Genomic DNA, 53,259 nt, shown 5'->3' on the forward strand with positions numbered 1-53,259 from the left:
GCCGGCGACGATCGCCGTGATGGCGTCGCCGGTGGCGCGGTAGTGGATCGGCTCGACCTTGAAGCCGGCGGCGTCGGCCAGCAGTTCGGCCCCGAAGTGGCCCGGCGTGCCGGCGCCGAAGGTGGCGAAGTTGGTCCGGTCGCTGCGCGCCTTGCTGGCTTTGACGAGGTCGGCCACCGACCGGTGCGGCGATTGGGCGGGCACGACGAGCAGGAAGTCCGCGCGCACCACCTCGCTGAGGCCCACCAGTTCGCGCGCCGGGTCGTAGGGCAGCTTGCTGAAGGCGGGTGGCGCGATGGCGATGGAGCCGACCTCGCCGAGCAGCAGGTTGTAGCCGTCGGGCGCACTCTTGGCCACCGTCTGGGTGGCGATCTGGCCGCCCGCGCCGGGCTTGTTGTCCACCACCACCTGCTGGCGCAGCAACTCGCCGAGCTTTTGCCCCAGCAGCCGGGCGACGACATCCGGCCCGGTGCCGGGCGGAAAACCCACCGCCAGCCGCAGCGGCTTGTCGGGGAAGGTCTGGGCGTGTGCGGACAGCGGCAACAGCAGCAGCGCGCTGGCGGCGGCCAGGACGTGACGGCGTGAAGAAGGGTTCATCGTGGCAATCTCCTCTGAGGATGGTGCCCAGTGTCAGGCGGCGGCCTGCGCGGCGCTGTCATCCCGAAAGGTGACTGCCGCAGGCGCGGCCTCGCCACGGTGGCCGGGGGGCTTGAAGGCGGTGCCGAAGCGGGCGAACAGTTCGCTGCGGAAATGCAGCCCGAGCCGGCCGAAGGCGCGGGCGCGGTAGGTCTTGACCGTGGCCACGGTCAGGCCGAGATCGGCGGCCACGCCGTCGTGGCTCCAGCCGCGCAGCAGGCGCTCGCAGACGTCGAGTTCGCGCGGGGTCAGCGCCGGGCAGGCAGCCTGCAACGCGGTGCGGGACGATGTGTCGGGCGTGGGGGGCTGCCACTGCGCTTGTGCTTGCGGCTGTGACTCCACCAGCGCCAGGTGCCGGCGTACGGTCGCGAGCACCAGCGGCGCCAGGCGCACGAAGCGTTCGCGCTCGCGGCCCGAGAACTCGCCCTGGTGCGCGTGGTGGTAGAGGTTGACGGCCAGCAGCGAGCCGTCGTCGTCGGCCGACACCACCGAGAGCCGCTCGACCAGGCCGTGCCGCCGGTAGATGCGCTCGCGGTGTTCGGCGGTCGGCGCATCGGCCGCGCGCATCTGCAGCACGGTTGCATCGCCCCGGCGGGCGTCGCGCGGCACGAGGTCGAAGCTGCGGTCCAGCCGGTACAGGCCGTCGCGGTAGGCGGCAAAACAGTGGCGTGTGGTGTCTTCCACGCCCTGGCTGGCCGACAGGTGCAGCCGGGGCGCGCGGTCGCGCCAGACCCGGTAGACCGACCAAGACGCGGCCTGCAGCGGCTCGTTCAGGGCGGCCAGCGCGTCGGCCGAAAAGCGCGGGCTGCCGATGGCCGCGATCAGCGCGGTGAGTGCGGCCTCGTCACGCCGGGCCTCGGGGTCGCGCAGCGGCGGGGGAATCAGGGCGGCGACTGTCATCTTTTGGGGCCACAAGCTGGCGTGAGGTTCAAACCCGGGAAAAGCGATGATCGCGGCTGCGGCTGCGCTGTCCATAGGGGATCGCCTGACGCCGCCCGACCAGGAGCCTGCCGATGACCACCGCGTTTCCGCCACCACCGCTGCTCGTGCCGATGGCGCAGATCGAGTGCGAGGTCGCCAGCATCATCAGCCTGGGCCTCATGCCGGCGGGCGAGCGCCGCTATGTGCCGCTGCGCGGGGGCCGGGTGCAGGGCCCGGAGCTCAGCGGCCAGATCATCGAAGGCGGGGTCGACTGGCAGATCGTGCGCCCGGACGGCGTGATCGAGATTGCCGCGCACTACGTCATCCGCGCCGACGACGGCGCGCTGATCGAGATCCGCAGCGAAGGCCTGCGCCACGGCCCGCCCGAGGTGCTGGCGCAACTCGCCCGCGGCGAGCCCGTGGCGCGCGACGCGATGTACTTCCGCACGCTGGTGCGCTTCAGCACCGCAGCGGCGGCGTGGCAGCCGCTGAACCAGGCGCTGGCGCTGGCCTGCGGCGCCCGCGAGGCGCATCGGGTCAAGCTCGATCTGTACCGGATCACCTGACAATCGCCCGCCATGCTGATCTTCCACAACCCCGACCACCCCTTGCACGCCGGCCGCCAGGAAATGTTCCGTGGCCGACTGGTGCCTTGCCATGAGACGCCCGGCCGGCTCGACCATGTGCTGGCCGAACTGCAGCGCCGCCCGCTGGGCGAGCTGCGGGTGCCGGGTGCGGCGGACATGGGCCTGATCGGGCGCATTCATGCGCCGCGCTACCTCGATTTCCTGGCCCACGCCTGGCGCGACTGGATCGCGCTCGATCCGGCCAACGCCGAGGTCGACATCCTGCCCTCGGTCTGGCCCGGCCACGGGCTGCGGCGCGATGTGGCGCCGGTCAACTTCTCGGCCCGTGTCGGGCTGCATGCGTTCGATGCCGGCACGCCGCTGGGCGCGGGCACCTGGCAGGCCGCCGTCACCGGCGCGGCCTGCGCCATCGATGCCGCGCGGGCCGTGGCGGGCGGGGCGGGCGTCGCGATGGCGCTGACGCGTCCGCCCGGCCATCACGCCGGGGCCGACTTCTACGGGGGCTACTGCTTCCTGAACAACTCGGCGCTGGCCGCCCAGGCGCTGCGCGAGGCCGGCGCCGACCGCGTGGCGGTGCTGGACGTGGACTACCACCACGGCAACGGCACGCAGAGCATCTTCTACGAGCGCGATGACGTGCTGACCGTGTCGATCCACGGCGATCCGGCGACCGAATATCCGTTCTACCTCGGCTACGCCGATGAACTTGGCCTCGGCCGGGGTGCAGGCTGCAACCTCAACCTGCCGCTGCCGGCGGGCACCGGTTTTGCCGACTGGCAGCAGGCGCTGGAGGTGGCGCTGGCGGCAGTGCGGCGCCACGGCGCGCAGGCGCTGGTCGTGCCGCTGGGCGTGGACACGTTCGAGGGCGATCCGATCTCGCGCTTCACGCTGCGCGCCGATGATTTCAAGCGCATGGGCCGCCTGCTCGCGTCGGCCGGCCTGCCCACCGTGCTGGTGCTGGAGGGCGGCTACGCCGTGGCGCAAATGGGCGTGAACGTGGTCAATGTGCTGGAGGGTTTCCTGGCGTAGGGCGCGATGACGCACCAAGACGGACCTGTTTGCCGGCGCTGTTCGGCCGATGGCCCTGCGCCGGCTTGAGTAGCCTTGGCGGCTTGTTGTCACTTCCATCCAGGACCCCTGATGAACCCTTCGCGTCGCAACCGTTTGCTCTCCGTCACCCTTGCGCTCGGCCTGACCGCTGCGGCGACCGCCAGCCAGGCGGGCGAGCTCTACCTGCCGGCCGGCCTGCCCGGCGTCGGTCTGGGCTATGCCCACCCGATCAATGCCTCGTTCGGCGTGCGCGGTGACTTCGTCACGCTCGGCAGCCACGAGAAGACGCAGACCGAGTCGGACATCCTCTACAACGGCAAGCTGAAGGCCAGCCGCCTCGGGCTGTACGGCGACTGGTTTCCCTTCAGCGGCAGCTTCCGCCTGACAGGGGGCATCACCTCCAACAACTACAAGCTGGAGTTGGACGCGTCCGGTGCCGGCGGCACCATCGACATCGGTGGCACGACCTACAACTCGGCCAACGACGGCTTGAACGTGCAGATCAAGTTCCCCAAGACCACGCCCTATCTGGGCATCGGCTGGGGCCACCAGGCGGACACCGGCTTCCGGTTCTCGTCGGACATCGGCGCCAGCATCGGCCGCGCCACCGTCACGGCCGTGGGCCGCGGCAACGTCACGCAGGCCGATGTGGACCGCGAATCGGCCGATCTGCGCGACGGCGTCGGCAAGGTCCGCTTCCTGCCGCAACTGAGCATCGGCATCGGCTACAGCTTCTGATCGGCCCTCGGGCGGCGTGGCCCGCCCGAAATCTGGCTAGCATGGCCGGATGTTGAAATATCACACCGTGCCGGTAACGGCCTTCCAGCAGAACTGCTCGATCGTCTGGTGCGACCAGACCCTGAAAGCCGCCGTGATCGACCCCGGCGGCGACCTGGACCGCATCCGCGCCGAAGTCGCCAAGCGCGGCCTCACGTTGGAGCAGATCTGGCTCACCCACGCGCATATCGACCACGCCGGCGGTACCGGCACGCTGGCGCGTGAAGAGGGCCTGCCCATCATCGGCCCGCACCCGGGCGACCAGTACTGGATCGACGGCCTGCCCCAGCAGAGCCAGATGTTCGGCTTTCCGCCCGCCGAGATGTTCACGCCGACGCGCTGGCTGGCCGACGGCGACACGGTGCAGATCGGCCACAGCACGCTGGCCGTGCGCCACTGCCCCGGCCACACGCCCGGCCACGTGGTGTTCTACAGCGCCGAGGCGCAGCGCGCCTTCGTGGGCGACGTGCTGTTTGCCGGCAGCATCGGCCGCACCGACTTCCCCGGCGGCGACCACGACACGCTGATCCGCAGCATCACCGAGCGCCTCTGGCCGATGGGCAATGACACCGTGTTCATCCCCGGCCACGGCCCGGAAAGCAGCTTCGGGCGCGAGCGCCGCGGCAATCCCTACGTGCACGATTGACGCACGATTGAAACCACTGAGGCCCGCCATGCAGCTCTACATCGGTAACAAGAACTACTCGTCCTGGTCGATGCGGCCGTGGGTGCTGCTGCGGCAGTTCGGCATTCCGTTCGACGAGGTGATGGTGCGCTTCGACAGCTTCGACGCCGGCTCGGGCTTCAAGACCGCGCTGGCTAGCGTGTCGCCCACTGGCAAGGTGCCAGTGCTGGTCGACGATGGCTTCATCGTCTGGGACACGCTGGCGATGGCTGAGTACCTGGCCGAGCGTTTCCCGCAGCACGCGCTGTGGCCGCGCGACCGGCTGCAGCGCGCCCGGGCGCGCTCGCTGTGCGCCGAGATGCACGCGGGCTTCAGCGCGCTGCGCGGCGCGTGTCCGCAGAACATCGAGGCGTCGCTGCCCGAGGTCGGCGCCCGCGTGTTGGCCGAGCAACCGGCGGTGCGCGCCGACCTGGCCCGGCTGGTGGCGCTGTGGACCGAGGCGCTGCAAGCCAGTCGTGGCGAGGGCGGGCCGTTCCTGTTCGGCGAGTTCGGCATCGTCGATGCCTATTTCGCGCCGGTGGTGGGCCGGCTGCGCACCTACGCGCTGCCGGTGCCGGCGCAGGTCCAGGCTTACATGGACCACGTCTGGGCCACGCCGGGCGTAGCGGCCTGGGTGGCGCAGGCGCTGGCCGAGCAGGACTTCCTGGCGTTTGAGGAACCCTACCGCACGCAGCGCTGAGGCGGCATCGCCCAAGCCGGTCTGTCAGGCCGGCTTGGGCGGGTTGAAGCGCTGCGTCGGCTTGGCGGCGCGGGCGTACAGGCCTTCGACCTTGGGCAGGCTGGCCTCGATTTCCTGGATGCGCGTGCCGCTGGACGGGTGGGTCGACAGGAACTGCGGCGGCGCGCCCTTGCTGGCTTCCTGCATCTTCTGCCACAGCGTCACGCCAGCGGCCGGGTTGTAGCCGGCGCGGGCGGCGAGTTCCATGCCGACCAGATCGGCCTCGGATTCATCGTCACGGCTGAACTTGAGCGTCAAGAGCTGCCCGCCCATGTCGGCCACCGAGCGGCCCAGATCCCCCAGGCCCAGCAGCGCCGCGCCCAGGCCGATGGCGCCTTGCGTGGCCATCTGCTTGCCCATGCGCTCGCGGGCGTGTTCGCGCAGCGCGTGCGCCATCTCGTGGCCCATGATCATGGCGACTTCGTCGTCGCTCAACTGCAGCTGCTGCAGGATGCCGGTGTAGAAGGCGATCTTGCCGCCCGGCATGCAGAAGGCGTTGACCTGCTTGCTGCCGATCAGGCTGACCTCCCACTTCCAGTCGCGCGCGCGCTTGTTCCACTCGTAGGTGTAGGGAATCAGGCGCTCGGAAATGGCGCGCAGGCGGATGGACTGCGGGTGGTTGGCCGGTGCCAGCGCATTCTTGCTGCTGGCTTCCTGCTGCAGTTGCATGTATTGCTGGGTGGCCGCGTTCTCGATCTGCTCGGCCGGCACCAGCTTGGTGAGCTGGGAGTTGCGCCCGGGCTGGATGTCGACGCCCTCGCGCGCCCAGCTCGGCACGCTGGCCGCCGCGCCGCCCGCCAGCAGCAGGCCCGTGAACAGGCGCCGGCCGTGCAGGGCGCAGCCGCAACCGCTGCGATGCAGGTCGATGCGGGTGGTGATCTCGGCGTCGGTGACAAAAGGCTGGTTCATGCGGCGGGTGTGGGCGGAGGTCTGCAAACAGGGTGTCACTGATTCTAGGCAGCACCGCATTACGATGCCGGCCTTCGACAAAAACAGGAATGACGACATGAACAAGATCAAGACCGGCCTGCGTGCCACCGCTGCCGCCCTGGCGCTGGCGGCCCTGATGCCTGCCGCGCAGGCCGACACGGCACTGACCTTCCAGCTCGCGCCGCGCGATTTCAGCAGCGACAGCATGGGCTCGTGGAGCCTGGCGTACGAGCGCCTGGTCGACGCGCAGTTCTCCGTCGGCCTGGTGTTCGGCCTGGCCGACATCCGCAAGCCGGTGACGGGCGCCAGCCAGGGCGTGTCGGCCGCGTTGCGTGCCACGCACTACATCCAGGCCCCCAGCATGGCCGCGCAACTGCAGCCTTATGTGGGGCTGGAAGTGGGCGGTGCGACCCATTCCGACCGCCACGCCTCGACGCTGGGCGGTTTCCTGGGTGCGCGTTTCCCGATGACGCCGACCATGGACCTGCGCACCGACGTGCTGGTCGCGCAGCGCAAGACCACCGAAGAGAGCCTGTTCGAATCGAACGGCCGGGTGGACCGCCGCACCGTCACCTCGCTGCGGCTGGGCGTGGGCTTCCGCTACTGAAGCAGGCTTGATGGCGTCGGCGCGTCCAGCGCGCCGACCTCGGCCCGCAGGCGCCACAGCAGGGCCAGCGCGGGCAGGGCCGCCCCGGTCGAGACGATGAAGAAGCTCGGCCAGCCGATCGACTCGGCCAGCACGCCCGCCAGCGGCCCGACCCAGACCCGCCCCACCGCCGCAAACGCCGACAGCAGCGCGTACTGCGTGGCGGTGTAGCGCTGGCTGGTCAGGCTCATCAGGAAGGCCACGAACGCCGCAGTGCCCATGCCGCCCGAGAGGTTCTCGAACGCAATCACCATCAGCAGCCCGCCGTCCACCGGCGTGGGCTTGGCGAGTTGCAGAAAGCCCCAGTCGAAGGCCGGCACCGTCAGGCCGGGCAGCACGCCGGCGCCGTTGACCGCCAGCCACCAGAAGCCCAGGTTGCTGGCCATCTGCAGCACGCCGAACAGCAGCAGCGAGCGCCACAGCCCGAGCTTGAGCATCAGCGCGCCGCCCAGCAGCGCGCCGCCGATGGTCAGCCACAGGCCGATGATCTTGTTGACCACGCCGATCTCGGCCGGGCTGTAGAGCATGGCCTTGAGCAGGAACGGCGTCATCAGCGAGCCGGCAAACGCATCGCCCAGCTTGTAGAGCACGATGAACGCCAGGAACACGCCCGCGCCAGGCTGGCTGAAGTAGTTGGCCAGGCCGCCCAGCAGCGTCTCGAAGCGCGCCTTGCGTGCCGCCCAGGCCGCGAGCGGCAGCGTGAAGCCGATGCCCAGCAGCAACGCCAGCAGGTCGACCCAGCGCTGGCGCAGGGTGGGCGCCAGCGCGGTGCCCTCCAGCAGCGGCCCCAGCAGCTGCTGGGCGAACGGGCCGAGCGCACGGTCGGTCACGACATAACCCAGCGCCACCGCCGCCAGCACGGCCATGAAGCCGGTCAGATCGTTGCGCGCCACGCTGGACGGCGTGACCGCGCCGCGCAATCGCGGCAGCAGCAGCGCCGACAAGACCGCCGCGCCCAGCATCAGCAGCGCCATGAAGCGGTAGACCGCCGGCCAGTCCCAGGCCACGCCGCCGCTGGCGACGTTGGCCGGATCGGTCCAGATCAGCGCCACGCCGCCCGACAGGATCATCGCCAGCCGGTAGCCCAGCACCGACAGCGACGAGCCCAGCCCGCGCTCATGCGCCGGCAGCAGGTCGGTGCGGTAGGCGTCGATCACCACGTCCTGCGAGGCCGACAGGAAGGCCACCGCCACCGCCAGCAGCGCAAACGCCTGCAGCGAGGCGCTCGGCGACGTCACCGACAGCCCGAACAGCGCCAGCGCCAGCAGCACCTGCGTCACCACCAGCCAGCCCCGACGGCGGCCCAGGCCGGGCGGGTCGAAGCGGTCCATCAGCGGCGCCCACAGGAACTTGAAGGTGTAGGGCAGGCCGACCAGGCTCAGGAAGCCGATGGTCGCCACGTCGATGCCCTCCAGGCTCAGCCACGCCTGCAGCGCCTGGCCGGTCAGCGCCAGCGGCAGGCCGGAGGCAAAGCCCAGCACCATCACGGCAGCGAGCCGCCAGACGCGCTGCGCCCTGGCGCGTGCGGTCGGGGTCGGAGCGGCGGCGGGTGGGGTGTCCGCCATAGCGGAGGATGGGGGCATGGCAGGCATCGGCGAATTCTAGGTTTGACGATCGCCGACAATCTGCCGCTATGTCCGGCCTGCCCCAATCCACTCCCTCCCAGCCGCTGTCGCCTGCGTCAGCCGCCCCTGTCACCACGCCGTTCACGACCCAGGATTTCCGCGCCGCGCTGGGCCTGTTCGCCACCGGCGTGACCATCGTCACCGCCTGCGCGCCGGACGGCCAGCCGGTCGGGCTGACGGCCAATTCGTTCAACTCGGTGTCACTGACGCCCTCGCTGGTGCTGTGGAGCCTGTCGCGGCAGGCGAGTTCGATGCCGGCGTTCCAGGCCGGCTCGCACTACGCGATCCACATCCTGGCCGCCGACCAGCGCGAACTGGCGATGCGCTTCGCCAGCAAGGGCGTCGACCGATTCGCCGGCCTGAACTGGCGGCCGGGCGCAGGCGGCGCGCCGCTGCTTGAAGGCGCAGCGGCGGTGTTCGAGTGCCACAACCGCAGCCGTTATGAAGAGGGCGACCACGTCATCTTCGTGGGCGAAGTCGAGCAGTGCCGCTACACGCCGGGCGCCTCGCCACTGATCTATCACGGCGGCAAGTTCTACACCGAGCTGCCGCTGGCCTGAGCCCAGGCTTGATTTCCGGCCGTCCGGGCTGATGTGCGAGCCATCGCAACCCGATCTGGACCGGCCCCATGCACATCGCCTGCCCCCACTGCCTGGCCACCAACCGCGTGCCCAATGAACGACTGACCGAGTCGCCGGTCTGCGGCCGCTGCGGCCAGGACCTGCTGCCCGCCGCGCCGGTCGACCTGACCGACGCCAGTTTCCCGACGCTGATTGCCAAGACCGAACTGCCCGTGCTGGTCGACTTCTGGGCGCCCTGGTGCGGCCCGTGCCGGCAGATGGCGCCGCACTTTGCGCAGGCGGCGGCGCAGTTGCGCGGCCAGGTCGTGCTGGCCAAGGTCAACAGCGACGACCACCCGCGCGCGTCGGCCCAGTTCGGCATCCGCTCGATTCCGACCATGGTGCTGTTCCGCGCCGGCCGGGAGGTGGCGCGCACCAGCGGGGCGATGAGCGCGCCGCAGATTGCGGCGTGGGTGCGATCTGCGGCCGCTTGAACTTAGCGCGCCGCGTTCAACGCATCCCGCGTCGCCATCGCCACCCGCCGCGCTGCGGCTGCAAAGTCCTCGCCGCTGCTGGCGTACAGCACCGCGCGGGAGCTGTTGACGATCACCGGGCCGGTGACTTCGCCGGCGGCGTTGACGCGCAGGCCGGCTTGCACGGTGGCCGCCGCGTCACCGCCTTGCGCGCCGACGCCGGGGATCAGCAGCGGCAGCGTCGGGGCGAGTTCGCGCACGCGGGCGATCTCCTCAGGGTAGGTGGCGCCGACCACCAGGCCGATCTGGCCATTTTTGTTCCAGTCGGTCTGCGCCAGGTGCGCCAGGTGCTCGAACAGGCGCGGCTGGCCGGGCACATCTGCCAGCCGTTGCATCTGCCAGTCGTTGCCGCCGGGGTTGGAGGTGCGGCAGAGCAGGATCACGCCTTTGTCGGGGTAGCGCAGATACGGCTCGATCGAGTCGAAGCCCATGAAGGGCGACAGCGTGACGGCGTCGGCCTGGTAGCGCTCGAAGGCTTCGCGGGCGTACTGCTCGGCGGTGGAGCCGATGTCGCCGCGCTTGGCGTCGAGGATCACCGGCACGTCGGGCGCGGTGCGCTTGATGTAGGCCATCAGCTGCTCAAGCTGGTCTTCGGCGCGGTGGGCGGCGAAGTAGGCGATCTGCGGCTTGAAGGCGATCACCAGGTCTTTGGTGGCGTCGACGATGCGCGCGCAGAAGTCGTAGATGCGGCCGGCATCGCCCTTCCAGGCGCCGGGCAGCTTGCCCGGCTCGGGGTCGAGGCCGACGCAGAGCAGCGATTGGTGGCGCCGCTCGGCGCGCTGGAGTTGGGCGATGAAGTTCATGGCGCTGTGTCGGTTCTTCAGCCCACGCGGCGTGCCAGCTCTGCGGCCAGGCCGATGTAGCTGCCCGGTGTCATGGCCAGCAGGCGGTCTTTTTCGGCTTGCGGCAGGTCGAGGTTGGCGATGAAGCCCTGCATCAGCGCACGCGTCATCGGCTGGCCGCGGGTGAAGGCTTTCAGCTGCTCGTAGGGCTGGGGCAGGCCGTAGCGGCGCATGACGGTCTGGATCGGTTCGGCCAGCACTTCCCAGGCGTCGTCGAGGTCGTCCGACAGCGCGGCCTGGTTGAGTTGCAGCTTGTCGAGGCCGCGCAGCAGGCTGTCATAGCCGAGCTGGGCGTAACCGAGCGCCACACCCATGTTGCGCAGCACGGTGGAGTCGGTCAGGTCGCGCTGCCAGCGGGAAATCGGCAGCTTCTGGCTCAGGTGGGTGAGCAGGGCGCTGGACAGGCCGAAGTTGCCTTCGGCGTTCTCGAAGTCGATCGGGTTGACCTTGTGCGGCATGGTCGATGAGCCGACTTCGCCTTCCTTGGTGCGCTGCTTGAAGTAACCCAGGCTGATGTAGCCCCACACATCACGCGACCAGTCTATCAGGATGGTGTTGACGCGGGTGACGGCGTCGAACAGTTCGGCCATGTAGTCGTGCGGCTCGATCTGGATGGTGTACGGGTTGAAGCTCAGGCCGAGCGCGCCTTCGACCACCTGGCGGCTGAACGCTTCCCAGTCCTTGCTCGGGTAGGCCGACAGGTGGGCGTTGTAGTTACCAACGGCGCCGTTCATCTTGGCCAGCAGCTTGACGCCGGCGATGGTGGTGCGGGCGTGGACCAGGCGGGCCACGACGTTGGCGATTTCCTTGCCGACGGTGGTCGGGCTGGCGGTCTGGCCGTGGGTGCGGCTGAGCATGGGGATGGCGGCGAAATCGCGCGCCATCAGGCTGAGCTTGGCAATGATGCGGTCTAGCGTGGGCAGCAGCACGTCTTCGCGTGCGGCCTTCAACATCAGCGCGTGGCTGGTGTTGTTGATGTCCTCGGACGTGCAGGCGAAGTGCACGAACTCGCCGGCGGCGTGCAGTTCAGGCTCGTGCGCCAGGCGCGACTTGAGCCAGTACTCGATCGCCTTGACGTCGTGGTTGGTGGTGCGCTCGATGTCCTTGATGGCCTGCGCATCGGCTTCGCTGAAGCTGGCGATCAGCGCACGTAGATATTGACGCGAGCCGGCCGACAGCGGCTTGAACTCGTCGAAGCCGGCGTCGGACAGGGCGATGAACCACTCCACCTCGACTTGCACGCGACGGTGCATCAGACCGAATTCGCTCAGGAGCGGGCGCAGCGCGGCGAGTTTGCCGGCGTAGCGGCCATCCAGGGGAGACAGGGCGGTGAGAGCAGAAAGATTGGACATCTAGAGGGGACCAGCTTGGGGGATGCGTGATTGTAGGTTTGGCCGCCCCTTGCCGAACAGGTGCAAAACGTGATACTCTCGCGAGCTTTCCCGGACTCAGGGCAACCTGCGTCCCATTCAGGCGTTTCGGGAGTTGTCGCTGACTGCAAGGTCGGTCGGCGGCAAACGAGACAAATCAGTCAGCCCGGCCAATCGATGTCGGGCATTGGAGAAAAACCATGACTACCCCCATTCCGGGCCAACGCCTCGGTTTGCTGGGCCGCAAGGTGGGCATGATGCGCATCTTCACGGACGACGGCGATGCCGTGCCCGTGACGGTGCTCGACGTGTCGAACAACCGTGTCGCCCAGGTCAAGACGGTGGAAACCGACGGCTATAGCGCCGTGCAGGTGGCTTTCGGTCAGCGTCGCGCTTCCCGCGTGACCAAGCCCGAAGCTGGACATCTGGCCAAGGCCGGCGTCGAATCCGGCGAGTTGCTGCAAGAGTTCCGTGTCAGCGCCGATGTGGCTGCTGAATACAAGCCGGGCTCGCAACTGCCGATCGCCATGTTCGCTGCAGGCCAGCAGGTCGATGTGCAAGGCACCTCGATCGGTAAAGGCTTTGCCGGCACCATCAAGCGTCACAACTTCCGCTCGCAGCGCGCGTCGCACGGCAACAGCCGTTCGCACAACGTGCCGGGCTCGATCTCGATGGCGCAGGATCCGGGCCGTGTGTTCCCGGGCAAGAAGATGACGGGTCACATGGGCGACGAAACCGTCACCACGCAGAACCTCGACATCGTGCGCGTGGACGAAGCCCGTCAGCTGCTGCTGATCAAGGGTGCAGTCCCGGGCGCAAAGGGTGGCTTTGTCACCGTGCGTCCTGCCGTCAAGGTCAAGCTCAAGAAAGGGGCCAACTGATGCAGCTCGAGCTCCTGAACGAGCAGGGTCAGGCCACCGCCAAGGTGGACGCGCCTGACACCGTGTTCGCCCGTGACTACAACGAATCGCTGATCCATCAAGTCGTGGTGGCCTACCAGGCCAATGCCCGCCAAGGCACCCGCGCACAGAAGGATCGCGAACAGGTTCACCACTCGACGAAAAAGCCGTTCCGCCAAAAAGGCACCGGCCGCGCTCGTGCGGGTATGACGTCTTCGCCCCTGTGGCGTGGCGGTGGTCGGATCTTCCCGAACATGCCTGACGAGAACTTCAGCCACAAGGTCAACAAGAAGATGTATCGCGCCGGCATGGCGTCGATCTTCTCGCAGTTGGCCCGTGAAGGCCGTCTGGCTGTGATCGATTCGATCACGATCGAGGCGCCCAAGACCAAGCTGCTGGCAGCGAAGTTGAAGGCCATGAACCTCGATCACGTGCTGGTGATCGCCGATGAGGTCGACGAGAACCTGTTTCTCGCTTCGCGCAACCTGCCCAACGTGCTGGTTGTCGAGCCGCGTTACGCCGATCCCCTGTCGCTGGTCTTCTACAAGAAGATCCTGGTGACCAAGGCTGCGATCGACAAGCTGCAGGAGATGTTCGCATGAGCCGCGCACCCATCAACCGCAATTTCACCGAAGGCCGTCTGGCCCAGGTGCTCGTTGCGCCGATCATTTCCGAGAAGGCCACCAGCGTCGGTGAACAGCACAACCAAGTGATGTTCAAGGTGCTGCAGGACGCCACCAAGATCGAGATCAAGGCCGCCGTTGAACTGATGTTCAAGGTGGAAGTGGACTCGGTTCGCGTGCTCAACCAAAAGGGCAAGACCAAGCGCTTCGGCGGCCGCACCGGCCGTCGTGACCATGTGCGCAAGGCCTATGTTTCCCTGAAGGCGGGCCAGGAACTCAACTTCTCCGGGGAGGCCGCGTAATGGCAGTCGTCAAGGTCAAACCGACCACGCCGGGTCAGCGCGGCGTCGTCAAGGTCGTGCACAAGCACCTGCACAAGGGCAAGCCCGAAGCATCGCTGCTCGAGCCCCAGAAGCAGAACTCCGGCCGTAACAACAACGGTCACATCACGGTTCGCCACAAGGGCGGTGGTCACAAGCACCACTACCGCGTGGTCGACTTCGTGCGCAACAAGGACGGCATTCCCGCCAAGGTTGAGCGCATTGAATACGACCCGAACCGCACGGCGCACATCGCGCTCATCTGCTATGCAGACGGTGCTCGCTCGTACATCATCGCTCCGCGTGGTCTGGAAGTGGGTCAGACGGTCCTGAGCGGCGCCGAGTCGCCGATCAAGTCCGGCAACACCCTGCCCATCCGCAACATCCCGGTCGGCTCGACGATTCACTGCGTCGAGATGCTCCCCGGCAAGGGCGCCCAGATCGCCCGTTCAGCAGGCACCTCGGTGACGCTGATGGCGCGTGAAGGCACTTACTCGCAGGTCCGCCTGCGCTCGGGTGAAGTCCGCAAGATCCACATCGACTGCCGCGCCACCATTGGCGAAGTGTCGAACGAAGAGCACAACCTGCGCCAGTACGGCAAGGCTGGCGCGATTCGCTGGAAGGGTATTCGTCCGACCGTTCGCGGTGTGGCGATGAACCCGGTGGATCACCCGCACGGTGGTGGCGAAGGCCGCACCGGCGAAGGTCAGGCACCTGTGTCGCCGTGGAACACCCTCACGAAGGGCTACCGCACCCGCAACAACAAGCGCACGCAGACGTACATCGTCTCGCGTCGCAAGAAGTAAGAGGGGCAGCACGCTATGGCTCGTTCACTCAAAAAAGGTCCGTTCGTCGACCATCACTTGCTGGCTAAAGTCGAGAAGGCTGTGGCCATCAAGGACAAGAAGCCTGTCAAGACCTGGTCGCGTCGCTCCACGATCCTGCCGGACTTCATCGGTGTCACGATTGCTGTGCACAACGGCAAACAACACGTGCCCGTGTATGTGACCGACCAGATGGTCGGCCACAAACTCGGCGAGTTCGCGCTGACCCGTACGTTCAAGGGTCACCCTGCGGACAAGAAAGCCAAGCGCTAAGGAGCAGAGGCAATGGAAACCAAAGCAATCGTGCGAGGCGTCCGCTTGTCCTGCGACAAGGGCCGTCTGGTCGCGGACTTGATCCGTGGCAAGAAAGTCGGCCAAGCGCTCGACATCCTCACCTTCACGCAGAAGAAGGCCGCCGGCATCATCAAGAAGGCGCTCGAGAGCGCCATCGCGAACGCCGAGCACAACGACGGTGCCGACATCGACGAACTGCGCATCACTTCGATCTACGTGGAGCAAGGTGCCACGCTGAAGCGTTTCTCTGCCCGGGCCAAAGGCCGTGGCAACCGCATCAGCAAGCCCACCGCGCACATCTACGTGACCGTCGGCAACTGATAAGGCAGGTAGAAAGTCATGGGACAGAAAATCCATCCGATCGGTTTCCGCCTGCCGGTCACCCGCAATTGGTCGTCGCGCTGGTACGCCGGCAACCGCCAGTTCGCAGCGATGCTGGCTGAAGACATCGAAGTTCGCGAGTTTCTGAAGAAGAAGCTCAAGAGCGCCGCTGTCTCGCGCGTCCTGATCGAGCGCCCCGCCAAGAACGCCCGCATCACCATTTTCTCGGCACGTCCGGGCGTGGTGATCGGCAAGAAGGGCGAGGACATCGAGAACCTCAAGCAGCAACTCACCAAGATGCTCGGCGTGCCTGTGGCCGTCAACATCGAGGAAGTGCGCAAGCCTGAAGTCGACTCGCAGCTGATCGCCGAGTCGATCACGCAGCAGCTCGAAAAGCGCATCATGTTCCGCCGTGCGATGAAACGCGCGATGCAGAACGCGATGCGTCTGGGCGCCCTGGGCATCAAGATCATGTCCGCAGGTCGTCTGAACGGCATCGAAATCGCACGGACCGAGTGGTACCGCGAAGGTCGCGTGCCGCTTCACACCCTGCGTGCTGACATCGACTACGGTTTCGCTGAAGCCAAGACCACCTACGGCATCATCGGTGTCAAGGTCTGGGTCTACCGCGGTGACCGTCTGGCCAACGGCGATGCGCCGGTGATGCGTGGTGAGGACCGTCCTGAAGACGACCGTCGCCGCCGCAATCCGCGCAGCGACCGTCCGGGTGGCGATCGCCGTCCGAGCGGTCCGGGCCGTGGTGCCCCGGGTCGTGGTGGTCCAGGTGCTGGACGTGGTGACGCGCCGGCTGCTGACGGCGCCGCCGCTGCAGCAGGCGACAAGCCGGGTGTGAAGCGCGTGGTTCGCGCTGCCGCACCGGTGACTGCCAAAGGAGAATAAGGAATGTTGCAACCGTCGCGTCGCAAGTTCCGTAAGGAACAAAAAGGCCGCAACACGGGTGTCGCCACCCGTGGCGCCAACGTGGCCTTCGGCGAGTTTGGTCTGAAGTCCATCGAGCGTGGTCGCATCACCGCTCGCCAGATCGAAGCCGCTCGCCGTGCCATCTCGCGCCACATCAAGCGCGGTGGCCGTATCTTCATCCGCATCTTCCCGGACAAGCCGATCTCGCAAAAGCCGGCCGAAGTGCGTATGGGTAACGGTAAGGGAAACCCGGAGTACTACGTCGCTGAGATTCAGCCGGGCAAGGTGCTCTATGAAGTCAATGGCGTGCCTGAAGCGCTGGCCCGTGAGGCCTTCACTCTGGCTGCCGCCAAACTGCCGCTGCGCACGACATTCGTGACGCGTCAGTTCGGTACTTGAGTCAGGAGAACTCGATGAAAGCCACTGAACTCCGCACCAAGGACGTCGCGGGACTGGAAAAGGAAATCAGCGATCTGCTGAAGGCCCACTTCGGTCTGCGCATGCAAAAGGCGACCCAGCAGTTGTCCAACAACAACCAGCTGAAGCTGACGCGTCGCGCCATCGCACGTGCCCGCACCATCCTCGCTGAGAAGAAGAAGGGAGCTGCGTGATGAGCGAAGCCCAAACCGCGCACAAGAACACCCGGACCCTCGTGGGCAAGGTTGTTTCTGACAAGCGCGCCAAGACTGTCACCGTTCTGGTCGAGCGTCGCGTCAAGCACGAGCTCTACGGCAAGATCGTGGCCCGTTCCAGCAAGTACCACGCTCATGATGAAAATGGCGAGTACAAGAATGGCGACGTGGTCGAGATCTCCGAGAGCCGTCCGCTCTCGAAGACCAAGAACTGGGTCGTGACCCGTCTGGTCGAGAAGGCCCGCGTGGTCTGATCGACTTCGGTTCACACCGACAAGACCCATGACATGGCGGAGTCCTCGCGACTCTGTCCGTCATGCGAAACCGGCAGGCCAGGAAACTGGCAGCCGGTTTTTTTTCATCCCTGCATTTACTGACATTTCCTGAAGGAGCCACCCCATGTTGAAGATCGGTGACAAGTTGCCTGCGGGCACGCTGTACGAATACGTCGAAGTCGAGGGCGAAGGCTGCAGCATCGGCCCGAACGCCTTTGAAGTGGACAAGGCCACCGCCGGCAAGAAGATCGCCATCTTCGCGCTGCCTGGCGCCTACACCCCGACCTGCTCGGCCCAGCATGTGCCCGGCTACGTCCAGCACGCGGCGGATTTCAAGGCCGCCGGTGTCGACGAGATCTGGTGCATCTCCGTCAACGACGCCTTCGTGATGGGGGCCTGGGGCCGTGAACTCGGCACGCAAGGCAAGGTCCGCATGATGGGCGATGGCAGCGCGCTGTTCAGCCAGGCCACCGGCCTGACGCTCGACCTGACCGCGCGCGGCCTGGGCCTGCGCTCCAACCGCTATTCGATGCTGGTCGAAGACGGCGTGGTCAAGACGCTCAACGTCGAAGGTCCGGGCAAGTTCGAGGTCAGCGACGCGCAGACCCTGCTGAATCAGGCCCGCGCCTGATCAGGGATAGAAGGCGGCGACCGTGTAGCCCGCAAAGCGCCGTTCGCTGCTGGTGAATTCCAGCTGCCACTGGCTCTCGCCGGTGGCCAGTTCCGCCGGGCGGCGGAACTCCTCGGGGCTGAGCACGCGCCGCACGAGCAAGGCGCCGCTGGCGTCGCTCAGGCTCAGTTCCAGGTGCGGTGCCTGCACCGTGAACTCGGCGTGGTTCTGCAGCGTGACCTGCAGCCGATAGGCATCGACGCCCGGCGGTCGGGTCAGCGTGGTGTTGTCGACCAGCAGGGCTTCCAGCAGCCGCGGCGGCTGCAACGTGCAGCCTTGCCAGGCGCAGGCGCTCGTCAAGACCGGGCGGGTCCAGGCCCAGCGCGCGGCGAGCAGGTCGCGGTAGTGCCAGCCGAGTTGCAGCACCAGGCCTGACGCGGCGCACAGTGCTGCCAGCACCAGCCCCGCACGCACCAGCGGATGCCGCCAGCGCTCCTCGCGCTGGGCGCTGACCACGAAGCTGGGCAGGGGCGCACCGGCCTCGGCCGTGTCGAGGGGCGGGGTTTCCGCCGCAACCTTTTCGGTGGCCGGCGGCGTTTCGAGGGGGGCGATCGAGGGATCTGCCCACAGGGGATCCGCTGTCCAGGACGGCTCCTGGCTCTCGACCGCCGGTTCGGCGAGAAAAGGTGCTGGCTCTGGCAGCGGCGCAACAGCCGGCGGCAGCCATGCCGCTGAAGTGGGCGCCCAGGCCGAGTCGTCGTCGTCCGGTGCGTTGTCTGCTGCGGCGACAGGGGCTGTTGTCGGGCGCGCGGGCGGCTCTTCCGCCTGAGTCGTGGCGGGGAGCGGCAAATCGACCGTGCGCTGCAGCATGCTGGTGCCCGGCGGGGGGCGATCCAGATCGAACAGGCCTTCCAGCGCATTGAAGACTTCCTGGCACTGGCCGCAGCGCACCCAGCCTTCGGAGACCTTGAGCTGGTCTTCGATGACCCGGAAGACGGTACCGCAGGCAGGGCAGGACGTGGCCAGACTCATGCGTGCGACGGCCGACCGGTCGGCTTGATTACAGCGGCTTGACGCCGGTAAGCAGGATCCAGCCGTCCTCGCTGTCGCTTACCTGCATCGCCAGCCAGGGCGCGTAGGCGGCGATCAGTTCATCGGTCTGGCGCTCCAGAATGCCGGCCAGCACCAGCGCGCCACCGGGCGCGACATGGCCGCACAGCAGTGGCGCCAGCAGCTTGAGCGGCGCCGACAGGATGTTGGCCAGCACGACCGGGTACTCGCCCTGCGCCTTGTCGGGCAGGCCGGCGGTCAGGCTGACGTGGTTGGCGTGGGCGTTGGCGACGGTGGATTCCACCGCAGCCGGGTCGATGTCGACCGCGTCGATGCCCTGGGCGCCATGCAGGCCCGCGCCGATGGCCAGGATGCCCGAGCCGCAGCCGTAGTCGAGCACGCGCGGCCAGGGCGCGGTGGTGTCGGCGTAGCGGGCGATCCAGCGCAGGCACATGCGCGTGGTCGGGTGCGTGCCGGTGCCGAAGGCCAGACCCGGGTCGAGGCGCATGACGCGCTCGGCCTGGGCCGGCACTTCGTGCCAGGTCGGCACGATCCAGAAGTGGTCGGTGATGGGCACCGGGTCGAACTGGCTTTGCGTCAGGCGCACCCAGTCCTGCTCGGCCACGGTCTGCAGGCCTTGCACGTGCAACTCGCCGAAGCTGCCTTCGGCCAGCAGCGTGGTGGCGGCTTCGGTGGCAGTGGCCTCGTCGTCGAACAGCACCTTGAGCACCGAGTGGCGCCAGCCGCGGATCTGCTCACCCAGCGTCGCGGGCATGCCCGGCTCGCCGAAGATCGGCGCCTCGTCGGGCGTGTCGGCGTCGGCGTCTTCCACCGTGACCGCCAGCGCGTCCAACTCCATCAGCGCGTCCGAGATCGCTTCCACTTCGCTGGCTTCCGCCAGCAACATCAACTCAACCATTTCAGCCCTTGTGCCTGTCGCCTGTGCCGACCGTTCAGCGCTTCTTGCGCTGCTCCATCCAGCCTTCCAGGTAGTGGATGTTGGTGCCGCCTTCCATGAAGGCGGCGTCCGACATCAACTCGCGGTGCAGCGGGATGTTGGTGGAAATGCCCTCGACCAGCGTCTCGCTCAACGCACTGCGCATGCGGGCCAGGGCCTGCTCGCGGGTGTCGCCGTGCACGATGATCTTGCCGATCATCGAGTCGTAGTTGGGCGGGACGAAGTAGTTGGTGTAGGCGTGCGAGTCGACCCGCACCCCCGGGCCGCCCGGCGGGTGCCACATCGAGATGCGGCCCGGCGAGGGCATGAAGGTATAGGGATCCTCGGCGTTGATGCGGCATTCGATCGAATGGCCGCGCACCTGCACCTGCTTCTGCGTGAAGCCGAGCGGCTCGCCGGCGGCGATGCGGATCTGCTGCTGCACGATGTCGATGCCGGTGACCAACTCGGTCACCGGGTGCTCGACCTGCACGCGCGTGTTCATCTCGATGAAGTAGAACTCGCCGTTCTCGAACAGGAACTCGAAAGTGCCTGCGCCGCGGTAGCCGATCTTCTTGCACGCGTTGGCACAGCGTTCGCCGATCTTCTCGATCACCTTGCGCGGGATGCCCGGCGCGGGTGCCTCTTCGATGATCTTCTGGTGGCGGCGCTGCATCGAGCAGTCGCGCTCGCCCAGCCACACGGCGTGGCCGTGGGTGTCGGAGAGCACCTGGATCTCGATGTGGCGCGGGTTCTCGAGGAACTTCTCCATGTACACCGCCGGGTTGCCGAACGCGGCACCCGCTTCGGCACGGGTGGTTTCCACCGCGTGTAGCAGCGCCGCCTCGGTGTGCACCACGCGCATGCCACGGCCACCGCCGCCGCCGGCGGCCTTGATGATGACCGGGTAGCCGATCTCACGGCCGATGCGCACGATCTCCTGCGGGTCCTCAGGCAGCGCGCCCGGCACGCCTGGCACCGTGGGAACGCCGGCCTTGACCATGGCGTCCTTGGCCGAGACCTTGTCGCCCATCAGGCGGATCGACTCGGGGCGCGGACCGATGAAGGCGAAGCCGCTTTTCTCGACCCGCTCGGCAAAGTCGGCGTTCTCCGACAGGAACCCGTAGCCGGGGTGGATGGCTTCGGCGTCGGTGACCTCGGCTGCGGCGATGATCGCCGGCATGTTGAGGTAGCTGCGCGCCGAGGCGGCCGGGCCGATGCAGACCGCCTCGTCGGCGAGCTTGACGTACTTGGCCTCGCGGTCGGCTTCGGAGTACACCACCACCGCCTGGATGCCCATTTCGCGGCAGGCGCGCTGAATGCGCAGCGCGATCTCGCCTCGGTTGGCGATCAGGAGTTTCTTGAACATCGCCGCCGCCTTACTCGACGATGAACAGCGGCTGGCCGTACTCGACCGCCTGACCGTTGTCGACCAGCACCTTGGTGATGGTGCCGGCGATGTCGCTGTCGATCTCGTTCATGATCTTCATGGCCTCGATGATGCACACCGCCTGGCCTTCCTTGACCTGCTGGCCGACGTCGACCAGCGGCTTGGCGCCCGGGTTGGCCGCGCGGTAGAACGTGCCGACCATGGGCGACTTGACCACATGCCCACTCGGGGCAGCGGCGGCCACGGGTGCAGCCGCAACGGCTGCGGCGGCTGGCGCCACGGGCGCTGCGGCCTGCTGAGGGGCTGCGTATTGCGGCACCATGGTCACCATGCCGGCAGCTTGCGGGCTGCTCTTGACGATGCGCACCTTGCCGTCGGCTTCGGTGATCTCCAATTCCGAGACGTTCGATTCCGACACCAGGTCGATCAGGGTCTTGAGCTTGCGAAGGTCCATGCGGGGGGCTCCGTATTCTTGAGTTGGCAGCGTCGCGGCACGCCACCCCACGGTGTCGGCCCGACCTGATTCATGCGTGGTTCATGCGGCGCGGTGCCGGGGCACCGCTCGCCCTGGATATGGGCGATGCGTATGAATGATGCGAGTTTGAAAGACGAAACCCGGACTTTACGCGCTTTTCAGTTCGTAACGGCACTTGACAGCGCGCTTTTTACCCGATCCTTACACGCGCAGCGCGTCTGCCCACTGCATCAGTTCGGCGTGATTCGTCTCGCCGAGCTTGCGCTGTACCACCTCGCCGCGCGCATCGAACAGCACGCTGAAGGGCAGGCCACCGCTCGGATTGCCCAGTGCGCGCGCCAGTTCGGTGCCGGCAAAACCCGCCAGCCCGATGCCGAAGCCCACCGGCGTCTTCTTCAGGAATTCACGCACGGGCGTGGGGCCGTCCACCGCCAGGCCAATGACCTGCACGCCCTGCTTGTTCTCGCGCGAAAAGCGGTCGAGCTGCGGCATTTCCTTGACGCACGGCGGGCACCAGGTGGCCCAGAAATTCACCAGCAGCGGCTGGCCGCGCAGCGCGGCCAGCGCCAGTTCGCCGCCTTCGGGACGCTCGAAGCGCTGTGCCCACCAGTCGCCGCCCTCGGAGGACGAGGCCGCAGCATCTGCTGCCGCCACAGGGGTGGGCGCTGCGGCGTCGGTGGCGGCGGCTGGCGTGGCGTCCGGCTGCAGCCATTGCCAGCCCAGGCCGGCGGCGGCGCTGGCACCGGCCACCAGGCCGAACGTCCAGAAGCGCCGGCGGGCCGGATCGGTGTCTTGCGTCATGAGGTGCTTTCTGAAGAGGAGTGGGCGGAAGCGGTGGCGGACTCGGCCTGCAGCAGGCGCTGCAGCGCGGCCAGATCGCCGCGCGGGCTGCGGCCACGGCTGTCGGCCTTGAGCGCGCCGCGCAGGTCATCGCGGTCGAGCACCGTCAGGTGCACCGTCACCGGCTCGGCCAGTTCGGCGCAGTAGTGCGCCAGGCTCAGCACGTCGACGGTCTCGCCGCGCGGCCCCCGTGTGGCGCCGACGTCGTAGTCGGCGCGTTGGTTGAGCAGCGCAATCTCGGCCGACTTGCTGTCATCGCAATACAGCTGCAGGTGGATGGACGACAGCCGCGTGGCCGTGCCGCGCCAGACCGCGCCGCACAGGTGCGGGCGAAACTCCGCCAGCCGTGCCATCCACAGCGCCGCCACGCCGCGCAGCGCGGCCAGCTCGGCCGGCTGGGTGTCGGCGCAGAACAGCGCCAGGTACTCGCGCACGGCGTCCTCGACCTGATCGTTGTCGGGCAGCAGGCCGGGCTTGACGCTGTGCCGGCCCAGGTCGCGCAGCGCGCGGCGCTTGGCCGGGCCGTATTCCATGCCGTCCTCGACCACCAGGCGGGCGGCCTGGGCGGCGATTTCTTCGGTCAGTTCTGCAGACATGGCGGCGATTCTAGGGAGCGCTCATGTCGTCCGCCTGGGGCCTGCAAATCGACCTCACGGCAGCTCGACCGCCCCCATGCGCGCGGCCACCGTGCCGGCACGGCTCAGCAGATAGCCCGAGTCCGGGCGCTTCTCGAAGCGCTTGGGTGCCGGCAGCATCACCGCCAGCCGGGCCGCCTGGTTTGGACTGAGCTGGCTGGCGTCGACGCGAAAGTAGTTGCGCGCGGCGGCCTGCGCGCCGAAGACGCCCTCACCCCATTCGACGTGGTTTAGGTAGATCTCCAGGATGCGCTGCTTGGGCAGCAGCGCTTCCAGCATGAAGGTGATCAGGAACTCCTGCGCCTTGCGCGGCGCGGTGCGCTCGCCCGACAGGAACAGGTTCTTGGCGAGCTGCTGGCTGATGGTCGAGCCGCCCACCACCTTGGCCTCGACCTGGCGCGGCGCGGCCGGCACGGTCTTGCCGCGTTTCTGCGCCAGGGTCTCGGCCTGCTGCTGGCGCCGTTGCAGGTTCTGGTTGAGCTTCTCGGCCCGGGCTTCGGCACGCTGGTTGCGTTCCCAGGCTTTCTCGATGGCGTCCCATTCGACGCCGCTGTGCTCGGCAAAGCCGGCGTCTTCGCTGGCGATCACGGCGCGTTTGAGCGAGTTGCTGATCTGCGCGTACGGGCGCCAGCTCTGGCTCCACAGGACCTGGTGCTGCTCGGCGGCCAGGCGGGCGATCTCGCTGCGCTCGAAGCTGGTCGACGCCGGGTCGACCCAGCGCATCAGCGCGATGCGGCCCAGAAAGTAGCCCTGCAGCGCCACAAAGCACACCAGCAGCAGGACCAGCAGCCGCCAGGCGTGGGTGCGCAAGGTCTTAAGCGCCATCAGGCGGCATCGACCAGGGCGCGCAACTCGGCCAGCACCGGCGCGGTGTCGGGCCGCACGCCGCGCCAGAAGTGGAAGGACTCGGCCGCCTGCTCCACCAGCATGCCCAGGCCGTCGCGGCCCTGTGCGCCGTGCGCAGCAGCCCAGGCCATGAAGCCGCGCGCACCGGCGCCGTACATCATGTCCAGCGCCAGCGTGCCGGGGCGCAGCACGGCGGCCGACACCGGCACGGCCGCGCCGGTCAGGCTGCTGGCGGTGCCGTTGATGACGACGTCGAACGCGCTGCCGGCGTCGGCCAGACTGCGGGCGACCAGCGCCACGCCGTGCTGGTCGGCCAGCGCGCGGTGGCGCTCGACCAGCGCCTGCGCCTTGTCGAGCGTGCGGTTGACCAGCACCAGCTCGGCCGGCCGCGCCTCGATCAGCGGTCCGAGCACGCCAGCGGCCGCGCCGCCCGCACCGATCACCAGCAGGCGCTGGCCCGCCAGCGGGCAGCCGGCGTTGTTCTGCAGGTCACGCACCAGGCCGACGCCGTCGGTGTTGTCGGCGCTGACCTGGTCGCCGTCGAAGCGCAGCGTGTTGGCGGCCTGCGCCAGCAGCGCACGCGGCGTGTGCATCTGCGCCAGCTGCCAGGCCTCGAACTTGAAAGGCACCGTCACATTGCAGCCCCGGCCGCCTTCGGCGCGCAGCGTGCGCACGGTGCCCAGGAAATCATCCAGCGGCGCCTGCAGGCGGCCGTAGTCGATGGCCTGGCCGGTCGCCTCGGCAAACAGGCGCTGAATGTGCGGCGAGCGGCTGTGCTCGACCGGGTGGCCGATGACGGCGTAACGATCCATGGTGGCAACTGCAGAAGACAGGGTGTGGAAGGAAATCAGCGCCCGCTGGCGTCTTCGACGGCGGCACGCAGGCCCTCGTCGCGGGTGAAGCGGAAGCGCGAGACAAACGCCAGCTGATCGAAGCGCGCTTCCATCGCCGGCGTGAAGCTGCCGTAGGGGCCCGCGCTGCGCACGATGCTGAGCGCGCGCTTGTCGAGCAGCTTGTTGCCCGAGCCCTGAATGATCTCGGCCTGCACCACCCCCCCGCGCGTGTTGACGGCCACCAGCATCGTCAGCTCGCCGTAGAGCTTGCCACCGTTGGATTCGGGGAAGTTGCGCGTGCCGACGTCTTCGATGCGGCGGCGCAGGTTGTCGTAATAGATCGCGTGCACGCCTTCGCGCGCCGCCGGGCTGACGTAGCGGCGGCGCGGGCGGGCGTTCTCGACCTCGATGCGCTTCTCGATCTGCGCCAGCAGCGCCAGCAGCTGGCGGCGGCGCTCTTCCTCGGCCCGCTGCGCTGTCGTGGTGCTGGCCTGCTGCTGGCGCGCGTCGGGCTTGGGCAGCGCGGCCAGCTCGCGCTTGACCTGGGCCAGCAGCAGCATCTGCTGCGCCTGCATCTCCTCGATCTGGCGGCGCGTGTCTTCCAGCGCGTCGCCGGCCTGGTTGGCCATCATGGGCGGCAGCGGCGAGGTGGCGCGGCCCTGGGCCGCCTCGCCGCCTCCGGCCAGATCACGCTGGGCGATCACCTGCGCCTGGGTCGGCTTGGACGCTGTGCTGGCGTTGACCAGCACCACTTCGAGCGGGCTGTCCTGCAGGATGCGGTCAAACCCGGCCGGGTCGACCGCCCGCAACAGCAGCAGCGCGGCGTGCAGCGCGACCGAGATCAGCAGCGCGATCTGCAGGGTGGAGAGCTGTTTCAGGCGCTGCATGACGCGGGATTCTGCCTTGAGGATGTCCGCCGTTCAGGCCGTGCCTGCGGCGGTGGCGACGGCTGCCGCGTCGCCCGGCTCGGGGGTGTCGGCGTCCTGCACGTCGATGGCCAGCGTCAGCGGTGCGGCGGCCTCGGCGGCGCTGTCTTCGGTGTCCTCGTCGATCACGGCGTCGTCGGCCGTGGTGGTCGGGTCATCGAGGCGCACGCTCACGGTGCCGCCGATGTCCAGCGTCAGCAGGTCCGGCTCGCCCAGCCGCACCCGCACGCGGGCGCCGCGCGGCAGCTGTTCGGCGCCCATGGCGCGCAGTACCAGCGGCAGGGTGTCGGCGCGCACCAGGCCGTCTTTCATGACGGCGCCCTCGATCTCGGTGACGCCGTTCTGCGTCAGCCAGCGCAGCGTCCAGTAACGCTCGATGCCGCGCTGGTAGTCGTTGTAGGCGCTGTAGGCCGCGTCGAAGCCGCTGATGATGGCGAACAGCGCCGTGTCCTTGGGCTTGAACGGCGCGGCCAGCGCGGCGGTGCGGCCGTGGCGGGCGCAGGCAATGATCTGCCACTGGTTGACCAGGTCGACGTAGCGCCGCAGCGGCGACGTGGCCCAGGTGTAGTGCGCCACGCCCATGCCGGCATGCGGCTGGGCGCGCGTGCTCATGCGCACCTTGACGCCCGGCGCCATGCTGGCCTGACTGCGGTAGATGCCCGGCACGCCCAGCTCGTTGAGCCAGCCGCCCCAGGTGTTGTTGGCCAGGATCATGGCCTCGGCCACGATCAGGTCGAGCGGCGCGCCACGGCGGCGTTCGCTGATCAGCACGGTTTCGTCGCCCAGCGGCGGCAGCGTCGGCGCGTGGCCGTCGGCGTCGACCAGCTTGAAGTTGTAGTCGGCCCGGTTGAAGTTCTCGGGCTTGCCGCGCACCACCTCGCGCCCGGCTTTCAGGTGCTTGGCCAGCCGCCAGCCGAAGCCCAGCTCGGCCGCGAACGGGAAATCGGCTGGCGCCGTGCCTTCCAGCGCGGCTTCGGTGATGACGGCGTCGAGCTTGTCATGCCTCAGGTTGGCGGCAATCGGCACGCGCTCGATGCGGGTCTCGGTCGCCTTGACCTCCAGCGTGGCCTCGTCGAAGGTCACGTACAAGGACACGGCCGGGCAGTCGCGTCCTTCCATCAGCGTGTAGCTCTGCACCACGTCGTCGGGCAGCATGGTCAGCTTCCAGCCCGGCATGTAGACGGTGGAGAAGCGGTCGCGCGCGACCTTGTCGATGGCCGAATCCGGCTGCACCGCCAGCGCGGGCGCGGCAATGTGCACGCCGAAGATCACCGTGCCGGTGCCCAGGCCTTGCACCGACAGCGCATCGTCGATCTCGGTCGTGGCCGAATCGTCGACCGAGAAGGCCTGCACCGCCGCCAGCGGCAGCTCGTCCTTGATGGCCGGTGCGCTGAGCGCGGCCGGGAAGCCGACTCCCTTGGGGAACTGCTCGAACAGGAAGCGCTGCCAGTGGAACTGGTAGGGGCTGTTGATGGCGCCGGCCGTCAGCAGCAGGTCGAGCGGGGCACGCTGCGCCTTCTTGGCCGCGTCGACCACCGCCTTGTATTCGGGCGCGTTCTTGTCGGGTTTGAACAGGATCTTGTAGAGCTGCTCGCGCACCGGCGTCGGGCAGCTGCCAGCGATCAGCTCGCCCGCCCAGGCCTCGATCTGCGCGGCCTGCTGCGCCTTGCGTTCGATCGCCAGCAGGGCGGCCTTGACGATATCCTCAGGCGCCTTGCGGAACTGGCCCTTGCCGGCGCGGCGGAAGTAATGCGGCGCAGCCTGCAGCTTGAACAGCGCAGCGGCCTGGTGCGTGACGCCGGCGCCGGCGTCGAAGTAGTCGCGGGCGAAGTCGCCGAAGGCAAAGTCCTCTTCGGGCGCGAATTCCCAGGCGAGGTTGAGATCAATCTCCTCGGCCAGCTTCGCCCCCTGGGCGATCAGCTCGGCCGGCGCGGGCTTGTCAAAGCGCAGCAGCACATTGGCCGCCTTGACCTTGACCCGCTTGCCGGACTCCAGCTCGACTTGCATCGAGCTCTCCGCTTCGGACAACACACGACCGGCAAGAAACTTGCCGCCTTCATCAAACAGGGCATAGAGCTGGGCCATAGGGGCGGGATTGTCGCTGATGGCCCTGAGGCTAGTATCCAGCGCATGTTGACCAAGCGTCTGCCGATTGATCTTGCAAGCTACCTGGACTGGGAAGATGAGCAGCCCGGCCGTCACGAATGGGTGCAGGGCCGCGTGCGTGCGCTGGTGGACGACCGCCGGGTCGAAAATTTAGTGAAAGGCAATCTGGCGGTGGCGTTGAAGGTGCAGCTTCGGGGGCACCCCGCCCGAGCTTTCATGCACTCTGCCAAGGTGCAGACGCCAGACGACGCCATCCTCTATCCCGACGTCTTCGTCACCTGCGACGCCGCCGATCTGCGCACCGAGCAGATCTTCACCGCGCCGACGCTGGTGGTTGAAGTGCTGTCGCCCTCGACCCAGGCCTACGACCGGGGCCTGAAATTCACGCTCTACCGGCGCCTGGCCAGCTTGCGCGAATACCTGCTGGTCGACCCCGACACGCGCGAGTTGCAGCTGTTCCGCCGTGGCGCCGACGGCCTGTTCACACTGCACGACCTGACGGGTGCAGCACAGGTCGAGTTCGTCAGCCTGGGCGTCACGCTGGCGGCTGACGAGATTTTTGACGGCCTGGATGAAGCGCCGGCCGCCTGACCGTCCGTCAGTTCGTCACACCGTCAACCCGCCAGCCACCTCGATCACCGCGCCGTTGATGTAGCTGGCCTCGTCGCTGGCCAGGAAGGCGTAGACGTTGGCGATTTCCTCGGGGCGGCCCAGGCGCTTGAGTGGCACCTCGTCGCGCATCTGCGCCATCACCTTGTCGGGAATGGTCGCCAGGATCGGCGTCTCGATGAAGCCCGGCGCGACCGCGTTGACGCGCACGCCCTTGGGGCCGAGTTCGCGGCTCCAGGTCTTGGTGAAGCCGATCACGCCGAACTTGCTGGCGGCGTAGTTGGTCTGGCCGAAGTTGCCGTAGATGCCGACCACGCTGCTGGCGTTCAGGATCACGCCCGAGCCCTGCGCAACCATGATGTCGGCCACCGCCTGGGCGCAGTGGAAGACCGCGCGCAGGTTGACGTCGATGACGGCGTCGAACTGCTCGATCGTCATCTTCTGCAGCCGGGCGTCGCGGGTGATGCCGGCGTTGTTGACCAGCGTGTCGATGCGACCGAACTTGGCCTTGACGGCGGCGACCATGGCGTCGACCGCCGCGCGGTCGGTGACGTTGACGGCAAAGCCTTCCGATTGCGCACCGAGTTCACGGCACTGCGCCACCGCCGCGTCCACGCTGTCCTGCTTCATGTCGCAGACGATCACGATGGCGCCTTCGCGGGCGAACTTCAGCGCCGTGGCCAGGCCGATGCCCTGGGCGGCGCCGGTGATGATGGAAACCTTGTCTTGCAGTCGCATGAGGATGTGTCCCGGGATCAGGGTTGAAGTGACAGGAAACTCAGCAGGCGCGGCAGGTGCGCGTCGAAATCGCTCAGCGCGTGGTCGCTGCCGTCGATCAGCACCATCGGGCTGGCGGCGTAGTGGGCGTGCATTTCGCGCCAGTCCAGCACCTCGTCGCCCTGGGCGATGAAGGCCAGGTAGCGCTCGGGCTGCGTCAGGGCGACGGGCGTCATGGTGCGCAGTTCGTCGATGAAGCCGGGCTGGAAGAAGAAGCTCTCGGCCGGATCGTGCCAGCTGGTCTGCTCGCCGATGGACTTGGCCAGGTCGCGCGCCGGATAAACGGCCGGGTTGATCAGCACCGCGGGCCAGCCCAGCCGCTCGGCCACCACGGTGGCGTAGAAGCCGCCCAGCGAACTGCCGATCACGGCGCTTGTCTGTGCCGGCCAGTCGGCCACGCCCGCCAGCAGCAAGTCCAGCGCGGCCTGTGGCGACGGCGGCAATTGCGGGCACCACCAGTGCACGTCGGGCCGGTGCGCGGCGACCCAGGTGGCCATCTGGCGCGCCTTGGTCGACTGCGGCGACGAGCGGAAGCCGTGCAAATACAGCAGATGCGTCGTCATGCTCGCCGCGTGTTCAGCGCTTGGCCAGGGCGTCGAGCAGCTTGCCATGCACGCCGCCGAAGCCGCCGTTGCTCATGCACAGGATCTGGTCGCCGGGCTTGGCGGCGCGCACGACGGCCGCCACCAGCTTGTCGATCTGGTCATGCACCTGGGCCTGGTCGCCCAGCGGCGCCAGCGCGGCAGCCGCGTCCCAGCCCAGGCCGGCGCTGTGGCAGAAGCTCAGGTCGGCCTCCTCCAGCGCCCACGGCAGCTGCTGCGCCATGGTGCCGAGCTTCATGGTGTTGGAGCGCGGCTCGAAGACGGCCAGGATGCGCGCGCCGCCGACCTTGCGGCGCAGGCCGTTGACGGTGGTGTGGATGGCGGTCGGGTGGTGGGCGAAGTCGTCGTAGACCTTGATGGCTGCGCCGTTCACCATCACCTCGCCGCGCAGTTCCAGCCGGCGGCGCACGTTCTGGAAGTTGGCCAGTGCGGCGGCGGCGGCCTCGGGCGGCACGCCGACGTGTTCGGCTGCGGCGATGGCTGCCAGCGCGTTGAGCTGGTTGTGCTCGCCCAGCAGCGCCCAGTCGACGCGGCCCACTTTCATGCTGCCGCGCAGCACGTCGAACGCATGCGGCTCACCGCGGGCGCGCAGCGCACCGGGTTCCTCTTTCCTGGCGCCGAAACGCACCACCTCGCTCCAGCAGCCGCGCGTCAGCACGCGCTGCAGGCTGTCTTCGCGGGCGTTGACCACCAGCCGGCCGCTGGCGGGCACGGTGCGCACCAGGTGGTGGAACTGGGTTTCGATCGCGGCCAGGTCCGGGAAGATGTCGGCGTGGTCGTATTCGAGGTTGTTCAGGATCGCGGTGCGCGGCCGGTAGTGCACGAACTTGCTGCGCTTGTCGAAGAAGGCGGTGTCGTACTCGTCCGCTTCAATCACGAAGCATTTTCCCTGGCCCAGCCGCGCCGAGACGCCGAAGTTCTGCGGCACGCCGCCGACCAGAAAGCCGGGCTGCAGCCCGGCGTGCTCCAGCACCCAGGCCAGCATCGCGGTGGTGGTGGTCTTGCCGTGCGTGCCGGCCACGGCCAGCACGTGGCGGCCTTGCAGCACGTGTTCAGCCAGCCACTGCGGGCCGCTGGTGTAGGGCGCGCCGGCGTCCAGAATGGCTTCCATCAGCGGGTTGCCACGGCTGACGACATTGCCGATCACGTACAGATCGGGCTTCAACGCCAGCTGATCGGCGCCGAAGCCTTCGATCAGCTCAATGTCCAGCGCGCGCAGCTGGTCGCTCATGGGCGGGTAGACGTTGGCGTCGCAGCCGGTGACGCGGTGGCCCGCCTCGCGGGCGAGCGCGGCCAGCCCGCCCATGAACGTGCCGCAAATGCCGAGAATATGGATGTGCATCGGCAGATTCTAGGAGTCGATGCGGCCCCCGGATTGAGCTTGCCCCACCGCCCAGGAGACTCAGATGAACATCGCCTCTTCCCCGCCGCGCATTGGCGTGCTCACCGGCGGCGGCGACTGCCCCGGCCTGAACGCGGTGATCCGCGCGGTGACCAAGTCGCTCATCCACCAGTGCGGCGCCGAGGTCATCGGCATCGAGGACGGTTTTCTCGGCCTGATCGAGCGCCGCGTGCGGCCGCTGGACTGGCGCTCGGTCAGCGGCATCCTGGCCACCGGCGGCACGGTGCTGGGCACCAGCAACACGGCCAGCCCGTTCGCGTGGAAAGGCCAGGACGTGTCCGACGCGGTGCTGGCCTACGCGCGGGAGTTGGGGCTGCAGGCGCTGGTGGCCATCGGCGGCGACGGCACCATGACCATCGCCCATGCGCTGGCGCAGCGCGGCCTGCCGGTGGTGGGCGTGCCCAAGACCATCGACAACGACATCGAGCACAACGAGCGCAGCTTCGGCTTCGACACCGCCGTGGCCACCGTGACCGATGCGCTGGAGCGCGTGCAGACCACCGGCCAGAGCCACGGCCGGGTCATGATCGTCGAGACCATGGGCCGCTATGCCGGCTGGATTGCGCTGGAGGCGGGCATCGCCGGCGCGGCCGACGTGATCCTGCTGCCGGAGTTGCCCTACCGCGTCGAGGCGGTGGCGGCGGTCTGCCGTGAGCGTGCGCAGCGCCAGCGTTTCACCGTGATCTGCATCGCCGAAGGCGCGGCGGAGCAGGGCGGCGGCCTGACGGTGGAGCGCACCGTGCCGGGCAGCCCCGACCCGCTGCGGCTGGGCGGCGTCGGCCATGTGCTGCGGGCGCAGTTGCAGCCGCAGGTCGACAGCGAGGTGCGCACCACCGTGCTCGGCCACGTGCAGCGCGGCGGCCGCCCGACGCCGTTCGACCGCGTGCTGGCGACGCAATACGGCAACGCGGCCGCGCATCTGGTGCAGCGCGGCGAGTTCAACCGCATGGTGACGTTGCAGGGCGGGCGGCTCACCAGCGTCGAGCTGGCGGCGGTGGCAGGCCGCAACCGCTGCGTGCCGCCGGGTCACCCGCTGCTGGTGTGCGCGCGGGAGATCGGGGTGAGTTTCGGGCAGGCCTGAGCGGCCTGTCCGTCAGCGGGCGGCGGTCAGTTTGCCGCCACCAGCGTCTGCATGGCCGACCATTCCTCGCCGGCCACCAGCCGCACCGGGTTGCCGATCTGGGCGGCTTCGACGCAGAGCATGCCGAGCCAGTCGTCGTCGGGCATGTCGGGCAGCGCAGCGCATTTCTCGGGGCCGGGGTTCCAGAGCACCACGTCCTCGAAGCCGTTGCTGACGATGTTGACGCGCCGGCCGATCTCGCGCAGCAGCAGCGCGCTGGGTGCCTGCCAGTAGATGCGCTCGATTTCCTGGGCGATGGTGACCACGTCGATCCACTGCTGGCGCGGCTGGCCGAGCACCATGTCCTGGTAGTTCTGGCTCATCAGGCCTTCGAGCTGGGCGCGGCGCACGTCGGCGCAGGCCAGGTAGGTGTGCAGCGAGGCCTGGAACTCGATCGGCATCTCGCCGTTGTTGACCACCGCCAGCTCCATCTCCAGCCGCGAGCCGTCGACGCTCACGGTCAACTCCAGCGTGAAGGCGTGCGGCCAGATGGCGCGGGTGGTTTCGTCGTCGGTCAGGGTCAGCACGGCGAAGGCGTGCTCGCCGCGCACCTCGGCCTGGTTGAGCGTCCAGGTGCGGTCGCGCGCAAAGCCGTGCTTGGGCAGCGGTCCTTCGTTGCCGAACTGCGGGAAGATCACCGGCACGCCGCCGCGCACGGCGCCACCGTTGCCGTAGTGCGCGGTGGGCGAGAGGTAGAGCTGCTCCTCGCCGCCGGCCGGCTGCCACGACACCACCTGCGCGCCGTGCAGCAGCACGACCGCCTGGGCGCCGCCGGGCGAGCGCAGTTGCACGGCGGGCTGGCCGTTGAAGTCGAACAGGCCGGTGCGCCGGAAGGCGCGCGGCTGCTCTTGAGGAACGACGGCGGAGGCGGAGTCAGGCAAAAGGGAGTCGGTCATCGTCGGGCGAAGGGAGTTCAGGCGCAGTTCAGGCACGCAACGCGGCGCGGGCGGCTTCGACCGTGGCGGCAATGTCGGCGTCGGTGTGCGCGGCGCTGACGAAGCCGGCTTCATACAGCGCCGGCGCCAGGTACACGCCGTGGTCGAGCATGCCGTGGAAGTAGCGGTTGAAGCGGTCCTTGTCGGTGGTCATGACCACGCCGTAGTTCTGCGGCAGCTCCTTCATGAAGAAGAAGCCGAACATGCCGCCCAGGCTGTCGCCGACGAAGTCGACCCCGGCCTCGTCCGCCGCGAGTTGCAGGCCGGCGACCAGCGCGGTGGTCTTGGCCGACAGGGCCTCGAAGAAGCCGGGCTTCCTGATTTCGCGCAGCGTGGCCAGGCCGCAGGCGGTGGCTATCGGGTTGCCGCTGAGCGTGCCGGCCTGGTAGACCGTGCCGAGCGGGGCGAGGTGGCTCATGATCTTGCGCGAGGCGCCGAACGCCGCCAGCGGCATGCCGCCGCCGATGACCTTGCCGAACACGCTGATGTCGGGCGCAAAGCCCGGAATCGCGGCGGCGTAGAGGCTCTGGGCACTGCCGAGGGCGACGCGGAAACCGCTCATCACCTCGTCGAGCACCAGCAGCGCGCCGTGCTGGGTGCACAGCTCGCGCAGGCGCTTCATGAACGGCACCTGGGTGCGCACGAAGTTCATGTTGCCGGCGATCGGCTCGATCATCACGCAGGCGAGTTCCGGCCCGTGCAGCTGGAAGGCCTCTTCCAGTTGCTCAAGGTTGTTGAACTCCAGCACCAGCGTGTGCTGCACCACTTCGGGCGGCACGCCCGACGAGGTCGGGTTGCCGAAGGTGGCCAGGCCCGAGCCGGCTTTCACCAGCAGCGCGTCGGCGTGGCCGTGGTAGCAGCCCTCGAACTTGATGAACTTGGAGCGGCCGGTGGCGCCGCGTGCCAGCCGGATGGCGGTCATGGCGGCTTCGGTGCCGGAGCTGACCAGGCGCACCTGCTCGATGCTGGGCACCAGGCTGATGATCTCTTCGGCTAGTTCGACCTCGCGCTCGGTCGGCGCGCCGAAGCTGAAGCCTTCCAGCGCAGCCTTCTGCACCGCTTCGAGCACGGCGGGGTGGCCGTGGCCGAGGATCATCGGGCCCCAGGAGCCGATGTAGTCGATGTAGCGCCGGCCTTCGGCGTCCCACATGTAGGCGCCTTCGGCACGGGCGATGAAGCGCGGCGTGCCGCCGACGGCGCGGAAGGCGCGCACGGGCGAGTTCACGCCGCCGGGGATGCACGCTTGCGCGCGCTCAAACAGTTCTGCGTTGTTCAAGGCATCAACGCCGGCGCGGGGCCGGCGTCCTCAAGGCTGGGGTTTTCAGTGGATGCTGCGCGGGTTGGGCGCGATGTCGGCGTCGGTGCCGTCGCTGTCGACCAGGCCGTCGCCTTCTTCTTCCTCGCCCTCGGGCAAGGCCCAGAAGAAGCGGTCGGGCACGACATTGCCCATGCCCGGGCGGAAGCCCGAGTCGAGCGCCTGGTCGAGAAACGCCAGCGCCTCGGAGATCGCCATGTGCAGCTCGGCGCCGGTGGCCAGCAGCGCGGCCAGCGCGGCCGAGAGCGTGTCGCCCGCGCCGATGAAGGTGGCCTCGAAGCGCTCGAACTTCTCGCCGCTGATGGCGCCTTGCGGCGACGCCAGCACGTTGTCGATGTTGTTGTTGGGCAGTGGCATGCCGGTGACCAGCACGTACTTGGTGCCATGCTCGCCGGCGGCCACGGCCAGTTCACGCGCCGAGGGCGGGCGCTCGGACTCCCACTCGGGCAGCAGGAAGTCGGCCAGCGTCTTGTGGTTGCCCACCAGCACCTCGGTCTGCGGCAGCACCAGTTCGCGCAGGGCGTCGTGGTAGGACTGCGAGGCGTCCTCGTCGTCGATCCACGACAGGCTGGGCAGGTAGGTCACCAGCGGCACGTCGGGGTAGTCCGACAGGATCTCGGCCACCGCGCCGACCGTCTCGGCCGAACCCAGGAAGCCGACCTTCCAGCCGGCGATGGTCAGGTCTTCGAGCACGCTGCGAGCCTGCTCGACCACCACGTCGGCGTCGATCAGGTGCTGGTCGAAGACCTCGGCGGTGTCGCGCATCACGATCGTGGTGACCACCGGCAGCGCATGCGCACCCATGGCCGAGATGGTGGCGATGTCCGCCGACAGGCCGCCGGCGCCGGTGGTGTCGCTGGCGTTGAAGCTCATGACGCAGGCGGGCGAACCCATGTCCTGCTCATCTTCGCTGTCGGGAATGGGAAGGGTTTCGGGGGGTGTGGGCTTCATCAGTCGCAGTCGGAGTGCGCGGTATTCGCGGTGTGCGGCAGGGCTCAGGGTCACCGGCTGAAAAGCTCTAGGACTTTCTGAGAAATCTTGCGTAGGTGCCCACGGGCGTTTGTTTTTTTGCCAAAGCCCGTCGCTACAATCTCAACCCATTGTAGTCAAGCTGAATATATAGCGTGAGCCCTTCTCTTACTTGGATGTGCCTGATCTGCGGGTGGATTTATGACGAGGCTGCCGGAGATCCGGAGCACGACATCGCCCCCGGAACCGCGTGGGCCGATGTGCCGATGAACTGGGTTTGCCCCGAGTGCGGCGCCCGCAAGGAAGACTTCGAGATGGTGCAAATCTAGTCGCTCAGGCGACGCTGCATTGCACCACTGCCGTCAAGAGCGAGGAAACAGCCGTCGTGGAAACCCTGTCCAGCCCCAACGGGCTCAACCGCGACCCGCAAGTGGCGCGCGTGCTGGTCATTGATGACAGCAACACGATCCGGCGCAGTGCCGAGATTTTCCTCAAGCAAGGCGGCTGCGAAGTGGTGCTGGCCGAAGACGGCTTCGACGCGCTGGCCAAGGTCAGCGACTACCGGCCCGACGTGATCTTCTGCGACATCCTGATGCCGCGCCTTGACGGCTACCAGACCTGCGCCATCATCAAGCGCAACCCCGAGTTCGCCGGGGTGCCGGTGATCATGCTGTCCTCCAAGGACGGCCTGTTCGACAAGGCGCGCGGGCGCATGGTCGGCTCGCAGGACTACCTGACCAAGCCATTCACCAAGGATCAGTTGCTGCAGGCCGTGCAGCAACACCGGCGAGTGGTGGCCTGATGGCTGCCCACGCGCCGAGCCGCAAGGCGTCGACTGCTCCGGCGGATTCGTACTGAGTCACCCACCGCAGCGCAAGGGATTTCCGCCATGCCGATCCACAACATTCTCTTAGTGGATGACTCCAGGACCGAGTTGCACGTGCTCTCGGACATGCTCAGTCGCAAGGGCTTCAAGGTTCGCACCGCCGAAAACGGCGATGAGGCCCTGCGCCGTCTGGCCGAAGAAAAGCCCGACCTGATCCTGATGGACGTGGTGATGCCCGGCCAGAACGGCTTCCAGCTCACCCGCACCATCACGCGCGATCCGCAGTACGCCGACGTGCCGGTGATCATGTGCACCAGCAAGAACCAGGAGACCGACAAGGTCTGGGGCATGCGCCAGGGCGCGCGTGACTACGTCGTCAAACCGGTCAACGCCGACGAACTCGTGCAGAAGATCCGCGCCTTCGGCTGAGGCAGACACCATGGCCAACAAGCAAGCATTACGCGACCTGCAAGGGCGTCTGGCCGAGCGGCTGCAGGAGGCGCAGTCGGCGCCGCGCAGCGTCGGCTGGCTGGCGGTCGAATCGGCCGGCTACGGCTTTCTGTTACCGCTGGCCGAGGCCGGCGAAATCTTCCAGGCGGGCGGCCTGCTGCCCGTGCCGCACACCCAGTCCTGGTTTCTGGGGGTTTCCAATCTGCGCGGCGTGCTGGCCGGCGTGGCCGATCTGGCCGGATTTCTGGGCTTGCGTCACGAAACACCGCCTCCCGTGCGCGAGCAAGGCCATCTGGTGGCGTTCAATCCGGTCCTGGAGATCAACGGCGCGCTGCTGGTTGATCGGCTGGCGGGCCTGCGCAATCAGGAACAGCTAGAGTCGGACGACACGCCGCCACCGCAGGATTGCCCCGGTTTCGTGGGCGCCACCTACCGCGATGCGGCCGGGCGGCGCTGGCAGGAAATCCGGCTGGCCGCCCTGGCGCGTGACGAGCGCTTTCTGCGCATCGTCGGTGGCGATTGACGCCCCGACGCCCCGGCTGACGCCGGGATCCATGAACTGACTTATGACGAGGCGCGGATGAGCTTGATCGACACCCTCAAGGGCTTTGGCAAACGCCGTGGCGATGCCGACCTGGCCGATGAGGTCTCCTACGTCGACGCTTATTCCGTCATGGAAGAGCACCGTGACGTGCCGGACACCATCCAGGATTCGAGCAACGCCAGCACGCTGGCCGATGACTCTCCCTCCATCATCAGCGAGGCGGCGCCCTCGGTGATGGCCGCCAACTTTGCGCCAGCGCGCGACTCGCTGCGGCCCACGCCGCTGGTGCGCAGCGGTGGCGCCAACCTGCCGCTGATCGGGCGCTGGTCGTCGGATCGCCAGCAGCGCCTGCTCGGCATCCTGCTGACGCTCGGTGTGCTCGGGCTGGTGCTGGCTTCGGTGCTGGCGGTGCGTTCGGCTGGGGGCAATGCCTCCCAGATCGGTGCCATGGGTACGGCGCTGATGCAGTCGCAACGGCTTGCCAAGGCGGTGTTGCAGACCCAGAGCGGCACGCCCGGCGCCGTGGCGGAAGTGCGTGAATCCGCTGATCTGCTGGCACGCAGCGTCCGCGACTTGCGCGATGCGGGTGCGGCCACGCCGGTCAAGCTCGACCCGCTGCTGCCGCTGGTCGACAAGGCCGAAAAGAACGCTGCCGTCATCGGCTCGCAGGAGGCGTGGCTGACCCCGTTCGGCCAAGGCCTGGTGGCGATCAACCGCGAGGCCCCGGGCTGGCTCGGCACAGCCGAGGTCATCGCGACCTTCAAGCAGCAGCAGGAGTCGCCCGCCGCTGAAGTGGCGGCTGCCGCGCGTCTGGGTTATCTGCTGCAGCGGGTGGTCAAGACGGCCAACGATGCGTTGTCGACGCAAGGCGCGTCCGCCTCTGCGCTGGCGCAGATCGACAAGGATCTGGAGTCCCTGCGCGCGCTCGGTCAGGGCCTGCTCGACGGGGGCGCCGAGCCCAAGCTGGCCGCGGCCCGCGACGCCACGCTGCGCGATCAGCTGGCGGTGGTGCTCAAGGCCCAGCAAGCGCTGCGTACCCAGCTCACGCCGCTGACCACCCACCTGCCGGCGCTGGCTGCCGTGCGCGAGGCCCAGCAGGCGCTGCTGGCCGACAGCGAACCGCTGCGCCTGGGGCTGGTCGATGCCGGGGGCGGTTTCTCGGTGGTGGGTGGCCTGGGCTGGTCGAGCCTGCTGCTGCTCGGCGCGTCGCTGCTGCTGGGCGTGATCGGTGGCATCGGCCTGTTGATGGTGTTCACGCATGAGCAGCGCCAGCGCGCCGCCATCGCCGACACCCAGCGCCATGAGGCCGAGCGCCAGGAGCGCGAAGCCAAGCGCGTCAACGACGCCAACCAGGCCGCCATCCTGCGGCTGATGAACGAGTTGCAGTCGGTCGCCGAGGGTGACCTGACCCAGCAGGCCACCGTGACCGAGGACATCACCGGCGCCATCGCCGACTCGGTCAACTACACCGTCGAGGAACTGCGCAGCCTGGTCTCGCAGGTGCAGGGCACCGCCGCGCGCGTGACCGACACCACCCAGCAGGTCGAGGCCACGTCCACCGAACTGCTGGCGGCATCCGACGAGCAGCTGCGCGAGATCCGCGAAACCGGCGAGGCCGTGCTGCAGATGGCCGGCCGCATCCAGCAGGTCTCGGGTCAGGCGCAGCAGTCGGCCGACGTGGCACACGAGTCGCTCACGGCGGCGGCTTCGGGCCTGACGGCGGTGCAGGACACCATCAGCGGCATGAACACGCTGCGCGAGCAGATCCAGGAAACCTCCAAGCGCATCAAGCGCCTGGGCGAGTCGTCGCAGGAGATCGGCGAGATCACCGAGCTGATCTCCGACATCACCGAGCAGACCAACGTGCTGGCGCTCAACGCCGCCATCCAGGCCGCCTCGGCCGGTGACGCCGGTCGCGGCTTCTCGGTCGTGGCCGAGGAAGTTCAGCGGCTGGCCGAGCGTTCGGGCGACGCCACGCGCCAGATCGCCGTGCTGGTCAAGACCATCCAGACCGACACCGCCGACGCCGTGGCTGCCATGGAGCGCTCGACGCAAGGCGTGGTCGAAGGCGCACGCCTGTCGGACAACGCCGGCACTGCACTCAGCGAGATCGACCGCGTCGCGCGCCGCCTGGCCGAGCTGATCGAGGAAATCTCCAACCAGGCCCGCCGCGAGGCCGACTCCGCCACCGTGGTGGCCCAGAACATTCAGCACATTTTTGCCGTGACCGAGCAGACGGGCGAAGGCACGCGCTCCACCGCGCAGCTGGTCCGCCAGCTGTCACGCACTGCCGAGGAACTGCGCCAGTCCGTGGCGCGCTTCAAGATCGGCTGACGCCCAGACGCCTGCGCCATGTCGATGCCACCGAACCGCGATTCCGCCCCGACCGACGACCTCTCCGCCCTGTCCTGGGTGCAGGACGAGTTGCGCAAGACGCTGGAGGCCGCGCACAAGGGCCTGCGGCGCTACCTGCGCGACGCGGCTGCCACGGCGCAGTCGGATCTGGACGACGTCGAGCCGACCATCCTGCGCCAGGCCCGCCAGCAGCTGCACGAAGGTGTGGGTGCGCTGCAGCTGGTCAACGTACCCGAAGGCGCGCTGCTGCTGGGCGCCAGCGAGGCGCTGGTGCAGCGCTACGTCGCCAAGCCGCAGAAACTCGAACTGGCCGGGGTCGAGGCGGTCGAGCATGCGTCTTTCGCGCTGCTCGACTACATCGGCCGCCGGCTGGCCGGCAAGCGCGCCCCGGCGGTGGGGCTGTTTCCGCAGCTGAAAACCTTGCTCGAACTCGGCGGCGCCGAGCGCATCCATCCGGCCGACCTGTGGCAGCTGGACTGGCAATGGCGCGATGTCAGCGGGCCGGCGGTCACGCCCCGGTCAGCCGATGCCGCGATGCAGGCCGAGTTCGAGCGCCGCCTGCTGGCGGTGGTCAAGCTCAACACGCCCGAGTCGGCCCAGGCGCTGGCGCGCGACTGCGCCATGCTGGGCGCGGGCGCCGCTGCGGCGGGTATCGGGCACGAAGCGACGCTCTGGCGCATTGCTGCTGCCTTCTTCGAAGCCTGGGGCCTGGGGCTGCTGCCGCAAGACCTCTACGTCAAGCGCAGCGCTTCGCGCGTGATGGCGCAACTGCGGGCCCGCGTGCGCGGTGACGCCGACATGTCCGAGCGCCTGGCGCAGGACCTGTTGTTCTACTGCGCCCAGGCCGGCGCCAAGGCGCAGGCCCAGTCGCTGCCCCCGGCGCCGTCTTCGCCCTGGCTCGGCGCGGTGTGCGCGGCCTATCGCCTGGGCGGCGAGCCGGTGGTGGACTACACCGAAGCACGCTTCGGCCGGCACGATCCGGCGCAGATCCAGCAGGCGCGCAAGCGCGTCAACGCCGCCAAGGAAGCCTGGAGCGGCGCTGCCAGCGCCGAGCCGCAGCGCCTGGCCAGCCTGGTCGAGACCTTCACGCTGCTGGGCGACTCGACGCGCCGGCTCTATCCGCGCGGCGGTGCGCTGGCCGAGGCGTTGTCGGCGGTGGCCGACCGGATTGCCCACAGCGGCATCGCCCCCGAGAGCCAGCTCGGCATGGAAGTCGCCACCAGCCTGCTCTATCTGGAGGCCGCCATTGAAGAGGGCGAGTTCGACCCGCCCGAGCAGGCCGACCGCACCCAGGCGCTGGCGCAGCGCATCGTGCGCGTCGAGAGCGGCCAGCCCGCGCAGCCGCTCGAACCCTGGATGGAGGAGCTGTACCGCCGCGTCAGCGACCGCCAGACGCTGGGCAGCGTGGTGCACGAGTTGCGCGTGACGCTCTCCGAGATCGAGCGCCAGATCGACCTGTTTTTCCGCAGTCCGTCCGAGGGCGGCCTGCTGGCGGGCGTGCCGAGCCAGCTGGGCTCGATGCGCGGCGTGCTGTCGGTGCTCGACGTCAAGCCGGCCGAGCAGGCCGTGCTGCACATGCGCGGCGACATCGACCACCTGCTGCATGGCGAGGCCGACCCGCACGCGCCGTCCACGCTGGCCGCGTTCCAGCGGCTGGCGGGCAACCTGGGCGCCCTCGGTTTCCTGATCGACATGCTCAGCGTGCAGCCGCAGATGGCGCGCACGCTGTTCCGCTTCGACGCCGCCAGCGGCAGCCTGGCGCCGGTGATGGGCCGCAGCCAGTTCGCGCCCGATCTGGTCGACCGCGCCCAGGCCATCGCCCAGGCGGTGCAGCGCGACGACATGTCGCTGCAGCAGGTCTCCGACGACCTGGACGCACTGTCGCGCGAGGCGCGCGCCGCCGACCAGACCGAACTGGCCGCCAGCCTCGACTCGGCCCACGCCGCGCTCGAACAGGCCGGCGAGGCCGGCGCCGGCCCGGGCACCGAAGACGCCGCACGCCAGCACGTGGCGCAGGTCATGAACGACTTCGTCGCCACCGCCACCCACCCGGTCGGGCTGGATGTGCTTGGCCCGCCGCTGACCTCGCGGCCTGCCGCGCCCAGCGCCGCGCCGGCCCCCAGCTACGCGCCCACGGGTCTGGAAGACGATGACGAGATGCGCGCGATCTTCCTGGAAGAGTCGCGCGAAGTGCTGGCGCTGGCCGGCGCCGCGCTGGTCGCGCTGGCCGAGGTGCCCACCGACCTGGCCCAGCTGACCACCGTGCGCCGGGCGTTCCACACGCTCAAGGGCAGCTCGCGCATGGTCGGCCTGATGAGCTACGGCGACGCCGCCTGGGCCTGCGAGCAGCTCTACAACCACTGGCTGGCCGATCAGTCGCCCGCCAACGCCGACCTGCGCACCTTCACCGGCGATGCGCTGGACTATTTCAGCGCCTGGGTCGACGCGATCGAGCGCCGCCAGCCTGGCGGCTTCGTGCCCGAGCCCCTCATCGCCGGCGCCGACGCGCTGCGCCTGGCCGGCGAGCTGATGCGCGTGCCGCAGCCCGACCAGGACGAGGTCGAGACACCGCGTCAGTCCGATCTGGCGCCGCTGTCGGACATGGTCGATCTTGAAGTGCCGCTGGAAGCCCTGGAGACTCCCGCCGCGCCGCTGTTCGAAACCCTGCAGGCGACGCAGCCCCTCATGCTGGCACCTGCGCCGTCCTGGGAGCCGACTGCCCCGGTGCAGCTGGGCCAGCCCCCTCAGCCTGAAGAAGCCGCCGCGCCGCAGATCGAGAGCATCGACCTGCTGCTCGACATGGACAGCAGCGAGGAGACGCCTGCGCTGCCGGCGCCGACCGAGCCGGTCCTGCCTGTCGAGGCAGCGCTCAAGGAGGCCTCGGTCTTCGACCCGTTCGAGTCGATCGACCCCTATGCCACCGGCATGGTCGAGCAGATCGAGATGAACCTGCCGGCGCTGCACGAGCCACCGGATCTTGAACTGGCCGAGGCGGCGGCCGAAGATCAGGTCAAGGTCATCGGCCCGTTGCGCCTGCAGATTCCGCTGTTCAACATCTACCTCAACGAGGCCGACGAGCTGTCGCGCCGCCTCAACACCGAGCTGGCGCTCTGGTCGCTGGAGCTGGAGCGTCCGTTGGGCGAGACGGCGGTGGCGCTGGCGCATTCGCTGGCCGGCAGTTCCGGCGCGGTCGGGTTCACGGCGCTGTCGGGCCTGGCGCGCACGCTGGAGCACACGCTGGAGCAGTCGCACGCGCTGGGCCACGGCCAGCCTGCCGATGCCGCGCTGTTCACCGAAGCGGCTGACGAGATCCGCCGCCTGCTGCACCAGTTTGCCGCCGGCTTCCTGCAAGAGCCGCCGCCCGATCTGGCCGAGCGCCTGCTGGCCTGGCAGCGCACGACGCAGCCGCTGCTGGCCGAGGTCGAGCCCGAGGTGCCTGACTGGGCCGTGTCTTCCGTGTCGGCCACGCTGCCGGCAGCCATCAGCGCACCGCCCGCCGAGCCGCTGGACGTGGCGCCGATGCCGGTCGCCGAGGCCATGGAAATGGAGGCGCTCGCTCCGGAACCGCCCGCGTTCGAGCCAGCTGCCGAACCGGTCGAGCCCGCCCCTGTGCCGGTACCGGCGCCTGAGCCCCAGGACCACATCGACGCCGAGCTGTTCCCGATCTTCGAGGAAGAGGCCGAGGAACTGCTGCCACTGCTATCGTCCCAGGTCGAGGCGTGGCGCGCTGCGCCGTATGACGTCGGGGCCTCCGCTGCCTGCATGCGCAGCCTGCACACCTTCAAGGGCAGCGCCCGACTGGCCGGCGCCATGCGGCTGGGCGAGCTGGCGCACCAATGCGAATCGGTGATGGCCGACCTGCTGGCCGATGGCGACATCACGCCGGCCGGGCTGGATGCCGTGCAGCAATGCGTCGACGGACTGGCCACGCTGTTTGATGACCTGCGCCGCCAGAACGCGGCGCCGTCGCCCAGCCAGTTGGGCCTGATGTCGTCGCCGCTGAGCCAGATGGCGGTCTGGGCCACCCGGCCGGCATCGCTGGACCTGGACGACATGGAGCCGGCTCCGGTGTCTGCGCCCGCGCCGCTGCTGTCGACGCCGCTGGACTGGGGCGCGTACGAGTCCGAGCCGGCGATCGAGTTCACCGAAAGCGCCGAGCCGCCGCAGGCGGAGCCGTCCGCAGAGCCTTCGTTCCCGCTGGTGCCGGTGGCCGAGTCTCCTACGCCGGTGCCGGGCGAATTGCCACCGATCGACTGGTCGCGCTTTGTCGGCGAACACCCGAGCGAGCCTGCGCCGCAGCCGGACCGCGCCGCCATCAGCCTGCAGCCGGTGCGCGTGCGCGCTGCGCTGCTGGACCGGCTGGTCAATCTGGCCGGCGAAGTGAGCGTGGCCCGCGCCCGGCTGGACGCCGAGGTGGGCAATATCCGCGGCTCGCTGCTCGACCTCAATGACAACCTGGACCGCCTCAACCGCCAGTTGCACGACCTGACCCTGCAGGCTGACAGCCAGCTCGAATCGCGCCGCCAGGCCGCGCGCGCCGCTGCGCAGGAGTTCGATCCGCTGGAGCTTGACCGCTACACGCGGCTGCAGGAACTGACGCGCATGATGGCCGAGTCGGTCAACGACGTCGCCACCGTGCGCGCCACGCTGCAGCGCACGCTGCAGAGCGCCGAGGATGAACTGGCCGTGCAGGGCCGCCTGACGCGCGAACTGCAGGGCGACCTGCTGCGCACCCGCATGATCGAGTTCGAGAGCCTGTCCGAACGCCTGCACCGCGTGGTGCGCCAGGCGGCCAAGGAGACCGGCAAGCAGGTGCGCTTCGACATCGTCGGCGGCTCGATCGAGGTCGATCGCGGCGTGCTGGACCGCATGACGGCGGCCTTCGAGCACGTGCTGCGCAACTGCGTCACGCACGGCATCGAGACGCCGGAGCAGCGCCTGCTGGTCGACAAGGACCCGACCGGCAGCATCGTGGTCTCGCTGGAGCAGGAGGGCAACGAGGTCAGCGTCGAGATCCGCGACGACGGCGCCGGCCTCGACCTGCCGCGCATCCGCGCCAAGGCAATCGACATGGGCCTGATCAAGCCCGACGCCAAGGTGAGCGACAAGCAGCTCGCGCAATACATCTTTGCCCCCGGCCTGTCCACGGTGGCGGTGGTGACCGAGCTGGCCGGACGCGGCGTCGGCATGGATGTGGTGCGCAACGACGTGCTCGCCATGGGCGGCCGCGTCGAGACGCGCACTGCGCCGGGCCGCAACACCCGCATCAAGCTGGTGCTGCCGCTGACCACGGTGGTGACGCAGGTGGTGGTGCTGCGCGCGGGCGGACGATCGATTGCCGTGCCGTCCAACCTGGTCGAGCTGGTGCAGCGCGCCACGCCGGACGCGCTGGACGCTGCCTATCAGGACGGCACGTATGACTACGGCGGCCTGCAGCTGCCGTTCTACTGGCTGGGCGCGCTGCTGGCGTCGAGCGGGCGCGGGCTGGAAGCCGGCCGCACGCTGCCGGTGGTGATCGTGCGCTCGGCGCAGCAGCGCGTGGCGCTGCACGTCGACGAGGTCCAGGGCAGCCACGAGGTGGTGGTCAAGAACCTCGGGCCGCAGCTCTCGCGCCTGCCGGGCCTGGCGGGCATGACGCTGATGGCCGCCGGCGGCGTCGCGCTGATCTACAACCCGATCGTGCTGGCCACCGTCTACGGCGAATCGGCGCGGGCGCTGATGCTGCGTGCTGCCCAGACCGATGTCGGCCAGCTGGAGCCTCGGCACGAACCGGTGCGCCCCGCGCCGCTGGTGCTGGTGGTCGACGATTCGCTGACGGTGCGCCGCGTCACCAAGCGCCTGCTGGAGCGCGAGGGCTACCGCGTCGCGCTGGCCAAGGACGGGCTGGAGGCGCTGGAAGCCCTGGCCGCCGAGCGCCCGGGCGCCGTGCTGTCGGACATCGAGATGCCGCGCATGGACGGCTTCGACCTGCTGCGCAACATCCGCAGCGACCACGCGCTGGCCGGTCTGCCGGTGATCATGATCACCTCGCGCATCGCGCAGAAGCACCGCGATCTGGCGCTGCAGCTGGGCGCGAACGACTACCTCGGCAAGCCCTATGACGAGCAGCAGCTGCTCGCGCTGCTGGGCCAGGCCATGGCATCGAGCGCCGCCCATGACTGAGGTGACGCCCGTTCTGGACCACGTCGCGACGATGACGCACTCGCGCGACCGCGAGCTGGTCGACGCCACGCTGCTGAGCGCCTTCATCGACCTGCTGTCCTCGGTGCAGCAGGTGGTGCTGTGGCGCGTCCAGGGCGAGCCGGGCGGCCACCAGGAATGGCTACGCAGCGGGCATCAGCTGCGCGGCGACCTGGTGCCGGAGCTGGCCAACGGCACGCCCACCGAGCCGCTGCCGCTGCAGGCCATGCCGCTGCACGCGGCGTGTTTCGAGCAGGTGAGCCTGCAGCAACGCCCCGAGCCGGCCGGCCAGCTGGTGCTGCTGCCGATGGCGAGCGGGCGCGAGATCGAAGGCGTGCTCGAGCTGCGTACCGACGCGCCCTTGAGTGCCGGCGAGGTGCGGCTGGCCGAGGGCGTGCTCAAGATCCACCGCAACTTCCTGAGCCTGCTCGACTACAGCGAGCGCGACACGCTCACCGGCTTGCTCAACCGCAAGAGCTTCGACGACACCTTCCTCAAGGCCACGGTGATGGAGGCGGCACGCCTGTTTGGCCCCGATCTGGCGACCGAGGAAGAGCGCCGCCAGTCGGGCCAGCGCCGCCACTGGCTCGGCGTGGCCGACATTGACCACTTCAAGCTCGTCAACGACCGCCACGGCCACCTGATGGGCGACGAGGTGCTGGTGATGATGGCGCGCCTGATGCGCAGCACCTTCCGCTACGGCGACCGGCTCTACCGCTTCGGCGGCGAGGAGTTCGTGGTGCTGCTGACGGCGCCCGACGATGACACCGCCCGCATCGCGCTGGACCGACTGCGGCAGAACATCGAGGCGTTCGAATTCCCCGGCGTCGGCCGCGTCACGGCCAGCATCGGCTTCAGCGACGTGCGCCCGGGCGACACGCCGCAGGCGGCGTTCGACCGCGCCGACCGCGCCGTCTATCACGCCAAGGAAAACGGCCGCAACCAGGTCGTGTCGTTTGCCGACCTGGTGGCCGACGGCTCGCAGGCCGAAGACCCGGGCGTGGGCGAGGTCGAGCTGTTCTGAGTTGTTGCTTTTCTTGTTCTACTTCGCGGTCTTGACCACCGCATAGCGCGCCAGCGTCTGGTCGCGCGCCTCGGCGTGGTCGACCACCGGGCGCGGGTAGTCGCGCTCCAGCACCAGGCCGGCCTCGACCAGCTCCAGCGGCTTGGCCAGCCAGGGCGCGTGAATGGCCTTGTCGCTCAGGCCCGCCAGTTGCGGCAGGTAGCGGCGGATGAAGCGGCCGGCGCTGTCGAACTTCTCGCTCTGGCTGACCGGGTTGAAGATGCGGAAGTAGGGCTGCGCGTCGCAGCCGGTCGACGCCGCCCACTGCCAGCCGCCGTTGTTGGCGGCCAGGTCGAAGTCGTTCAGGTGCAGCGCGAAGTAGGCCTCGCCGCGCTTCCAGTCGATGCCCAGATCCTTGACCAGGAAACTCGCCACCACCATGCGCAGGCGGTTGTGCATGTAGCCGGTCTGGTTGAGCTGGTGCATGGCCGCGTCCACCAGCGGGTAGCCGGTGCGGCCCTCGCACCAGGCGGTGAACAGCGCGTCGGCGTGCTTGCCGTGCTCCCAGCGGATGGCGTCGTACTCGGGCTTGAAGGCGTGGCCGACCACGCGCGGGTGGTGGTGCAGCACCTGGTGATAGAAGTCGCGCCAGATCAGCTCGCTCAGCCAGACCTCGGCGCCCCGCGAGCCACCCACCATGCGCTCATGCGCCCGCCGCGCGAGTTGGCGGATCGATACCGTGCCGAAGCGCAGGTGCGTGCTCAGGTAGCTCGGGCCCTTGACGGCGGGAAAGTCGCGCGTGTCGCCGTAATGGTCCATGCGGTCCAGAAAATCCGCCAGCAGCCGGGCGCCGCCGCTGGCGCCGGGGTGCAGGCGCTCGGCCATGTCGGTGGGCAGGAAGTCGAGGTCGCTCAGCCGTGGCAGGCCGCGGTCGACCGCCGCCGGCACCGGCGCCAGTGCGCCCTGGTAGCGCGCCACCGGGTAGGCCTTCAGGTAGAACGGGTCGATCTTCTTGAGCCAGTTGTTCTTGTAGGGCGTGAACACGCCGTAGGGCGAGCCGGTGGCGGTCAGCACCTCGTCGGTCTCGAAGATGACCTGGTCCTTGTGGCTGTGCAGCGCCACGCCGGCGTGCGCCAGGGCGCCGCGCACCTGCGCGTCACGGGCGACGGCGGCGGGCTCGTAGTCGCGGTTGATGTGCACCGCCTGCACGTCCAGCGCCTGCGCCAGCTGCGGGATCTCCTGCCGCGGGTCGCCGTGGCGCACGATCAGGCCGCTGCCGAGGGCGCGCAACGCGGTGTCCAGCTCGGCCAGGCTGTGCCAGATGAACTCCACCCGGCGATCGGCGCGCGGCAGCGCATCAAGAATCGTGGTGTCGAAGATGAACACGCACCACACCCGCCGGGCGCTGCGCAGCGCGTGATAGAGCGCGGCGTGGTCGTCCAGCCGCAGGTCGCGGCGCAGCCAGACCAGGGCGGCGTCAACGGGTTCTTCGTGGGGCAGATGGCGGCGCTGCGTAGCGTGGGCAGGGGCTTGCATAGGGGCGCAAGTGTGCGTCATCGCTACAATTCCAGCCATGTCTGAGGCCGTTTCCATCAACCTGACGAACCAATTTCTCATCGCGATGCCGGGTATGGCGGACGATCAGTTCTCGGGTTCGGTGATCTATCTGTGCGAGCACACCGAGCGCGGCGCGCTCGGGCTGGTGATCAACCGCCCGATCGACATCACGCTCAAGAACCTGTTCGAGCGGGTCGAACTCAGCCTCGACCGCGACGACCTGTCCGACACGCCGGTCTACTTCGGCGGCCCGGTGCAGACCGAGCGCGGCTTCGTGCTGCATGAGCGCGTGGGCGACGACGTCAGCGGCTACAACTCCACACTGTCGATTCCCGGCGGGCTGGAGATGACCACCAGCCGCGACGTGCTCGAAGCGCTCTCGCACGGCGCCGGCCCCAAGCGCGTGTTCATCACGCTGGGCTATTCGGGCTGGGGCGCCGGTCAGCTCGAAGACGAACTCTCGCGCAACGGCTGGCTCAACGTCGAGGCCGATCCGGGCGTGATCTTCGACACGCCCGTGGAGCAGCGCTACAACCGCGCGCTGTCGCTGCTGGGCATCGACGCCATGATGCTGTCGTCCGACGCCGGCCACGCATGAGCGGTGCGGCTCGCGGCGCGCGTCCTTCGGGCCGGCCGGCGCAATCATTCCTCGCCTTCGACTACGGCCTCAAGCGTACCGGCGTGGCCAGCGGCAACCTAGTGTTCGGCCTGGCCACGCCGCTGACCACCGTGGCGGCCGAGGGCGAGGCGCGCTTTCCGCTCATCGCCAAACTGATTGCCGAATGGCAGCCGGACGCGCTGGTGGTAGGCATCCCGTGCCACCCCGATGGCGCGCCGCACGAGAACACCCGCCGCGCCCAGAAGTTCGCCCGCCAGTTGCAGGCCCGCTTCGGCCTGCCGGTGTTTGAGGTCGACGAGCGCTACAGCACCACCGAGGCGCTGTCGGCCGGGGCGAAAGATGCTGACGCCGCCGCCGCTGCGTTGCTGCTGGACCAATATTTCCGCGAATCTGCGGAGGCTGCCCGCGAGGCGGCCCAAGCCCCCAAGGAGAACCCATGAGTCTGCAACTGGATGCCGAGTCGCTCTACACCGACCTGCTGGCCGGCGTGCGCCAACTGCTGGCCGCTGAAGGCATGAAGGACGCCGTGCTGGTGGGCGTGTGGTCGGGCGGCGCCTGGCTGGCCGAGCGCCTGCAGCGCGACCTGGGTCTGGCGACGCCGCACGGTGTGATCTCCAGCACCCTGCACCGCGACGACTTCAGCCAGCGCGGCCTGGGCTCGACCACCGATGCCACGCAGCTGCCGTTCTCGGTCGACGGCCGGCCGATCCTGCTGATCGACGATGTGCTGTTCACCGGCCGCACCATCCGCGCGGTCATCAACGAGCTGTTCGACTTCGGCCGCCCGGCCAGCGTGACGCTGGCGGTGCTGGTCGATCGCGGCGGGCGCCAGTTGCCCATTCAGCCCGCCTACGCCGCCGCGCGCCTGGTGCTGCCGGCGGGGCAGTCGCTGGCGCTGGCGCGTGGCGAGGGCGGCCGTTTCCACTTTTCGGTGCAGGAGAAAGTCTGATGCTCTCGCGTCGCAACCCCCAACTCAACCGCCACGGCGAACTGATCCACCTGCTGTCGACCGAAGGCCTGCCGCGCGCCGTGCTGACGCAGATCCTGGACACCGCCAGCACCTTCCTCGCCGTCAATGAACGCGAGGTCAAGAAGGTGCCGCTGCTGCGGGGCAAGAGCGTGTTCAACCTGTTCTTCGAGAACAGCACGCGCACCCGCACCACCTTCGAGATCGCCGCCAAGCGGCTGTCGGCGGACGTCATCAACCTCGACATCGCCAAGAGCAGTGCGGCCAAGGGCGAGAGCCTGCTCGACACCATTGCCAACCTGTCGGCCATGCACGCCGACATGTTCGTGGTGCGCCACAGCGAGTCGGGCGCGCCCTACCTGATCGCCCAGCATTGCGCGCCGCACGTGCACGTGGTCAACGCCGGCGACGGCCGCCACGCGCACCCGACGCAGGGGCTGCTCGACATGTACACCATCCGCCACTACAAGAAGGACTTCACCCAGCTGCGGGTGGCGATCGTGGGCGACATCGTGCACAGCCGCGTGGCGCGCTCGGACATCCACGCGCTGACCACGCTCGGCGTGCCGGACATCCGCGCCGTCGGCCCCAAGACGCTGGTGCCGGGCGATCTGGCGCAGATGGGCGTGCGCGTCTGCCACGACATGAACGAAGGCATCCGCGATGCCGACGTCATCATCATGCTGCGCTTGCAGAACGAGCGCATGAGCGGCGCGATGCTGCCCAGCTCGGGCGAGTACTTCAAGAGCTACGGCCTGACGCCGGCCAAGCTGGCGCTGGCCGCGCCGGACTGCATCGTGATGCACCCGGGGCCGATCAACCGGGGCGTGGAGATCGAGTCCACCGTGGCCGACGGCTCGCACAGCGTCATCCTGCCGCAGGTGACCTTCGGCATCGCGGTGCGCATGGCGGTGATGTCCATCATCGCGGGGAATGAAGCATGAAGATCCTCATCAAGAACGGCCGCGTGATCGACCCGGCCAGCGGTCGTGACGAGCTGGCCGACGTGGCGATTGCCGCCGGCCGCATCCTGCAGATCGGCCGCGTGTCGCCCGACTTCCAGCCCAACCGCGTGATCGACGCGCGCGGCTGCGTGGTCGCCCCCGGGCTGGTCGACCTGGCCGCGCGCCTGCGCGAACCCGGCCAGGAACAGAAGGGCATGCTCGAGAGCGAGCTCAACGCCGCCGCCGCCGGTGGCGTCACCAGCCTGGTCTGCCCGCCCGACACCGACCCGACGCTCGACGAGCCCGGCCTGGTCGAGATGCTCAAGTTCCGCGCCCGCAAGCTGAGCTTGTGCCGGCTGTTCCCGCTCGGCGCGCTCACGCGTGGCCTCAAGGGCGAGACGCTGACCGAGATGGTCGAGCTGACCGAGGCCGGCTGCGTCGGCTTCTCGCAGGCCGAAGTCGCCATCAAGGACACCCTGGTACTGCAGCGCGCGCTGCAGTACGCCGCCACCTACGGCTACACCGTCTGGCTGCGGCCGCAGGACTACTGGCTCGGCAAGGGCGTGGCCGCCAGCGGTGGCGTCGCCACCCGCATGGGCTTGAGCGGCGTGCCGGTGATGGCCGAAACCATTGCGCTGCACACGTTGTTCGAGCTGATGCGCTCCACCGGCGCGCGCGTCCACCTCTGCCGCCTGAGCAGCGCGGCCGGCGTCGAACTGGTGCGCCAGGCCAAGGCCGAAGGCCTGCCGGTCACGGCGGACGTCAGCATCAACTCGCTGCACCTGACCGAGGTCGACATCGGTTACTTCAACCCCGCCATGCGCCTGATGCCGCCGCTGCGCCAGGGCCGCGACCGCACCGCGCTGCGCGAGGCGCTGGCCGACGGCACGCTGGACGCGCTGGTGTCCGACCACACGCCGGTCGAGGGCGACGCCAAGCAGGTGCCGTTTGCCGAGGCCGAGCCCGGCGCCACCGGGCTGGAACTGCTGCTGAGCCTGGCGCTCAAGTGGGGCGCCGACCACGGCCTGAGCCTGCCCGTCACGCTGGCGCGCGTCACCTGCGACCCGGTGCGGGTGCTGGGCGATGCGCTCGGCTCGCTGGCGTCGAGCGCTGGCCGGCTGGTCGAAGGCGGCGTGGCCGACGTCTGCGTCTTCGACGCCGACGACACCTGGCCCGTCACGCCCGACGTGCTGCTCAGCCAGGGCAAGTACACGCCGTTCGCCTTTGCCGACACCGGCATGGCGCTGCCCGGCCGGGTGCGCGCCACGCTGGTGGCGGGCACGGTCGCGCACGAAGTGGCGTGACTGAGCCGATGCGCAGCCTGACCGGCGCATGGCTCGGCGCGTGGCGACTGCTGCGCGTGCTGATTCACGTGCTGCACGGCACCTGGGTGGCCGCGCGCGAATTCGGCGGCGCCACCGAGGCCACCCGCGCCGCGCACATCCAGTGGTGGTCGGCCAAGCTGCTGCGCGTGCTGGGCGTGCGGCTGACGGTGGGCGGGCGCTTCCAGCCCGTGCCGCAGTTGCTGGTGGCCAACCATGTGTCGTGGCTGGACATCATTGCGGTGCATGCGGTCTGCCCGCAGGCGCGCTTTGTCTCCAAGGCCGACGTCAAGGCCTGGCCGCTGCTGGGCTGGCTGATCGGCTCGGCCGGCACGCTCTTCATCGAGCGTGAAAACAAGCGCGACGCGCTGCGCGTGGTCCACCAGATGGCCGCCGCGCTGCAGGCCGGCGACACCGTGGCGGTCTTCCCCGAAGGCACCACCGGCGACGGCTACGAGTTGCTGCCCTTTCACGCCAACCTGCTGCAGGCGGCCATTGCCTCGGGTGTGCCGGTGCAGCCGCTGGCGTTGCGCTTCTCCGAGCCCGGCCACGCGGTCAGCCCGCGCGCGGCCTTCGTGGGCGACACCAGCCTGCTGCAGAGTCTGTGGTGGATCGCCTCGGCGCGCGGCCTGCAGGTGCGCGTCGACGTGCTGGCGCTGCACCCGACCGAAGGCCAGGACCGCCGCGCCCTGGGCCAGGCCTTGCGCACTGTCATTGCCGCCAGCCTGACCGCTTGACGTAACTCACTGCAGCCCGGTGCGACCGCGCCCTATGCTGGACCGCAGGTCGGTCAAGCGAGGTGTGCATGAGTCTGTCCGAGCGTCTGAGCCGGGTTGGCGACGATCTGGCCATCATCTGGCCGGGTGGGCGGATGGGTCCCGTCGATGCTGAAGTGACGCTGCGCCTGCCGCACCGCAGCCTGCTGCTGGCACTGGCGCAGGGCGATATCGGCGTGCTGGGCGAGGCCTATGTGCGCGGCGAGGTTCTCATTGACGGCCGGCTGCGCACCCTCATGCGCGCGGCAGCCGCACTGGTCGACAACCCCACCGCCGCCGTTCCGGGCAGTGCCTGGGCGGCTTGGTGGCAACGCCACCGCTCGCGCACGCTGCACCAGCTGGGGCGCGAT

58 protein-coding genes (2 of these 58 running past the window's edge) are annotated in these 53,259 nt (G+C 68.8%); 35 read left to right on the forward strand and 23 right to left on the reverse strand.

What is annotated here, in order from left to right; genetic code table 11:
- Window positions 1-597, reverse strand: the 5' portion of a protein-coding gene (locus AC5IG3_RS11015; RefSeq protein WP_491906347.1) for a Bug family tripartite tricarboxylate transporter substrate binding protein. Its footprint begins 381 nt before the window's first position; 597 of the gene's 978 nt are visible here — the first part of the coding sequence; it begins with the start codon at window positions 595-597; the stop codon falls past the left edge of the window.
- A 33-nt stretch (window positions 598-630) separates the two neighbouring features.
- Window positions 631-1,536, reverse strand: a complete 906-nt coding sequence (locus AC5IG3_RS11020) for a helix-turn-helix transcriptional regulator (RefSeq protein WP_491906348.1) — start codon at window positions 1,534-1,536, stop codon at window positions 631-633.
- Window positions 1,537-1,649: 113 nt separating this feature from the next.
- On the opposite strand from AC5IG3_RS11020, the gene AC5IG3_RS11025 reads away from it, so the two are divergent.
- From AC5IG3_RS11025 to AC5IG3_RS11045, 5 genes are all read left to right on the forward strand, one after another.
- Window positions 1,650-2,123, forward strand: a complete 474-nt coding sequence (locus AC5IG3_RS11025) for a DUF3237 domain-containing protein (protein ID WP_491906349.1) — start codon at window positions 1,650-1,652, stop codon at window positions 2,121-2,123.
- A 12-nt stretch (window positions 2,124-2,135) separates the two neighbouring features.
- The gene (locus tag AC5IG3_RS11030; protein WP_491906350.1) at window positions 2,136-3,173 is read left to right on the forward strand and encodes a histone deacetylase family protein; all 1,038 of its coding nucleotides are present in this window, start codon (window positions 2,136-2,138) and stop codon (window positions 3,171-3,173) included.
- Between the two features lie 111 nt (window positions 3,174-3,284).
- Window positions 3,285-3,932 (forward strand): hypothetical protein, encoded by a 648-nt coding sequence (locus AC5IG3_RS11035; RefSeq protein ID WP_491906351.1) that lies wholly within the window; start codon window positions 3,285-3,287, stop codon window positions 3,930-3,932.
- A gap of 49 nt (window positions 3,933-3,981) precedes the next feature.
- Entirely contained in the window at window positions 3,982-4,617 is a 636-nt protein-coding gene (locus AC5IG3_RS11040; RefSeq protein WP_491906352.1) for an MBL fold metallo-hydrolase, read from the forward strand.
- A 28-nt stretch (window positions 4,618-4,645) separates the two neighbouring features.
- A complete protein-coding gene (locus tag AC5IG3_RS11045; RefSeq protein ID WP_491906353.1) occupies window positions 4,646-5,335 on the forward strand; it encodes a glutathione S-transferase family protein in 690 nt (229 codons plus the stop codon).
- 24 nt (window positions 5,336-5,359) lie between these two features.
- On the opposite strand, the gene AC5IG3_RS11050 is transcribed toward AC5IG3_RS11045, so the two are convergent.
- On the reverse strand, window positions 5,360-6,283 hold the full coding sequence (locus AC5IG3_RS11050; protein WP_491906354.1) for a M48 family metallopeptidase: 924 nt from the start codon (window positions 6,281-6,283) through the stop codon (window positions 5,360-5,362).
- 97 nt (window positions 6,284-6,380) lie between these two features.
- On the opposite strand from AC5IG3_RS11050, the gene AC5IG3_RS11055 reads away from it, so the two are divergent.
- Complete coding sequence (locus tag AC5IG3_RS11055; protein ID WP_491906355.1) at window positions 6,381-6,911, forward strand: hypothetical protein; 531 nt, start codon at window positions 6,381-6,383, stop codon at window positions 6,909-6,911.
- Here AC5IG3_RS11055 and AC5IG3_RS11060 read toward each other — a convergent pair.
- On the reverse strand, window positions 6,905-8,533 hold the full coding sequence (locus AC5IG3_RS11060; RefSeq protein WP_491906356.1) for an AmpG family muropeptide MFS transporter: 1,629 nt from the start codon (window positions 8,531-8,533) through the stop codon (window positions 6,905-6,907). The two genes, AC5IG3_RS11055 and AC5IG3_RS11060, sit on opposite strands and share 7 nt — an antisense overlap.
- Before the next feature lie 50 nt (window positions 8,534-8,583).
- Between AC5IG3_RS11060 and AC5IG3_RS11065 the strand changes: the two genes are divergently transcribed.
- Complete coding sequence (locus AC5IG3_RS11065) at window positions 8,584-9,135, forward strand: flavin reductase family protein (protein ID WP_491906357.1); 552 nt, start codon at window positions 8,584-8,586, stop codon at window positions 9,133-9,135.
- A gap of 68 nt (window positions 9,136-9,203) precedes the next feature.
- Window positions 9,204-9,629 (forward strand): thioredoxin TrxC, encoded by a 426-nt coding sequence (gene trxC, locus AC5IG3_RS11070; protein ID WP_491906358.1) that lies wholly within the window; start codon window positions 9,204-9,206, stop codon window positions 9,627-9,629.
- Window positions 9,630-9,631: 2 nt separating this feature from the next.
- Here trxC and pyrF read toward each other — a convergent pair whose 3' ends face one another.
- Together pyrF and purB are read right to left on the reverse strand one after the other, a co-directional pair.
- Window positions 9,632-10,471, reverse strand: coding sequence for an orotidine-5'-phosphate decarboxylase (gene pyrF, locus AC5IG3_RS11075; protein WP_491906359.1), 840 nt, complete (start codon window positions 10,469-10,471; stop codon window positions 9,632-9,634).
- 17 nt (window positions 10,472-10,488) lie between these two features.
- A complete protein-coding gene (gene purB / locus AC5IG3_RS11080) occupies window positions 10,489-11,862 on the reverse strand; it encodes an adenylosuccinate lyase (RefSeq protein WP_491906360.1) in 1,374 nt (457 codons plus the stop codon).
- A gap of 218 nt (window positions 11,863-12,080) precedes the next feature.
- On the opposite strand from purB, the gene rplC reads away from it, so the two are divergent.
- From rplC to AC5IG3_RS11135, 11 genes are all read left to right on the forward strand, one after another.
- Entirely contained in the window at window positions 12,081-12,761 is a 681-nt protein-coding gene (rplC, locus tag AC5IG3_RS11085) for a 50S ribosomal protein L3 (protein WP_491906361.1), read from the forward strand.
- Entirely contained in the window at window positions 12,761-13,381 is a 621-nt protein-coding gene (gene rplD / locus AC5IG3_RS11090) for a 50S ribosomal protein L4 (RefSeq protein WP_491906362.1), read from the forward strand. Before rplC ends, rplD begins: the two co-directional genes overlap by 1 nt.
- Entirely contained in the window at window positions 13,378-13,704 is a 327-nt protein-coding gene (rplW, locus tag AC5IG3_RS11095; RefSeq protein ID WP_491906363.1) for a 50S ribosomal protein L23, read from the forward strand. The genes rplD and rplW overlap by 4 nt, the downstream gene beginning before the upstream one ends.
- On the forward strand, window positions 13,704-14,528 hold the full coding sequence (gene rplB / locus AC5IG3_RS11100) for a 50S ribosomal protein L2 (RefSeq protein WP_491906364.1): 825 nt from the start codon (window positions 13,704-13,706) through the stop codon (window positions 14,526-14,528). Before rplW ends, rplB begins: the two co-directional genes overlap by 1 nt.
- Before the next feature lie 15 nt (window positions 14,529-14,543).
- Complete coding sequence (gene rpsS / locus AC5IG3_RS11105; protein ID WP_491906365.1) at window positions 14,544-14,819, forward strand: 30S ribosomal protein S19; 276 nt, start codon at window positions 14,544-14,546, stop codon at window positions 14,817-14,819.
- A gap of 12 nt (window positions 14,820-14,831) precedes the next feature.
- On the forward strand, window positions 14,832-15,161 hold the full coding sequence (rplV, locus tag AC5IG3_RS11110; RefSeq protein WP_491906366.1) for a 50S ribosomal protein L22: 330 nt from the start codon (window positions 14,832-14,834) through the stop codon (window positions 15,159-15,161).
- Window positions 15,162-15,179: 18 nt separating this feature from the next.
- Window positions 15,180-16,061 (forward strand): 30S ribosomal protein S3, encoded by an 882-nt coding sequence (gene rpsC / locus AC5IG3_RS11115; protein WP_491906367.1) that lies wholly within the window; start codon window positions 15,180-15,182, stop codon window positions 16,059-16,061.
- 3 nt (window positions 16,062-16,064) lie between these two features.
- On the forward strand, window positions 16,065-16,481 hold the full coding sequence (rplP, locus tag AC5IG3_RS11120; RefSeq protein WP_491906368.1) for a 50S ribosomal protein L16: 417 nt from the start codon (window positions 16,065-16,067) through the stop codon (window positions 16,479-16,481).
- A 14-nt stretch (window positions 16,482-16,495) separates the two neighbouring features.
- Window positions 16,496-16,693, forward strand: coding sequence for a 50S ribosomal protein L29 (gene rpmC / locus AC5IG3_RS11125; protein ID WP_491906369.1), 198 nt, complete (start codon window positions 16,496-16,498; stop codon window positions 16,691-16,693).
- Window positions 16,693-16,968: a 30S ribosomal protein S17 gene (rpsQ, locus tag AC5IG3_RS11130; RefSeq protein ID WP_491906370.1), complete on the forward strand. Its 276-nt coding sequence runs from the start codon at window positions 16,693-16,695 to the stop codon at window positions 16,966-16,968. The genes rpmC and rpsQ overlap by 1 nt, the downstream gene beginning before the upstream one ends.
- 145 nt (window positions 16,969-17,113) lie before the next feature.
- On the forward strand, window positions 17,114-17,620 hold the full coding sequence (locus tag AC5IG3_RS11135; protein ID WP_491906371.1) for a peroxiredoxin: 507 nt from the start codon (window positions 17,114-17,116) through the stop codon (window positions 17,618-17,620).
- Here the strand turns inward: AC5IG3_RS11135 and AC5IG3_RS11140 are convergent, their stop codons facing one another.
- The 10 genes from AC5IG3_RS11140 to AC5IG3_RS11185 form a co-directional block, all read right to left on the reverse strand.
- Window positions 17,621-18,631, reverse strand: a complete 1,011-nt coding sequence (locus AC5IG3_RS11140) for a zinc-ribbon and DUF3426 domain-containing protein (protein WP_491906372.1) — start codon at window positions 18,629-18,631, stop codon at window positions 17,621-17,623.
- Window positions 18,632-18,659: 28 nt separating this feature from the next.
- On the reverse strand, window positions 18,660-19,568 hold the full coding sequence (prmA, locus tag AC5IG3_RS11145) for a 50S ribosomal protein L11 methyltransferase (RefSeq protein ID WP_491906373.1): 909 nt from the start codon (window positions 19,566-19,568) through the stop codon (window positions 18,660-18,662).
- Window positions 19,569-19,602: 34 nt separating this feature from the next.
- Window positions 19,603-20,955: an acetyl-CoA carboxylase biotin carboxylase subunit gene (accC, locus tag AC5IG3_RS11150; protein ID WP_491906374.1), complete on the reverse strand. Its 1,353-nt coding sequence runs from the start codon at window positions 20,953-20,955 to the stop codon at window positions 19,603-19,605.
- A gap of 10 nt (window positions 20,956-20,965) precedes the next feature.
- Complete coding sequence (accB, locus tag AC5IG3_RS11155) at window positions 20,966-21,430, reverse strand: acetyl-CoA carboxylase biotin carboxyl carrier protein (protein ID WP_491906375.1); 465 nt, start codon at window positions 21,428-21,430, stop codon at window positions 20,966-20,968.
- Window positions 21,431-21,652: 222 nt separating this feature from the next.
- Window positions 21,653-22,252 carry a TlpA family protein disulfide reductase gene (locus tag AC5IG3_RS11160; RefSeq protein ID WP_491906376.1) on the reverse strand — a complete coding sequence of 200 codons (600 nt, stop codon included), beginning with the start codon at window positions 22,250-22,252 and terminating at the stop codon, window positions 21,653-21,655.
- Window positions 22,249-22,887: a hypothetical protein gene (locus AC5IG3_RS11165; protein ID WP_491906377.1), complete on the reverse strand. Its 639-nt coding sequence runs from the start codon at window positions 22,885-22,887 to the stop codon at window positions 22,249-22,251. The genes AC5IG3_RS11160 and AC5IG3_RS11165 overlap by 4 nt, the downstream gene beginning before the upstream one ends.
- Before the next feature lie 54 nt (window positions 22,888-22,941).
- On the reverse strand, window positions 22,942-23,751 hold the full coding sequence (locus AC5IG3_RS11170; protein ID WP_491906378.1) for a transglycosylase domain-containing protein: 810 nt from the start codon (window positions 23,749-23,751) through the stop codon (window positions 22,942-22,944).
- A complete protein-coding gene (gene aroE, locus AC5IG3_RS11175; protein WP_491906379.1) occupies window positions 23,751-24,584 on the reverse strand; it encodes a shikimate dehydrogenase in 834 nt (277 codons plus the stop codon). Before aroE ends, AC5IG3_RS11170 begins: the two co-directional genes overlap by 1 nt.
- A 35-nt stretch (window positions 24,585-24,619) precedes the next feature.
- Complete coding sequence (locus tag AC5IG3_RS11180) at window positions 24,620-25,492, reverse strand: energy transducer TonB (protein ID WP_491906380.1); 873 nt, start codon at window positions 25,490-25,492, stop codon at window positions 24,620-24,622.
- Window positions 25,493-25,525: 33 nt separating this feature from the next.
- A complete protein-coding gene (locus tag AC5IG3_RS11185) occupies window positions 25,526-27,616 on the reverse strand; it encodes a ribonuclease catalytic domain-containing protein (protein ID WP_491906381.1) in 2,091 nt (696 codons plus the stop codon).
- A 45-nt stretch (window positions 27,617-27,661) separates the two neighbouring features.
- Between AC5IG3_RS11185 and AC5IG3_RS11190 the strand changes: the two genes are divergently transcribed.
- Entirely contained in the window at window positions 27,662-28,228 is a 567-nt protein-coding gene (locus AC5IG3_RS11190; RefSeq protein ID WP_491906382.1) for a Uma2 family endonuclease, read from the forward strand.
- A gap of 15 nt (window positions 28,229-28,243) precedes the next feature.
- Here the strand turns inward: AC5IG3_RS11190 and fabG are convergent, their stop codons facing one another.
- The 3 genes from fabG to mpl are packed head-to-tail and all read right to left on the reverse strand — an operon-like array spanning window position 28,244 to window position 30,967.
- A complete protein-coding gene (gene fabG / locus AC5IG3_RS11195; protein WP_491906383.1) occupies window positions 28,244-28,984 on the reverse strand; it encodes a 3-oxoacyl-ACP reductase FabG in 741 nt (246 codons plus the stop codon).
- A gap of 17 nt (window positions 28,985-29,001) precedes the next feature.
- Window positions 29,002-29,586, reverse strand: a complete 585-nt coding sequence (locus tag AC5IG3_RS11200; protein WP_491906384.1) for a YqiA/YcfP family alpha/beta fold hydrolase — start codon at window positions 29,584-29,586, stop codon at window positions 29,002-29,004.
- 13 nt (window positions 29,587-29,599) lie between these two features.
- Entirely contained in the window at window positions 29,600-30,967 is a 1,368-nt protein-coding gene (mpl, locus tag AC5IG3_RS11205) for a UDP-N-acetylmuramate:L-alanyl-gamma-D-glutamyl-meso-diaminopimelate ligase (RefSeq protein WP_491906385.1), read from the reverse strand.
- A 64-nt stretch (window positions 30,968-31,031) separates the two neighbouring features.
- Here mpl and AC5IG3_RS11210 point away from each other — a divergent pair, with 64 nt between their 5' ends.
- Window positions 31,032-32,108 carry a 6-phosphofructokinase gene (locus AC5IG3_RS11210; RefSeq protein WP_491906386.1) on the forward strand — a complete coding sequence of 359 codons (1,077 nt, stop codon included), beginning with the start codon at window positions 31,032-31,034 and terminating at the stop codon, window positions 32,106-32,108.
- A 26-nt stretch (window positions 32,109-32,134) separates the two neighbouring features.
- Here AC5IG3_RS11210 and AC5IG3_RS11215 read toward each other — a convergent pair whose 3' ends face one another.
- From AC5IG3_RS11215 to thiD, 3 genes are read right to left on the reverse strand one after another with little or no spacing between them, the layout of a single operon-like run.
- Window positions 32,135-33,043: a D-hexose-6-phosphate mutarotase gene (locus AC5IG3_RS11215; RefSeq protein WP_491906387.1), complete on the reverse strand. Its 909-nt coding sequence runs from the start codon at window positions 33,041-33,043 to the stop codon at window positions 32,135-32,137.
- Window positions 33,044-33,071: 28 nt separating this feature from the next.
- A complete protein-coding gene (gene hemL / locus AC5IG3_RS11220) occupies window positions 33,072-34,358 on the reverse strand; it encodes a glutamate-1-semialdehyde 2,1-aminomutase (protein ID WP_491906388.1) in 1,287 nt (428 codons plus the stop codon).
- A 45-nt stretch (window positions 34,359-34,403) separates the two neighbouring features.
- On the reverse strand, window positions 34,404-35,348 hold the full coding sequence (gene thiD / locus AC5IG3_RS11225) for a bifunctional hydroxymethylpyrimidine kinase/phosphomethylpyrimidine kinase (protein ID WP_491906389.1): 945 nt from the start codon (window positions 35,346-35,348) through the stop codon (window positions 34,404-34,406).
- A gap of 194 nt (window positions 35,349-35,542) precedes the next feature.
- On the opposite strand from thiD, the gene AC5IG3_RS11230 reads away from it, so the two are divergent.
- The 7 genes from AC5IG3_RS11230 to AC5IG3_RS11260 all read left to right on the forward strand — a co-directional run bounded on the left by AC5IG3_RS11230 (window position 35,543) and on the right by AC5IG3_RS11260 (window position 46,745).
- On the forward strand, window positions 35,543-35,695 hold the full coding sequence (locus tag AC5IG3_RS11230) for a rubredoxin (protein ID WP_491906778.1): 153 nt from the start codon (window positions 35,543-35,545) through the stop codon (window positions 35,693-35,695).
- Window positions 35,696-35,751: 56 nt separating this feature from the next.
- A complete protein-coding gene (locus AC5IG3_RS11235) occupies window positions 35,752-36,168 on the forward strand; it encodes a response regulator (RefSeq protein WP_491906390.1) in 417 nt (138 codons plus the stop codon).
- Between the two features lie 87 nt (window positions 36,169-36,255).
- Window positions 36,256-36,621, forward strand: coding sequence for a response regulator (locus AC5IG3_RS11240; protein ID WP_491906391.1), 366 nt, complete (start codon window positions 36,256-36,258; stop codon window positions 36,619-36,621).
- A 10-nt stretch (window positions 36,622-36,631) separates the two neighbouring features.
- The gene (locus tag AC5IG3_RS11245; RefSeq protein ID WP_491906392.1) at window positions 36,632-37,165 is read left to right on the forward strand and encodes a chemotaxis protein CheW; all 534 of its coding nucleotides are present in this window, start codon (window positions 36,632-36,634) and stop codon (window positions 37,163-37,165) included.
- 57 nt (window positions 37,166-37,222) lie between these two features.
- Entirely contained in the window at window positions 37,223-39,520 is a 2,298-nt protein-coding gene (locus AC5IG3_RS11250) for a methyl-accepting chemotaxis protein (RefSeq protein ID WP_491906393.1), read from the forward strand.
- A gap of 18 nt (window positions 39,521-39,538) precedes the next feature.
- Entirely contained in the window at window positions 39,539-45,703 is a 6,165-nt protein-coding gene (locus AC5IG3_RS11255) for a hybrid sensor histidine kinase/response regulator (RefSeq protein WP_491906394.1), read from the forward strand.
- The gene (locus AC5IG3_RS11260; RefSeq protein ID WP_491906395.1) at window positions 45,696-46,745 is read left to right on the forward strand and encodes a GGDEF domain-containing protein; all 1,050 of its coding nucleotides are present in this window, start codon (window positions 45,696-45,698) and stop codon (window positions 46,743-46,745) included. The genes AC5IG3_RS11255 and AC5IG3_RS11260 overlap by 8 nt, the downstream gene beginning before the upstream one ends.
- Before the next feature lie 18 nt (window positions 46,746-46,763).
- Here the strand turns inward: AC5IG3_RS11260 and AC5IG3_RS11265 are convergent, their stop codons facing one another.
- Window positions 46,764-48,260 (reverse strand): cryptochrome/photolyase family protein, encoded by a 1,497-nt coding sequence (locus AC5IG3_RS11265; protein ID WP_491906396.1) that lies wholly within the window; start codon window positions 48,258-48,260, stop codon window positions 46,764-46,766.
- A 37-nt stretch (window positions 48,261-48,297) separates the two neighbouring features.
- Here AC5IG3_RS11265 and AC5IG3_RS11270 point away from each other — a divergent pair, with 37 nt between their 5' ends.
- From AC5IG3_RS11270 to AC5IG3_RS11300, 7 genes are all read left to right on the forward strand, one after another.
- Window positions 48,298-48,879, forward strand: coding sequence for a YqgE/AlgH family protein (locus tag AC5IG3_RS11270; protein ID WP_491906397.1), 582 nt, complete (start codon window positions 48,298-48,300; stop codon window positions 48,877-48,879).
- Window positions 48,876-49,340 (forward strand): Holliday junction resolvase RuvX, encoded by a 465-nt coding sequence (gene ruvX, locus AC5IG3_RS11275; RefSeq protein ID WP_491906398.1) that lies wholly within the window; start codon window positions 48,876-48,878, stop codon window positions 49,338-49,340. The genes AC5IG3_RS11270 and ruvX overlap by 4 nt, the downstream gene beginning before the upstream one ends.
- Window positions 49,337-49,849, forward strand: coding sequence for a bifunctional pyr operon transcriptional regulator/uracil phosphoribosyltransferase PyrR (pyrR, locus tag AC5IG3_RS11280; RefSeq protein ID WP_491906399.1), 513 nt, complete (start codon window positions 49,337-49,339; stop codon window positions 49,847-49,849). The genes ruvX and pyrR overlap by 4 nt, the downstream gene beginning before the upstream one ends.
- Window positions 49,849-50,811: an aspartate carbamoyltransferase catalytic subunit gene (locus AC5IG3_RS11285; protein WP_491906400.1), complete on the forward strand. Its 963-nt coding sequence runs from the start codon at window positions 49,849-49,851 to the stop codon at window positions 50,809-50,811. The genes pyrR and AC5IG3_RS11285 overlap by 1 nt, the downstream gene beginning before the upstream one ends.
- Entirely contained in the window at window positions 50,808-52,115 is a 1,308-nt protein-coding gene (locus AC5IG3_RS11290) for a dihydroorotase (RefSeq protein WP_491906401.1), read from the forward strand. Before AC5IG3_RS11285 ends, AC5IG3_RS11290 begins: the two co-directional genes overlap by 4 nt.
- A gap of 8 nt (window positions 52,116-52,123) precedes the next feature.
- Window positions 52,124-52,870, forward strand: coding sequence for a lysophospholipid acyltransferase family protein (locus tag AC5IG3_RS11295; RefSeq protein ID WP_491906779.1), 747 nt, complete (start codon window positions 52,124-52,126; stop codon window positions 52,868-52,870).
- Window positions 52,871-52,938: 68 nt separating this feature from the next.
- A protein-coding gene (locus AC5IG3_RS11300; protein WP_491906402.1) for a class I SAM-dependent methyltransferase crosses the window boundary here: on the forward strand, window positions 52,939-53,259 show its beginning. The gene runs 960 nt beyond the window's last position; only the first 321 of its 1,281 coding nucleotides appear in the window; the start codon lies at window positions 52,939-52,941; its stop codon lies beyond the right edge, outside the window.

It is taken from the genome of Leptothrix sp. (in: b-proteobacteria), assembly GCF_965250675.1.
Classification (GTDB): Bacteria; Pseudomonadota; Gammaproteobacteria; order Burkholderiales; family Burkholderiaceae_C; genus Sphaerotilus.

What these genes read in the sequence shown, in the direction of transcription:
- AC5IG3_RS11020 (WP_491906348.1), bottom strand. Translation starts at nt 1,536, where the DNA reads ATGACAGTCGCCGCCCTGATTCCCCCGCCGCTGCGCGACCCCGAGGCC.
- AC5IG3_RS11025 (WP_491906349.1), top strand. Translation starts at nt 1,650, where the DNA reads ATGACCACCGCGTTTCCGCCACCACCGCTGCTCGTGCCGATGGCGCAG.
- AC5IG3_RS11030 (WP_491906350.1), top strand. Translation starts at nt 2,136, where the DNA reads ATGCTGATCTTCCACAACCCCGACCACCCCTTGCACGCCGGCCGCCAG.
- AC5IG3_RS11035 (WP_491906351.1), top strand. Translation starts at nt 3,285, where the DNA reads ATGAACCCTTCGCGTCGCAACCGTTTGCTCTCCGTCACCCTTGCGCTC.
- AC5IG3_RS11040 (WP_491906352.1), top strand. Translation starts at nt 3,982, where the DNA reads ATGTTGAAATATCACACCGTGCCGGTAACGGCCTTCCAGCAGAACTGC.
- AC5IG3_RS11045 (WP_491906353.1), top strand. Translation starts at nt 4,646, where the DNA reads ATGCAGCTCTACATCGGTAACAAGAACTACTCGTCCTGGTCGATGCGG.
- AC5IG3_RS11050 (WP_491906354.1), bottom strand. Translation starts at nt 6,283, where the DNA reads ATGAACCAGCCTTTTGTCACCGACGCCGAGATCACCACCCGCATCGAC.
- AC5IG3_RS11055 (WP_491906355.1), top strand. Translation starts at nt 6,381, where the DNA reads ATGAACAAGATCAAGACCGGCCTGCGTGCCACCGCTGCCGCCCTGGCG.
- AC5IG3_RS11060 (WP_491906356.1), bottom strand. Translation starts at nt 8,533, where the DNA reads ATGCCCCCATCCTCCGCTATGGCGGACACCCCACCCGCCGCCGCTCCG.
- AC5IG3_RS11065 (WP_491906357.1), top strand. Translation starts at nt 8,584, where the DNA reads ATGTCCGGCCTGCCCCAATCCACTCCCTCCCAGCCGCTGTCGCCTGCG.
- trxC (WP_491906358.1), top strand. Translation starts at nt 9,204, where the DNA reads ATGCACATCGCCTGCCCCCACTGCCTGGCCACCAACCGCGTGCCCAAT.
- pyrF (WP_491906359.1), bottom strand. Translation starts at nt 10,471, where the DNA reads ATGAACTTCATCGCCCAACTCCAGCGCGCCGAGCGGCGCCACCAATCG.
- purB (WP_491906360.1), bottom strand. Translation starts at nt 11,862, where the DNA reads ATGTCCAATCTTTCTGCTCTCACCGCCCTGTCTCCCCTGGATGGCCGC.
- rplC (WP_491906361.1), top strand. Translation starts at nt 12,081, where the DNA reads ATGACTACCCCCATTCCGGGCCAACGCCTCGGTTTGCTGGGCCGCAAG.
- rplD (WP_491906362.1), top strand. Translation starts at nt 12,761, where the DNA reads ATGCAGCTCGAGCTCCTGAACGAGCAGGGTCAGGCCACCGCCAAGGTG.
- rplW (WP_491906363.1), top strand. Translation starts at nt 13,378, where the DNA reads ATGAGCCGCGCACCCATCAACCGCAATTTCACCGAAGGCCGTCTGGCC.
- rplB (WP_491906364.1), top strand. Translation starts at nt 13,704, where the DNA reads ATGGCAGTCGTCAAGGTCAAACCGACCACGCCGGGTCAGCGCGGCGTC.
- rpsS (WP_491906365.1), top strand. Translation starts at nt 14,544, where the DNA reads ATGGCTCGTTCACTCAAAAAAGGTCCGTTCGTCGACCATCACTTGCTG.
- rplV (WP_491906366.1), top strand. Translation starts at nt 14,832, where the DNA reads ATGGAAACCAAAGCAATCGTGCGAGGCGTCCGCTTGTCCTGCGACAAG.
- rpsC (WP_491906367.1), top strand. Translation starts at nt 15,180, where the DNA reads ATGGGACAGAAAATCCATCCGATCGGTTTCCGCCTGCCGGTCACCCGC.
- rplP (WP_491906368.1), top strand. Translation starts at nt 16,065, where the DNA reads ATGTTGCAACCGTCGCGTCGCAAGTTCCGTAAGGAACAAAAAGGCCGC.
- rpmC (WP_491906369.1), top strand. Translation starts at nt 16,496, where the DNA reads ATGAAAGCCACTGAACTCCGCACCAAGGACGTCGCGGGACTGGAAAAG.
- rpsQ (WP_491906370.1), top strand. Translation starts at nt 16,693, where the DNA reads ATGAGCGAAGCCCAAACCGCGCACAAGAACACCCGGACCCTCGTGGGC.
- AC5IG3_RS11135 (WP_491906371.1), top strand. Translation starts at nt 17,114, where the DNA reads ATGTTGAAGATCGGTGACAAGTTGCCTGCGGGCACGCTGTACGAATAC.
- AC5IG3_RS11140 (WP_491906372.1), bottom strand. Translation starts at nt 18,631, where the DNA reads ATGAGTCTGGCCACGTCCTGCCCTGCCTGCGGTACCGTCTTCCGGGTC.
- prmA (WP_491906373.1), bottom strand. Translation starts at nt 19,568, where the DNA reads ATGGTTGAGTTGATGTTGCTGGCGGAAGCCAGCGAAGTGGAAGCGATC.
- accC (WP_491906374.1), bottom strand. Translation starts at nt 20,955, where the DNA reads ATGTTCAAGAAACTCCTGATCGCCAACCGAGGCGAGATCGCGCTGCGC.
- accB (WP_491906375.1), bottom strand. Translation starts at nt 21,430, where the DNA reads ATGGACCTTCGCAAGCTCAAGACCCTGATCGACCTGGTGTCGGAATCG.
- AC5IG3_RS11160 (WP_491906376.1), bottom strand. Translation starts at nt 22,252, where the DNA reads ATGACGCAAGACACCGATCCGGCCCGCCGGCGCTTCTGGACGTTCGGC.
- AC5IG3_RS11165 (WP_491906377.1), bottom strand. Translation starts at nt 22,887, where the DNA reads ATGTCTGCAGAACTGACCGAAGAAATCGCCGCCCAGGCCGCCCGCCTG.
- AC5IG3_RS11170 (WP_491906378.1), bottom strand. Translation starts at nt 23,751, where the DNA reads ATGGCGCTTAAGACCTTGCGCACCCACGCCTGGCGGCTGCTGGTCCTG.
- aroE (WP_491906379.1), bottom strand. Translation starts at nt 24,584, where the DNA reads ATGGATCGTTACGCCGTCATCGGCCACCCGGTCGAGCACAGCCGCTCG.
- AC5IG3_RS11180 (WP_491906380.1), bottom strand. Translation starts at nt 25,492, where the DNA reads ATGCAGCGCCTGAAACAGCTCTCCACCCTGCAGATCGCGCTGCTGATC.
- AC5IG3_RS11185 (WP_491906381.1), bottom strand. Translation starts at nt 27,616, where the DNA reads ATGGCCCAGCTCTATGCCCTGTTTGATGAAGGCGGCAAGTTTCTTGCC.
- AC5IG3_RS11190 (WP_491906382.1), top strand. Translation starts at nt 27,662, where the DNA reads ATGTTGACCAAGCGTCTGCCGATTGATCTTGCAAGCTACCTGGACTGG.
- fabG (WP_491906383.1), bottom strand. Translation starts at nt 28,984, where the DNA reads ATGCGACTGCAAGACAAGGTTTCCATCATCACCGGCGCCGCCCAGGGC.
- AC5IG3_RS11200 (WP_491906384.1), bottom strand. Translation starts at nt 29,586, where the DNA reads ATGACGACGCATCTGCTGTATTTGCACGGCTTCCGCTCGTCGCCGCAG.
- mpl (WP_491906385.1), bottom strand. Translation starts at nt 30,967, where the DNA reads ATGCACATCCATATTCTCGGCATTTGCGGCACGTTCATGGGCGGGCTG.
- AC5IG3_RS11210 (WP_491906386.1), top strand. Translation starts at nt 31,032, where the DNA reads ATGAACATCGCCTCTTCCCCGCCGCGCATTGGCGTGCTCACCGGCGGC.
- AC5IG3_RS11215 (WP_491906387.1), bottom strand. Translation starts at nt 33,043, where the DNA reads ATGACCGACTCCCTTTTGCCTGACTCCGCCTCCGCCGTCGTTCCTCAA.
- thiD (WP_491906389.1), bottom strand. Translation starts at nt 35,348, where the DNA reads ATGAAGCCCACACCCCCCGAAACCCTTCCCATTCCCGACAGCGAAGAT.
- AC5IG3_RS11230 (WP_491906778.1), top strand. Translation starts at nt 35,543, where the DNA reads ATGTGCCTGATCTGCGGGTGGATTTATGACGAGGCTGCCGGAGATCCG.
- AC5IG3_RS11240 (WP_491906391.1), top strand. Translation starts at nt 36,256, where the DNA reads ATGCCGATCCACAACATTCTCTTAGTGGATGACTCCAGGACCGAGTTG.
- AC5IG3_RS11245 (WP_491906392.1), top strand. Translation starts at nt 36,632, where the DNA reads ATGGCCAACAAGCAAGCATTACGCGACCTGCAAGGGCGTCTGGCCGAG.
- AC5IG3_RS11250 (WP_491906393.1), top strand. Translation starts at nt 37,223, where the DNA reads ATGAGCTTGATCGACACCCTCAAGGGCTTTGGCAAACGCCGTGGCGAT.
- AC5IG3_RS11255 (WP_491906394.1), top strand. Translation starts at nt 39,539, where the DNA reads ATGTCGATGCCACCGAACCGCGATTCCGCCCCGACCGACGACCTCTCC.
- AC5IG3_RS11260 (WP_491906395.1), top strand. Translation starts at nt 45,696, where the DNA reads ATGACTGAGGTGACGCCCGTTCTGGACCACGTCGCGACGATGACGCAC.
- AC5IG3_RS11265 (WP_491906396.1), bottom strand. Translation starts at nt 48,260, where the DNA reads ATGCAAGCCCCTGCCCACGCTACGCAGCGCCGCCATCTGCCCCACGAA.
- AC5IG3_RS11270 (WP_491906397.1), top strand. Translation starts at nt 48,298, where the DNA reads ATGTCTGAGGCCGTTTCCATCAACCTGACGAACCAATTTCTCATCGCG.
- ruvX (WP_491906398.1), top strand. Translation starts at nt 48,876, where the DNA reads ATGAGCGGTGCGGCTCGCGGCGCGCGTCCTTCGGGCCGGCCGGCGCAA.
- pyrR (WP_491906399.1), top strand. Translation starts at nt 49,337, where the DNA reads ATGAGTCTGCAACTGGATGCCGAGTCGCTCTACACCGACCTGCTGGCC.
- AC5IG3_RS11285 (WP_491906400.1), top strand. Translation starts at nt 49,849, where the DNA reads ATGCTCTCGCGTCGCAACCCCCAACTCAACCGCCACGGCGAACTGATC.
- AC5IG3_RS11290 (WP_491906401.1), top strand. Translation starts at nt 50,808, where the DNA reads ATGAAGATCCTCATCAAGAACGGCCGCGTGATCGACCCGGCCAGCGGT.
- AC5IG3_RS11295 (WP_491906779.1), top strand. Translation starts at nt 52,124, where the DNA reads ATGCGCAGCCTGACCGGCGCATGGCTCGGCGCGTGGCGACTGCTGCGC.